Source organism: Afifella pfennigii DSM 17143, assembly GCF_000688515.1.
Classification (GTDB): domain Bacteria; phylum Pseudomonadota; class Alphaproteobacteria; order Rhizobiales; family Afifellaceae; genus Afifella; species Afifella pfennigii.
The window spans coordinates 223,765-279,885 of the sequence record NZ_JHZK01000001.1 but is presented as its reverse complement, the minus strand read 5'-3'; the positions used below and the strand labels follow the sequence as shown (position 1 = coordinate 279,885).

Sequence of the window (56,121 nt, the reverse complement as noted above, 5' to 3'; positions counted from 1 at the left end):
AAATCCCCCCACACCGCGTTGCCGCACGCGGCTCCTGGCCGCTACGTAACACGGACCGAACAGGTGGAAGGATAGCACGGCACAGGTCGAGCGCAAGTAAAAGGCGCTTATTCCTCATACATTTCCAAGAGGTGTCGGCGCGGGGGAGGGCCGGCAACCGGAAGCTGCAAGACGGCGCGCAGGCCCGGCTCGCCATCTTCCAGGCGTAGCGTGCCGCCGTGAAAACGGGCGATGGCGAGGACGAGGTTGAGGCCAAGGCCGGTGCCGGGCCGGGAGCGGCTGGTATCGAGCCGCACGAAGCGCTGCAGCACGCGCTCGCGATCGGCGGGGGCGATGCCGGTGCCGCAATCCATCACCCGGACCTCGGCTTCATTCCCCTTCACGCGCACATCGACGACCACCTCCGGGGTTTCGCCGGGTTTGCGTTCGCTGGCCGGCGCGGCGCCGTATTTGAGGGCGTTGTCGACGAGATTGGCGAGGGCCTGGAAGATGAGATTGCGGGCGCCGCGCACCGTGACAGGCTCCATATGGCCGGCCTTGAGAACCACCTCCTCGTCCTCGGCCAGGGGCTCGTAAAGCTCCAGCACGTCCTGCACCAAGTCGCCGAGCTCCAGATCGTCCATGGCCAGCTCGGTCGAGCCGGCCTCCAGCCGGGCGATGGAAAGCAGCATATTGAAGGTGGAGATGAGATCGTCCGTTTCCTCCAGCGCCGCCTCGATGGTCTCGCGATAGGTGTCCTGGTCGCCGCTCTGGATGGCCGATTCCAGCCGCTGGCGCATGCGCGTCAGGGGCGTCTTGAGGTCGTGGGCGATATTGTCGGAGACCTCCTTCAGGCCGTTCATCAGCTTTTCGATGCGCTCCAACATCAGATTGAGATTTTCGGCGAGACGGTCCAGCTCGTCGCCGGAGCCGGCGATCGGCAGGCGGCGGTTCATATGCCCGCGCATGATGGAGCGGCTGATCAAGGTGGCCTGGTCGACGCGGCGCAGGATGTTGCGGCCCGTCCCCCAGCCGACGATGACGCCGACCAGCACCATGACGGCGAGCGTCCAGGCGACCGTGGCGCCGACGAGGCGCTGGTAGATGCGCCGGTCCTCAATATCGCGGCCGACGAGAAGACGGGTGTCGTCGGGCAGGCGGAAGACGCTGGCGAGCGCCAGCCGCTCGTCGCCATCGGGATCGGAATAGAGGAATTCGGTCCGCCCGATGGCGTTCCACACTTCCGGGCGCAGGGCCGAGACATTGCCGGCGAGAAGGCGGCCGGATTCGTCGGCGAGCATATAAAGGCGCGTGCCGGGGGCGCTGCTGCGCTTGGCGACGGTTTCGGCGAGGCGGCGAATGCCGCCGCTGCTGTATTGCTCGGCGAGGCCGCGGATCTCCGCCTCGATGGTCTCCTGTAGCTGGTACTGGAGGATGATCTGGGTGCGGTAATAGATGTAGCCGATGGAAAGGACCGCCGTCAGGCTGAAGCAGACCACGAAGGTCAGCGACAGGCGGAAGGTCGTGGAGCGCAGGAAGCGGGCGAAGCGCGCGGCGCGCGAGGGCGGGCGCAGGCGCTCCAGGGCGCTGTCGGGGGCCTTGCCGGAGCCTGCGATGGAGGCCCGCGAAGCCGGGTGGGTCTTTTGCATTCGGGCCTGTCCCTTGCCGAAGCGCCGGCGTCCGGCGCGCCCGCCGCGCGGTGCGCACCATAATCGCGCTGCAGGCGCGCGCAAACCGGCTGGCGAATCGGGCCGGACCGAAAGAGCGCCCAGAAGGCCGGCTATCGGGGCGAGATTCGCTCCCCGTTTGTCGGTACCTCCTTAGCAGATCAATGCAATCGTCATGTTCCGGACGGGGCCGAACGGCGCGGAAAGGCAGTTTTCCGGGCGGTTCTAGTGTCTGAAAAACTTGACTTTTCCGGCGATATTAACCCTCGAAAGATTCCATTCGAATCGAATCTTGCCTTTCCGAACATGAACGATTATTAATGAACCGTTACCAGGAAAGGGGCCCCCCGGAATCGGACGGGTTCAATGCCGACACAAGGCTTTAAGGCCCGTCCGAGGGCTGCCCCATAGTGTGGAGCTAGGAATCATGAAAAAGCTGCTTCTCTCAGCAGGCGTGCTCGCCTTGATGACGGGCGCCGCCGCCGCGCAGGACAACGACGCCTTTACCCTGCAGATCGGCAACGACAACCTCTCGGCCACCGGCCAGTTCGGCCAGTACAACGATGCCGGAACCATCCAGCTCGGCGACGACAACTTCTCCGCCACGCTGCAGATCGGCGACAAGAACGACGCCGGCACCATCCAGGTGCAGGGCTCCTCCTCTGCGGCCTTTGCTGCCGCGGCTGAGGCAGGCACCAACGCCTCTGTCACCGCTCAGGTCGGCGAGGATAACGGCGCGCTCACGCTGCAAAGCACGGGCGATGCCGGGGCCGCCGCTTTCGCGGCTGCTGGTTCGGGCGACAACAGCTCGCTCACCGTCCAGGACGGCGACGACAACCGCGCCCTGACCGTGCAGCGCACGGGTGACGCGGGTGCTGCCGGGGTTGCAGCCGCAGGCTCCGGCGACAACAGCTCGGCCACCTTCCAGGAAGGCAATCGCAACGCCGCCGTCACCGTGCAGCAGACGGGCGCTGCGGTCGCTGCCGGGTTTGCAGCCGCAGGCTCCGGCGACAACAGCTCGCTCACCGTGCAGGACGGCAACGACAACTTCGCCGGCACCTTCCAGGGCACGGGCCCGGCCATCGCTGCGTTCCGAAGTGTCGACAGCACGGCCGGCAACAGCGCCTATACGATGCAGTTCGGCGACGGCAATGCGTCCTTGACCGGCCAGTACTCGATCGGCGCGGGTGACGACAACAGTGCCGGCACGCTGCAGATCGGCGACGACAACCTCGCCCTCACCGGCCAGGTCGGCAACGGCAACGATTCCGACACCTGGCAACTCGGCGTGGACAACTTCTCCGGCACGCTGCAGCTCGGCGTCGACAACAACGCCTTCACCCTGCAGGCCGGCAGCGGCAACGGCTCTCTGACCGCGCAGTTCGGCTCTGGCCACAACTCGGCCACGATCCAGGCCGGCAGCGGCAACAGCTCCGTGACGGTGCAGTCCGACTAACGTGACATTCGGGTTCCGGGGCGCTTTGCCCCGGGACCCTTCTGGCTCGGTTCCGGCGGTGGGGGCACCGGAGGAAGCGTCGCCTTTCTCCATTCCGCCGTCGGATCCGGAGCTTTTGATCTCGTGAGAAGATGGGGGATGCAGTGCGTCGCCCGCCCGTATCGTTCGCCTTGCCGGCCGGCCTCATCAGCGCGTTCCTGCTGACAACCGACATGGCTAGCGGACAAAGCGAAGCGCTTTCCTGTTCCGTCACGGCGGAACGCCAGGACAGCCTCGTGCGGATCTCCGGCAAGGTCGAAGGACCGGGAAACACCGCCGGGAGATACAGGCTCCTCACCACGGTCAAAGGCTCCAGCGGCCAGTCGTTATCGTCGCAATCAGGAGCATTTGCCATCGACGAAGAAGGTGTTGCGACCGTCGGTAACTTCGTTTTCTCCGTCTCGCCCGATAGCCGCTTCGAAGCGGAGCTGAGGGTCGAAGCCGGAGCGGAAAGCACCACCTGCCGCATTGTATCGGATCCGGATGCTGGGGATCCGGAAGCTGGCCCCGACGAAGGCATTCGCCTTTAGGCTCGGGCCGTCCTTCCCAACCTGGCCCCACCCCGGCAAGGTTCGCAAGTCGGATCAGGTAAGCGGTTTCTTCCTCGTCGAACATGAGCGGCAAGGCTTCTGCGGGAGACAGGAGCAGACCGATGTTCAAGAACAGAAAGCGTGTTCTGGCGGCGCTGCCGCTGCTGGCGCTTATGGCCTATCCGCTGAGCGGCGGATCCGCCGGCGCCGAAACGCTCACCTCCGTATCGCAAATCGCCGGAATTCCCCTTGCCGCGGTGACCTCGCAAGGCGGCCCCGATGCGGGCGTTCTCGCCCGGCGCGGCAGCCGCAGCCTGGTCGTGCAGCGCGGCAACAACAACCAGGCGGGCTCGGCCATCGTCAGCAGCCCCGGCAGCGTCAGCGCGCAGTTCCAATACGGCAACGGCAACACCTCGGCCGTCGGCGTCTTCGGCGGGGCGCGCAATGCCGTCCTTGACGTGCAGAACGGTAACGGCCTGGTGTCGAACGTGCTTCTGCTCGGCTCGGTGGGATCGGCCGTGATCAGCGCGCCAAGCGCGCGGGATTCCCGCCCGGTCGCCGTCATCGGCGGGAGAGGGGTGATCGTCATCCGCAAATAGGCGCAGGCGGCGCTTGCGGAACGGTCCTCCGTCTTCCCTCCCTGGAGGTGATGACGGTCGTTAAGTAGAAGTAAGTATCACATAGGTGCGGCTTGTTTTCTCTCGCGGGCGTGTCTTGGGGTGTTTTCACGCGCATGCTTTGGCGAGAAATACTGGTTAATTGTTTAACCTGTAGAGTGTCCGACTGCGCATATTTACCTTAATCAAATCAATTGTCTGTTAGTTCGTGGATTTTATGTATTTTTTGTTGCAATTAAACTCAAAGATTACCAAACTGTAACGGAACGTTAATTGCGACATCGAGGCACCCATGTCGGTTACCGAGCAATCCGAAGCGAGGCCGCAGCCTCTGCCAGTCGTTCGACCGGCACGGCATCCCGGCACGGTTCCGGCGAGCAAGAGCAGCCGGCGAACCACCTTCCTGCGTCTCGTCAAATCCGGTCCTTCAACCTCGCAGCGCACGCATGCGGCGCCGAGGCCGGCCTATCTGGCGACGAAGCGTGGCATGGACATCGTTCTGGCCTCGCTCGCCCTTGTGGTGCTGTCGCCGTTCCTTCTCACCATCGCGCTCTTCATCCGCGGCTCCAGCCCGGGGCCGGCGATCTTCACCCAGATCCGCACCGGGCGCGGGCGCCAGCCGTTCCGCATCTATAAGTTCCGCACCATGTTCAGCGACCGCTGCGACGCGGCCGGCATCAAGCAGACCGTGGAGGGCGACTGCCGGGTCACCGCGCTGGGCAGCCTCCTGCGCCGCACGAATATCGACGAGCTGCCGCAGCTCCTCAACGTCATCAAGGGCGACATGTCCCTGGTGGGGCCGCGGCCGCACGTGCCCGGCATGCTGGCCGGCGGCATCGCCTACGAAGAGCTGGTGGCGCATTACCACGACCGCCACATCGTGCGCCCGGGCCTGACCGGGCTCGCCCAGGCGGAAGGCTTTCGCGGGCCGACGGTGGATATCTGGCGCGCCCGCAGGCGCATCGAATACGATCTTGAATACGTGGCGCACATGTCCTTGTGGCTCGACATCAAGATCATCTGCAAAACGCTTTGGGGGGAGCTGCGTCGAGGGAGCGGCTTCTGATGGAAACCAATGTGGAAATCCCGCGGCTAAAGGCGGAGCACGCCTATCGCCGCCTGGCGGCCGAGCCGCTGCCGCAAAGGCGCGGCCCGGCGCCGCTTCCAAGCCTTGAGAACCTGCGCATCGGCGTCATCGGCCTCGGCTATGTCGGCCTGCCGGTGGCGGTCGCCTTCGGGCGCGCCTTCCCGGTCATCGGCTACGACATCAATCGCCGGCGCATCGAGGAGCTGAGCAAGGGGCACGACGCCACCCGCGAAGTCACCGCCGCGGATCTGGCGGAGGCGGAGCGGCTGACCTTCTGCGACAACGAGGCGGCCCTGCGCGCCTGCAATTTCTATATCGTCTCCGTCCCAACCCCCATCGACCAGGCCAAGCGGCCCGATACGACGGCCCTGGAGCGCGCCAGCGCCGCCGTCGGACGGGTGCTCTCGGAGGGCGACGTCGTCGTCTACGAATCCACCGTCTATCCGGGGGCGACGGAGGAGGTCTGCGTTCCCATCCTGGAGCGGGAATCGGGCAAGACCTTCAATGAGGGCTTCTTCGTCGGCTATTCGCCGGAGCGCATCAATCCGGGCGACCGGGAGCACCGGCTGGAGACCATCGTCAAGGTCACCTCCGGCTCCACGCCGGACGCGGCCGATCTCGTCGACCGGGCCTATGCCAGCATCATCTCCGCCGGCACGCACAAGGTCAGCTCCATCCGCGCGGCGGAGGCGGCCAAGGTGATCGAGAACATCCAGCGGGACGTCAACATCGCGCTCGTCAACGAGCTCGCCATGCTGTTCAAGATCTTGCAGCTCGACACGATGGAAGTGCTGCAAGCGGCCGGGACGAAGTGGAACTTCCACCCCTATGCGCCCGGCCTCGTCGGCGGGCACTGCATCGGCGTCGACCCCTATTACCTCACCTACAAGGCGCAGTCGGTCGGCTTCCACACCGATGTCATCCTGGCCGGGCGCCGGGTGAACGACAATATGGCGGTGTTCGTGGCGAGCGACCTGTTGCGCGCCATGCTGGCGAAGAAGATCGATGTCGGGCGCGCGCGCGTGCTCGTCGCCGGCTTCACCTTCAAGGAGAACTGCCCCGACCTGCGCAACACGCAGGTGGCCGTTCTGGCGCGCGAAATCGCGACATTCTGCGGCGAGGTGGCGATCCACGATCCCTTCGCCGACAGCGAGGAAGCGGAACGGGAATACGGGCTCAGCGTGCATCGCGAGCTGCCGGAGGGGCCCTTCGATTGCATCGTCTTCGCCGTCAAGCACGACGAGCTGAAGAGCCTCTTGGAGCATCCGAGCGCCGATCTTCTCGCCGAGGGCGGCTTCATCTACGATTTGAAGGGCGCGCTGGGGCCGGCAGAGGGGGTGCTGCGGCTGTAGCGATGGCATATGCGTGAAGCTCTGACGAGAGCGGTCCGGTTCTCCAGCAGCCCGCTCCCGGGACCAGCCGGCAAGGCGCTACGCTACACGCTGACACATGCGCCATGGACGCTGCTGGCCTCGCTCTCGGCGGGGCTGTCGAACTACATCATCCTTCTCATCCTCTCCGCGCATTACGGGCTGGCGGCCGCCGGCCAGTTCCGCCTGCTGCTGTCGCTCGCCAGCATCCTCAGCCTTTTCTGCCTCAAGGAGAGCGGCAAGGTGCTGTTGCGCTCCCTCATCACGGGCGTGGAGGGCGTGGCGCGGGCGCTTCTCGTCCACCGGCTGAGATGGGCGCTCGCAGGAAGCGCGGCGGGCCTCGTCCTGGCGGCTTTCCTGGCGGCGAGGGGCGCGGCGAGGGGCGAGGATCTCGCCCTGCCTCTTCTCGCGCTCGCCCTTCTTCTGCCGGCCATCTTTCCGCCGGACATCTACGCCCAGATCAACCAGGCGCGGCGCGACTTTCGGCGCAACGCCATCCTCTCGGTCGGCAAATATTCGGCGCTGACGGCGGCGGTGGCGGTCGTCGCCGCGATGGGCATGGCGCTGCCCGATGTGCTGGCTCTCTACGTCGTCGCGCTGGCGGCGCTCCAGAACCTGTTTTTGTTCCTGCATCGCGGCGAGATGGAGAAGCGTCCCTCCCGGGAGGTGGCGCGCGAGGCGTGCCGGGAATCGCTGCAGCTCAGCAGCAGCGCCGTGCTGCCGGCGCTGGCGGGGCAGGCGGACAAGCTTCTGATTTCCTATTTCCTCGGTCTGGAGGCGCTGGGTCTTTACACGATCGGCATCTCCACGGGGCGCCTGGTGCTCAATCTGGTGCGGCCCAACCTGTCCATCTACATACCCGTCTTCGTGAAGAAGCCGGTTCCCGACCTTTATCTCGGCCTGCTCTTCCTGCTGATGACGGCCGTCGGCATCGTATGCGCGGCCCTCGCCTATGGCTATTTCCACCTCGTCCTCGGGCCGGACTATATCGACGCCTATCCCTATGCGGCGGTGCTCCTGGTCGGTCTCGGCGCCTTCGCGGCGGGCACGCTCGCCTATTACTCGGCCGTCTATCATGCGGAGACCAAGGTGGCGGTCGCCGTGCGGGCAAACCTCATTCAGGCCGTCGCAATCATCGCCTATCTCGGCGGCGCCCTCCTGTGGGGGGGCGAGCACGTGCTCCTACTCTTTGCGCTTTCCTATCCGTTGCGCGAGCTGGTGAAGCTGGTCGCGATCCGCGGATTGGGGAGGGGCCAGCGGCTTCAGACGGCGCCGGCGTAAGGCCTATCCCTTGATGCCGCGCATGGCGCCGGCATCGCGGCGGTGGCGATGGGCGCACAGCGGATGTCGTCACAGGCAGGGAAGGGCGCGCAACTTGCGGCGGGCAAAGGCCGCCCGGCCGGCTGCCTTATTGGCGCATGCGCGGAAGCTGACGCTTGCGGGCGCCGCCCGTCCAGCTCGATATCTTGCCGATCGGCCTGGCTTCGGAGGACGTGGCCTGTCGCGCCGCGTTGCGCTCGCCGGAGGCGGCGCTCGGCACGGGCCCGGAGCGCGATCCGGGCGTGGGGAACGTCTCCTCGGGCATTTCGGTCCGGTTCAGGCCGAGAAGCGCATGCGCCGCCACGGCGATGCCGGCGGCGATGCCGAAAGCCATCACCGAAGCGCCCGTCATCATCAGAACGAACAGGGTCGGCGCATTGAGCATGACAATGGCCAGCGTCGCCGCCGTGAGCGGCACGACAAAGGCGAGCGCGCAGATTCCCGCGGCCGTCAAATACCAGCCGGCCAGGAATCCGAGCGTGCAACTGCCGAATGTGATGACGAGAATCATGCCCACCCATGCAGGTTGACCCCACCATCGTTAAGGTCGCGTTATCATTGTGAGGCATTTGTGGCACAGGGTGGAAAAAGAGGAGAAGTGGCGAAAACGGGTTTCCACCGCCGCCTTTCTTCCTGGCGCGTGACATTTTTGCAGCGCGCGCAGGCGATTGCCGCAAGGTCGCCGGCTGCCCGGCGCCTTGCAAGCGGGGCGCGAGGCGGCCCCGATTGGGGCGGCGCGAGAGCGCCGGGCGCGCCGGGAAAGCGGGAAACTGAGGCTCAGCCGGAGCCGCCGGGGCCCGCGAAACGCACCTGCAGCACGTCGCCCGGGCAAAGCGGCGTCACCTGCGTGGCTTGCTGCCAGCTCTCCTTCTCGCCGCTTGCGCGCAGCACCGCATAGCTCATCGTCGGCGCCGCGATCGCGGCCGTTTCGCCGCCGCTGAGGTCGTTGAGGTCCTGCAGGATGCGCTCCGAATAATACAGCGCCAGCTCGGTCGCGGCGATCTTGTCCGCCGTGGCGTTGATCTCGTCCTGCAGGGAGACGGCGCTGGTGGATTTGTACAGCGCCTTGGCGCGCTCGATTTCGGCGCGATTTTGCTTGGAGCGGGCGATGCGGGCCGAAACTTCCATGCCCTCGGCCTCCAGATTGGCCACCACCCGCTGCATGGTGAAGAGCTGCGAGCGGGGGCTGAGGCCGCGATCGCTGAGCTGTTCGATCGGGGCCATTTCCTCGCGCGCATAGCGCGTCTGTTCCGCGATGCTCTCCAGCTTCTTCTCCAGCGCGGTGATCTCCTCGCTAAGCAGCTCCAGCACCGCTTCCCGGCCCTCGATCTCGCTGTTGCGGGCGTTGCCGCGCTCTTCCATGATGCGGCGCTCGGCGGCGATGAGCTCGTCGATCTCGGCGTTGGTGGCGAGCTGGCGCAGCCGCTGCGGGACCTCAATCATCGCCGATTGCGCCTGCTCGGCCTCCAAGCGGGCAAAGCGCGTCAAGGCGCGCTTGAGCTCGGCACGGGCCTGGCCCAGCCGGGCCGCCTCCCGCGTGACCTCGATCGTGTTGCCGGCGCGCACGCCAGGGCGGAAGAAGCCGCCGCTCAAAGCCACGGCCTGAAGGACGGTGATGCCGGGCGTGTAGGGATAGGAGCCCGGGCGATCGACCTCGCCGATGACGAAGAGAGGCCGGCGCTCGGATATCTCGGCGCTGACATGGACGGGGCGCGACCATACCGCTTCGAGGCGCTGCGCCAGGAGCTGCTCGAAGGATTGAACGGATTTGCCCTGAACGTCCAGCTCACCAATGGTGGGAAAGGAAATCCGCCCATCGGCGCGGACCTGATAGACCCTGGAAAGATCCTCGCGCTGATAGATCGTCACCATCATATGATCGCCGGGCCCAAGGTTGCCGCAGCCGGGCTGATCTTGGCCGGTCACCGCCTGCTTGGCCGGCAGTTGCGATGCCCGCTCAAGCGATTGCTGGGCGGCGGCGCCGGTCACCGACAGGCTGGCGGCGAAACAGACGCCGGCGATCACCACGAAAGCATCCCTAGACATCACGGCTGCTGGCCTCGCTCTGTCAGCTTCTTTCCGGTGCGACACATTTTATCTGGCGCTCGCCGCCGCCTCGGAAAGCTGCGCACGTGTTTCACTGCATTCCGGCGTTGCCGGACCGCCCACCCTGCGATGCTCCAGGCATAGAAACACTTCCAGATTGGATTTTCCAGCGAGCTCGGAAGCCGCGAAGGGTTGCTTGGGGATGCGAACCTCTCGTCGCTGGCCTTCGGTGGCGACGGGCGCCTCCGGCGGCATGTCGACGATACGGCCATCGCCGGAAATGACGCCGTCGACGATGCGCGCATCGACAGCGTCGCGTTCGCCCGGCCGCGAGCCGGCGAAGGAAAGCACGTAATCGGGCACCTGCGAGGATGGCATCACCTCCCAACCGCCCGCGCGCGCGGGCGGCGAGGGGGCGAGCCACTGGCCGGGCAGGCCGAGCCGCGGGAGGCTGCCTTCGCGCCCGCAGCATGGATTGTCCTGCGCGAAGATAACCGCGTCGGGCGATTCCATGGGGAAAGGCTCCGGCAATCCCAGTGCCATCACCCGCGAGTGGGTGTCCGGCCCGGCCCAGACGACGTTGCCGATGAAGGCGGCGCGAACCGAAGGGCCTCCATAGATATGCATCGCCGCCAGGCCGGGATTGTAGATGAGATTGTTCGCAACGACGGCGCTGGCGCGGCTGCTCACGACCGGATTGCGATAGAGATTGCTGGCGAAGAGGTTGCCGACGACCTCCACATCCTCCACGGCCTGGCCGATCAGAAGCCCCATGGAGTGCGTGCCCTTCGGGTGGCCCGCATTGCGCAGACCCTCGGCGATCAGCGAATTGCGAATGGTAACCTTGCGCAGCGTCTCGCCCCACAGGCCCAGATTCTCGTCGACGCCCCAGGTGAGGCTGACATTCTCCAGGCGAATATCGCGTGCGGGCGTATCGCAGTCGGCGCAGGGGCCGACGCTGATCGCGTCTCGGCCTTCGTTCATGGCCGGATCGTCGGCGGGACCGGGCCGGATCGCCAGATGCTGGACGACGATGTCGTGCGCGGAGATGCGCAGCTTGCCATTGGTAATGGTGATGCCCGGCGGTGGCGCCGTCTGTCCGGCCAGGGTGAGGTAGGGCACGTCGAGGCGCAGGTCCGACTGCAGCGTGATCGTGCCCGACACCTCGAACACCACGATGCGAGGAGCCTCGCCCTCAAGGGCGGCGCGGAGCGAGCCCTCGCCCGAATCCTCCAGATTGGTGACGCGCACAATCGTCGTGCCGGGGACGAGCCCGCCCTCGGTCGCGGTTCCGGCGAGCGGCAACTCGTCCTGCGCCGCCGCAAGCCCGCCGCCAAGAGCGAATGCCGCCAGGCAGACAGGCCATCTCAGGGAGAAACGGTGCCGGAGGCGTCTTTGCGCCCGAATGCGAGCTTCCGGAAAGGAAATCGCGCGGGGCATCGTCATGGCCATCGGTTCGCTTCTCATTCGGCTGGGGTGATATCAACAGCGCTCGCGGCGGGAGCGGGCCGGAAGCCGCCCGGGCGCAATCCTCGATAGATCGCCTCGGTCTGCTCAAAAACCTGCTGCCATGTCGGGAACGAATGGGAGGCCAGGCGGAATCTCTCCGGCGCCTCCAGCGCCTCGGCCATGCGCCGCGCAAGTGCCGCCACGTCGCCGACGGGGAAATAATTGTCGGGGCTGAGCCGCATCTGACGGTTGGCGGGGATGTCGCTGACGAGGAGCGGGCGGCCGTAGCCGATGGCTTCCAGGATGGCGTTGGAGAGCCCTTCGTGCCGCGAGGTGCTGACATAGAGGGCGCAATTGGCATAGAGCGCCGCCAGGAGCGAGCGGTCCAGCCGGCCGAGGAAGCGGATGCGCGGCGAGGCGCGCTGCAACAGGCGCTCCGCATAGCCCTTCTCGTCCGCGCCTCCGACGATGACCAGCTTGGTAGCCTTGTCGTTCTGCCTCTCAAGGGCGTCGATGAGGGTGTCGAAGTCCTTATCGACCGTCAGCCGGCCCACCGAAAGGACATAGCGCGTGCCGGCGAGGCCCTGACGCTTCAAATAGGCCTCCGATTGCTCGGAGACTTGCGGCACGTCGACCCCGTTGAGGATGACATCGACGGCGCGCAAACCGTATTGCTGCTGAAGGATCCCACGGTAATGCTCGGAGACGCAGATGACGTGATCGGCAAGGCGCATCTGTTTCTCGCACACCCGGAAGGCCCAGCGGCCAACGAGCCCCCACTTCTTGTGCTGGCCATCCGCCGATCCGTAGCGCAGCACCGTCGTCAGCCCGGCAAGCCGGTAAAGAAACAGGAACAGGGCGGAGTTGGAGCCCTGCAAATGCACAATCCGCGGGCGGGTGAAAACGGCGTAGAGGCATGCCAGGAAATGATAGATGAGCTTGTCGGTTCCCGCGACGTTGAGCGTCGGCAAGGCCTTCAGCCTGACGCCGCGATAGGACTTGCCGCGCAAGCAGCCCTTCACCCCGAGCAGCGTCACCGCATAGCCGGTCTCGGCGAAGCGCGGGAACACCATGGCGGCATGTTTCTCCGCGCCGCCTTCCGCGTCGGGTATGCCTCGGGCTCCGACAACCAAGATATCCGTCACCATAACCTCCCCCTGGCCGTCCCGCCGGGGCGGGAGGGCCAAGACGCTTGTCAGGCAGCTTCGATCACATGAGCGAAGCGGGGGATTATCCAGACTAGTAGTTTTGATAGTCCTGGACGGTTAAGGACGCGTTGCCGCTGCCAAACTGGGCCGTGCCGGAATTGTTGTGCGTTCCCTTTTGCGCCGTCAGAGCGACGTTATGGCTGCCCAATGCTTGCAGGGTCAGCGCGACATTGTCGTGCTTTGCCTGCGCGGTGATGGCGAGATTTTCGTCACCCAGCAATTGCATGGTCAAGGACGCGTTGCGGTCGCCGTTCTGCGCCGTGACGCCAATATTGCCGTCGCCCGCCTGGATGGTCGCCGAAAGATTCTCTTGATCCAACTGCGTCGTGGCGGCGTAGTTGCCATCGCCGAACTGCGCGGTGACCGCGATATCGTGATAGCCCCACTGGCCGGTTGCCGAGACGTTGCCCTGGCCGACCTGGAACGTGCCGGCCGCATGGTCGGTGCCCTTCTGAACGGTGATGGAGGCGTTGCCGGTGGCGGCGGAGACCTCGAAACCGGCAGGACCGAGGCCGACCTTCGCCGAATTGCCGTCGACGCTGGCGCGCGCCTTCCAGTTGGAATCCTCCTGACGCGCGCCGGCATAGGCGCCGCCCGGGCTGATCTGGACGATCGCCACGCCGCTGGACGTGTCTGAGGTGCTGAAGGTCTGAGCCCATGCCGGCGCAGCCGACAGGGCGAGCAGACTCGCTGACAATGCGAGGAATCTCATAGTTTTCTAGCTCCCAACTGCGTGAAACCTCAGAATTTCCGCGGTTTCAGCCTTTGTGGATGGACCCTGGTAACGCTTTATTAATACCTCCTCTGCGCGATCGGGAGCAAGGACAAAACCGCTCGATTGCGTGCAATCGTTAACGTCGCCGGCCAGAACGCAGGCGATGCGGCCGCGGCAGGCGCGTTTATCTGCAACGATGATCATGCCCTCCGATATCGGGCGAGCCGTCCTTGCAACTCCGCTCTCCGAAATCACAAGGCTCGTGCGAGAACTTGCCTTTGCATGCCGGAAGGCGCGGCTTGGCTGTCCTGCGTTGGGACAAGGAGCGCTGGAGACAGAAAATCCGCGTATCTGGCCGCGACGATCATCTGACGAGGCGCCGGAAACGGACGATCTTGCGATAACGATCCAGTAATCCCCCGATGTCAGACTTCGATTGACATTAGGGCGATGTCGATCGCCGGGGGATTGAGGAGAAGGCGTCGTGCAAAAGTATCGTTTTCCACAGGCTATACAGGCAGCCGCCGTCGCGTTGCCGCTGTTTTCCGCATTCGCGCCGGCGATGGCAGACAGCACGATCGCGCAAGTTCCGAGCGCTCTCGGCGGTTCGCTGGAGCAAGTACCGCCGGTGGCGAAATCCATCGGCTCTTTTGCCGCCGCGTTCGAAGATACGCTGGAGAGCGGATTGGCCCTGGTGCCGACGACCGCCGATACCTCCAATGGCAGTGCCATCGTGCAGCGTGGCTACCGAAATTTCGCCGCCACGCAGCAAACGGGCGCGGGCAATCTTAGCCTGACAATGCAGGCCGGCTCGCACCATCTGGCGCTGGTAAGTCAGACGGGCAGGGGGAACGGCTCAGCGATCTTCCAGAGGGGCTCGCGCAACGCGGCCGCCGTCATTCAGAGCGGTGGCGGCAATCGTGCCCTGGTCATTCAGGAATAGCGCCGGCGCCCGTTCTTGATGCATCTGAAGGTGCACGCATTCGCTCGGGGGAGCGCAGCTTGTTCACGCGTATTGGCACGATCCCGAATCTGGTTGCGCCGGTGTGGCCAAGAGAGCGCACCAGCAAGCTTACGGTGTTCTTGCAGCGACTTCGTGCCAAGCGTTTGCGAGGTCTGTTGCACGTCTGCAATAGCGCGAGGTCAGGCATTCCTCTAGGTGTAAGCTCAATCCGGCGAGCCGGCTTTGTCTCAGACAAGTCTGTCGGCATCGCGCCGCACGTTCGAAAAGATGGTAACGCGGAGGATATAACATGAGGCGCAGACGGAGCCTGGCCGCTTTGGCTATGTTCAGCTGCCTGAGCGGTGCTTTCGGCATAGCGACGATCCCTGCACCGGCCGGTGCCAGCGAGATCACCTTTCGCTTTACCAACCCGGCTTTCGGCGGAAATCCACTGATCGACGAGTTTCTGCTCGGAACCGCCGATCGGCAGAACCAGTACGGCGAAAGCGGTGGTGGCGGGGGCGGCGACTTCCCCGACATCAATTTCCCCGACATCAATGTCGGCAATTCAGGGGGCGGTGGCGACACGATCATCATCGTCCCGGGCGGGGGCGGTGTCGTAACGCCCTAATCGTCCGTTCGTCAGAAGTAGCGAGTTCCAAAACTCCTGCTCCTCCAAGACCGCGGCCGTCTCAAGATGTCTTTGAGCGCCTGAAACCAGGGAGGGTGCTGTGCCTATTCGGAAATCTTACCTCATATTGGCGGCTGCTGGACTCGCAGTTGCCGGTTGTACACCTGGTGCGAGTGGCGACATTATGACGACGCCCGCCCAGCTTATCGCAGCAACGCAAATGACGTCGGTTCTGGAAGATCTTCCGCCTCCGGCATCGCGTGTCGACGTTGCCGTCTATGCTTACAAAGATCTTACCGGCCAGCATAAGCCGAACGAGAATTTTGCACAGTTTTCCCGGGCCGTGACCCAGGGCCCGGATGCGATCCTGGTCGACGTGCTCAAAGACGCCGGCAACGGCTCCTGGTTCTCCGTCGTGGAGCGGGCCGGACTGACCAACCTCATTCAGGAACGCCGCATCATCGAGGCAGAGCGCCGGCGCTTCTTCGGCAACAATGCGCCCGGACTGCCGGCGTTGCGCTTCGCCGGCATGCTGCTTGAGGGCGGTATCGTCAGCTACGACACCAACCTGATGACCGGCGGCGCAGGGGCGCGCTTCCTCGGCATGGGCGGCAGCACCGAATATCGGCGCGATATCGTCACCGTGTCGCTGCGCGCCGTCAGCGTCAGCACCGGCGAGGTTCTCGCCTCCGTGACGACCACCAAGACCATCTATTCCGTCGGGCTGAGCGGCCAGGCATTCCGCTACGTGGCGATCGATGAGATTCTGGAGATCGAGGCGGGCGTGTCGCGCAACGAGATCGTCGGCCTTTCCGTGCGCCAGGCTATCGAACTCGCCGTCTACTCGCTCGTCATGGAAGGGGCGGAGCGTGGGCTGTGGCAGTTCCAGACGCCGCAAATCCATGCGCAGCAGCTGGCTGAGTACCGCGCAAGGTTCGAGAACCCGAACCCTTATGACCGGCGCCTGGTCGACGGCAAGGTGGCCGAGGCGCCCTCCGCGGGAACGAGCGAACTGGCGGCGAGCGAGGCATCGAGCTCCAAGGTCGTCGTGGCCAGCGCGGCAGGCGCCTCGCAGGCGGCCAAGGTCACGCCGGCCGTCGCCAGCGCGAGCCAGACGCCGAAGCCGGCCCAGACGGCTTCCAGCTCTGCATCCAGCTCTTCGGTGGTTTCGGCCAGCTCGCAGCCTGCCAAGCCCGCGGCAGCCGCGCCCGCCAAGCAGCAGGCCGCCAAGCAGCAGGTCGCCAAGCAGCAGGTCGTGGCCACGCCGCCCAAGCCAGCCACCACCAGCAAGCCGCAGACCGCTTCTGCGGCGGCGCCCAAAACGGCCAGCACCGGCAAGCCGCAGGCTACGGCTTCGGCCGCGGCCAAGCCGGGATCGATCTACGGAACGGACCTGGTGGGTACTCCAGAGCCGCTAAGCGTGCGCGATGCGGCAGGCTCCGACGGTGTCGCGAGCACCAGCCGGTTCACCTACAATCAGGCGGTTCTGGATCACGCCAGCGGCTCTTAGACGAGCTCCAAATTAAACCCAGCATGCGGCCGGGCGGCAGGATCATTCCGCCCGGCCTTCGCTTTGCGTGAACGGCCATCGCCGCTGCGCCTTGCGCATGGCCGGAAGCGGATTTATTCATATTTAGAATATGTTAACTTTGCCGCGGCAAATCGAATGGCGATGAAACGCCGCATCGGCTTTTTTCGCGATATGGTCGACTTTACCAAAAATTAACTACCTTACGTGGCTTCGATGGGCTATCGGTAGGCCACTGTATCCAACCGATTCGAATGCGGCAAAAATGGCGTCTTAAGAGTCGGCGAGTTGTGTTTGCCCCTCCCTTTGCTCCTAGCTCCCACACCCTGGTAACACGTGGGCGGGAGGGGCAAGCACCCCACCTCCAGATACATTCGCTATCCCAGATATATCGTCTATCTCTGTCCTTGCCTTAACGGGTCGAAGGCGCATAGGCGCGCGCGAGTCTCTTGCGTGCATGCGTGGGCCGGTTGTGAAGGTGGGACGAGGCCTTGGAGCATCGACGGAGCTTTGACGGCGGTGTCTGCGCAAGGCTCGGGCCATGACCGCAGATCGCTTGAGGCGGCATGTCGCGCGGCAGACCTGAGATAGGGTTGCCTGGGTCCGTCTCCGCGAGGACGGTTCGAGGCGCAGCAGGCCGCGCCTTGCGGCCCGGCGATACCGTCCCGCTGGCAGAGGTGACCGTCTCTGGCGAGCCCTCGCCGGAGAGGATTGCGGTACGCCGTTGGAGAAATGCCGGCGCGCGTATGGGAGCGGGATGAATGCCGGCGACGCGGACCGGCGCGGGACCGGCGGCGCCTTGGCGCTCAGCCGGTGGCCGCCAGTTGCGGCTCGGCCCAGGCGACGAGGATGTCGGGATCGGCGGCAAGCTCCGTGGCGAGACCGCCTGAGAATTCCAGGAACGAGGCGTGCGAGAGCGCATTGACGCCCGCCAGAACCGGTATGCCGAGCGACAGGGCTTCGGCCATGACGTCGCGAAAGCCGCGACCCTGCTCCTCCAGCTTGCCGAACTTGTTCAGGATCAGCAGATCCGCGCCTGAGGAAAGCCGGGCCGCGGTGTCGCTGACGCAGGCCTCCAGCGCGCCGGGATCAAGACGGCAGCCGCGCGCGCCGGCGCCGAGCTTTTGCGAGATGGGGCGTGTGGGACCGTCAGGCAAAACACGCAGGGCCATGTCGCAGGGATGACGCGCCCTGTATCGCTCCGGGGCCTCTTCCACGGTCCCGATGCAGCGCATGCCGCGCGCCTGAAGGCGCTCGGCGAGGACGAAGAAGGCCGCGGCCGTATCGCCCGGCTCGTGCGCGAAGACGTAAGCCAACCGCATGGCGATGCTCACTCGTCGTAGGCGCGTCCCCGCCCGCTCGGTCGCGGGCGGGGACGGGCTTTGTTTCAGCCGTTGGCGGGGGTGTTGAACACCTTCACCTCGGGAAGCTCGCCGGTGAACTTTTCCAGATCGGCCAGCACGGTATGGCCGCAATTGGCCTGTGCCAGCTTGGAGGTGCCGAGATCGGGCGAGAGGGCGTTGACGTCACCGTAGGCGCAAAGGGCGTTCTCGGCGCCGGGCTCGACGGGGTCGTACCAGCCGCCCTCGTTGACGCGGATGACGCCGGGGCGGATGGCGTCGGTGACGACGGCTCCGGCCAGTATCTGGCCGCGATCGTTGAAGATGCGAACCACATCGCCGTCGGCGATGCCGCGGGCCTCAGCGTCTTGCGGATGGATGAGACAGGGCTCGCGGCCGGCGACCGCATAGGTCTCGCGCAGCTTCGTGCCGCAGAGCTGCGAGTGCAGACGCCCGTTCGGGTGGCTGGTCGCCACATGCAGCGGATAGGATGCGCCGGGCCCGTCGAGGCGCTCGATCGGCTCCATCCAGGTGGGATGCGGCGGGCAGTCGTCATAGCCCATCTTCTCGATGTTGCGCGAGTAGATCTCGATGAGGCCGGTCGGCGTGCCGAGCGGTTCCAGGAGCGGGTCTTCGCGGAAATCGGCGTAGCGGACGAAGGAACGACCGGCATCGGAGACCGGAAATTCCACAAAGCCCTCTTCCCAGAAATCATCGAAGGCCGGGATGGAGATGCCGCGCGCCTCGGCCTGCTCCTCGGCCGATTTGTAGAATTCGCGCAGCCATTCCATCTCGTTCTTGCCTTCCGTGAAGGCCTCCTTGGCGCCCAGGCGATCGGCGAGCTCGACGAAGATATCGAAATCGCTGCGCGCCTCGTACATGGGCTCGACGATCCTCCGCATGGCAATGATGGCCTTGAGCGAATAGTCGCCATACTGCTCCATGTCGTTGCGCTCGTAGGAGGTCGTCGCCGGCAGCACGATATCGGCATGGCGGGCCGTCGCGGTCCACTGGAAGTCCTGCACGACAACGGTTTCCAGCTTGCGCCACGCCTTGACCATGCGGTTGCGGTCCTGGTGATGGGCGAAGGGATTGCCGCCGACCCAATAGGTCATGCGCGTATCGGGGTAGGTCTCGCTCTTGCCGTTGAAGTCGAAGGAAGCGCCGGGGTTCTCCAGCATGTCGACGATGCGGGCGACGGGGATGGAGGCGGCGCCGCTGGCGGTCAGCCAGGCCGCGCCCTCCACCGCCTTGCCGCCGTCGGAAATGCCCGGAAGGACGGGGCCGTCCGCCGCTGGCGAGCCGCCGTTGGAATAGTGGTAGGACAGACCGAAGCCGCCGCCCGGAAGGCCGATCTGGCCGAGCATCGCCGCCAGCGTCACCAGCATCCAGTGACGCTGCTCGCCGCCATGCTGGCGCTGCAGCGACCAGCCGCTGGCGAGCATGGTGCGGCTCTGGGCGAAACGGCGGGCGAGGTCGCGGATGGTCTGCGCATCCAGCCCGCTGATCTCGGCCGCCCAGTCCGCGGTCTTGGGCGTGCCGTCGCTCTCGCCGGTCAGATAGGGCAGGAAGCGATCGAAGCCGGAGGTGTATTCGTCGAGGAAGTCCTGGTCGTGCAGGCCCTCCTCGTAGAGCGTGTGGGCCATGCCGAGCATGATGGCCACGTCGGTCTGCGGCCGCGGCGCGATCCATTCGGCCTTGTCGCCGAAGAACTCGCAGCTCTCCGTGCGAACCGGATCGATGAAGATAACGGGCTTGCCGGTTTCCTTGAAGGCCTGCAGGCCCTCATAGGCGCCATGATCGGGAATGAGCCAGCCGATCTGGTTGGTGACCACCGGATCGGCGCCCCAGAACACCAGCAGGTCGGTGTGTTCGGCGACGACGGGCCATGCCGTCTGCTGCTCGTAGACCTCCAGCCGGCCGACGACGTGCGGCATGATGATCTGGCTCGCCCCGGTGGAATAGTCGCCGGAGCTGTTGACGTAGCCGATGCCCGCGACGTTGAACATGCGCCGCATCAGGCTCTGGCAATTGTGCAGCTTGCCCGGGCTCTTCCAGCCATAGGAGCCCGCGAAGATGCCGGTGGGACCGTGTTCCTCGCCCACACGCTTGATTTCCTTGACGATCAGCTCAAGCGCTTCGTCCCAGCTGACGCGCACGAAATCATCGCGCCCGCGCGTCTCCGGGGCGGCGCCGGGACCGTTCTCCAGATAGGCGCGGCGCACCATCGGGTATTTGATCCGGGTCGGGGAATAGACGGAGTCAAGCACGCCCTCCAGCTGGTGGCTGGGGAAGGGATCACGCTCCCAGCCGCGGATGGCGGTCCAGCGACCGTCTTCCACCGTGGCCCGGAAAGCGCCCCAATGGGAGCCGCTCAGCACCTCGCCGGAGGCCTGCGCGCGCGCCGTGCCCGAGGTGAGAATGGTGGGGAAAAGCGCGCCGAGCGCGGCCGCGGCCGTGCCGGTCTCCAAGAAACGACGCCGGGTCATTCCATTGGTGCGTCTTGTGGGTGTCGATGTGCTCATCTTCGTCCTCTTTCAACTTGGACTGAATCGGTTCAGTGCCGGCGATCTTCGGTCTCGGCTGCACGCAGCCGCGTCAGATCGGCGGTGCAGAATGCGGCCGCGCCGCCGGCGGCGGTGGCGTAGAAGGCCGCGCGCGGGGATTGGGCACAGCGCGCGGCGAAGGCGTCGATCCACGGCGCGATGTGGCGCGCCAGGAAGTCGGCCTGCGCGTCTTCGCCATGGGTCTCCACCAGATGCGCCATGACGGAGAGCGCCACGGCGATGTGGTCCGGCGGCTCGTGCAGGTCCGCCGCCAGGGTGAGACCGAGCCGTTGCAGCTCCTTCTCAATCGCGCCGGCTTGCGCCTGCATCATCCGGCCGGATGCATTCAGGTAAAAGGAGGCGCAGGGCGGGGCGCTTCGACGCCCGCCCACGCCGTGGAACAGATGGGCGAACTCGCCGGCGAGATCACGCGCCGTGGCCACAGGTTCGCGATCCGCCGAGGCCAGGCGGGCGAGAGCCTCGGCCAAGGGGGCAAGGCCGGGAAGCGCCCCCAAGGCGGCGAGGAGCTCCGCGCCCTCGCGGCTGCCATAGGCGCAGAGCGCTTCGGGCGAGGGCTCGCAGGCAAAAAGGCCGGCGAGCCAGCGATAGGCGGCGGCCCGCGCGGCCGGCCCAGCCGCGGCCGGGCCAGCCGTGGCCGGGGAAGCCGTGGCCGGGGAAGGGGCGGCCAAGGGAGTGAGGTCAGCCGTCATGGCTGACCTCCTCCACCACGTCGCTCGCATGCATCTGCAGGTATTTCTGCAGCATGCGCGTCTGATCCTTGTCGAGGGTGATGAAGCGCTCCATGGAATCGAGCACGCCGATCCACTGATTGGCGAGATGGCCCTCCGGCTCGTGCAGGGAGTGGCAGGTGGAGCAGCTTGCGACGTGCATTTCGCCGGCATAGTCCCAAAGACGCTGACGGTCGGCGATCAGCCCGCCGGGCTGGACGTAGAGATCCAGGCTGACGCGATGCCAGGTCAGGTCCGTGTCCTCGTCGACGATCGTGTCGTGCCGCTCTATCGCCTCGACGGCATCCGGGCGGAAGGCGCCCTGGAATATCCGGCGGCCCTTGAGGGCGTAGATGACGCGATCCGCGCCGTCCTGCTGCCAGCCGTTCAGCCGCACCTTGAGCGCCTCATCGCCGCGTTCCAGCACCTCCAGGCCGGTTGCCGGCAGCAACGAGCCGGCGCCGCGTCCGCCTTCGGCGGCATCCTCGGCCGTCATAAAGGCCGGCAGCGTGGCGATGGTGTAGACGGTGCCCGCCTCCGAAGGGGCGGCCGCGGCCAGCGCAACGATGTCTTCCCAGGCCTTCTTGTAGCCCGTCGACAGGTCCGGCATCTTGTGCGCGATGCCCTTGTGGCAGGAGATGCAGGTCTCGCCTTGGGTATGCGCCTGCTGCATCTGCTTTGCGGCCTCCGCCGACTGCTTGGAGAAATCCATCGCCTCGAAGGAGTGGCAGTTGCGGCATTCGCGCGAATCGCTCGCCTCCATCGCGGCCCAGACGCGCTGGGCGAGTTCGGCACGATGGGCTTCGAACTTCTCGGGTGTGTCGATGGTCCCGGCGAAGTGGTGGTAGAGCTCGCGCGTGGCGTAGATCTTGCGAACGGTCTTGTGCACCCACGGGTCCGGCACGTGGCAATCGGAACAGCCGGCGCGCACACCGGAAGCGTTCTTGTAGTGTACGGTTTGCTTGTATTCCTGATAGACGTTGTCCTGCATCTCGTGGCAGGTGATGCAGAACTCCGTCGTGTTGGTGGCTTCCATCGCGGTGTTGAAACCGCCCCAGAAAATGATGCCGCCGAACCCGCCCAGCACCAGGAGCACGCCGAGCCCGATCGTCGTGCTCGGCCGCCAGAACCACGCCCAAAGTTGACGCATTGAGGGCTCTTCCTTCTGATCAAACGAGTGTCAGGGAGGGTTTACGGCGGCGATGTAAACTGGCTTCTCGCCGCCATTGAACGGGATGCAAAACTATGTAAACCGACTGCAAACGTCGCGGGGGCGCAGAGGGTTAGGCGATTGGCGGAGCAGCATCACATCCTTGTCGTGGAGGATGATCCCGTCGCTCGCACCGCGGTCCTGTCGTATTTCCAATCGGCCGGCTACCGCGTCAGCGAGGCGGAGGACGGCGAGACCATGTGGAAGGCGTTGGACCGCTCGCCGATCGACCTCATCATGCTCGACATCTCGCTTCCGGGCGAGGACGGGTTCGCGCTGTTGCGCGAGCTACGCCGCAACTCCGAGGTCGCGGTGATCATCGTGACAGCCCGCAAGGAGAGCATCGATTGCGTCCTGGGGCTCGAACTGGGCGCCAACGACTATGTGACCAAGCCGTTCAATCCGCGCGAATTGCTGGCCCGAGCCAAGAACGTCATCCGGCTCACCCGCGCCGCGCGTGAGGCCGGCGTCGGCGAAAGAAGCCTCCGATTCGGCGACTGGACGCTCGACCGCAGGTCGCGCCGGCTCACGGCCAGTTCCGGGGAGGATAAGGCGCTGACGCGCGCCGAATTCGATCTGCTCGACCTCTTGGCCAACAATGCCGGACGCGCGATGACCCGCGATATCCTGCTGGACCATGTCAGCCATCGCGATGCGGCGCCGTTCGACCGAACCATCGACGTCCTGGTGGGACGCCTAAGGCGGAAGATCGAGGACGATCCCAAGGATCCCAGGCGGCTCATCACCATACACGGCGTGGGCTACATGTTCGTCGCCGACTGACACGCTTAGAGCGCGACGGCCTGGACTGGCTCACGCCCGCTCGGTCACGTCGGAGCCGGGCTGTTCGGCCACCAGGCGGCGCAAGGCTTGGCAGGCGTCGTCAATCTCCCGGCGCAGTTCCGCCACCATGGCGTGAAGCTCCGCCGGCAGTGGCGATCGGCCCGCCGCCTGCTCCGCCTTGCCCGCGGCCTCGGCAAGGCGCGTCAGCCCGATGATGGAGGCGCCGCCGCGTATGCCGTGGGCGACACGGGCAAGGGTCTGTGCGTCGTTTGTCCTCGTCACCTCCTTCAGCGCCGCGCAATACCGGCTGCGCTCGCCCAGAAAGGCGTTCATGAGCCGGTTCGCGCCGCTCTTGCCCAAGGCGGCACGGTGGCCATCCATGACCTTGATATCGAGCACGGACACAACAGCGCCCGGCGCGGCTGGCGAAGCGATCGGCGCCGGGCCGCCTTCCATGGCGGCGCGCATGGCCGCGCGAAGTGCCTCGGAAGTGAAGGGCTTGGCCAAGAATGCGTTCGCGCCCGCCTCGGCGGCGGCGCGCGCCGCTTCTTCGCGGCCGTCGGCGGTGGTCAGCACGATCGGGGTTTGACGCAACCTTAGAGCCGTGCCGGCGCGAATGCGCCGGACGGCCTCAAGCCCGCTCATGCCCGCCATGCGGACATCCATCACCACCAGGTCGTAGGCGGTCCGCTCCAGCCGCTCAAGGCCCGCTTCGGCGGTCTCGACACGATCGACGGCGTGGCCGTCGGCGGACAGAAGTCCCTCGTAGACCAGAGCGTTGACGGCGTTGTCCTCCACTAGAAGGATGTGCGCCGGCGGCAATGCTGCGCGCCTCGATCTCAAGCTGGCGGCGCGGCCCGGCATGGCCTCGCCGCCGGCGGCTTCGACCGGACAGTCGAGCGTGAAAACGGAGCCGCCTTCCGGCCCCGCTTCAAGGTCCAGTCGTGCGCCGAGGCTTTCGGCCAGCCTTCGGCAAATGGCCAGGCCGAGCCCGGTGCCACCCGGATGGCTGCGATGCGCGTCGGCGTGCTGAACGAAGGGCTCGAAGATGCGATCGCGCATGCCGGCGGGAATGCCCGGCCCGGTATCGGCGACGGAGAAGCACAGCCCGCGCCGGCTGGGCCGCACGGAGAGCCGCACCGTTCCCTTGTCGGTGAACTTGACGGCATTGCCGGTCAGATTGAGAAGAATGCGGCGGAGCTTGGCCTGATCGACCCTGGTGACGGCTGGGCAGTCCGACGCGATCTGCGTGTGGAGGCGGATGCCCTTTCGCCGGCACTGGCCTTCGAAAACCGCGGCGATCTGGTCGACAAGCTGCCGCGGGACGACATCGCAAACGTCCGACACCAGCGCACCGGATTCCAGGCGCGTATAGTCGAGCACGTCCTCCACGAGGTCCATCAACACCTCGCCGGAGGTTTGCAGTCCCTCTACGAGCTGTAGCTGGCGGGCGTCGAGCTCGGTGGCCTGCAGAAGCTCCGTCAGACCGAGCAAGCCGTTGATCGGCGTGCGCACCTCATGGCTCATCGTGGCCAGGAAAGCCGACTTGGCATGGTTGGCCGCGTCGGCGGCACGCTCGGCCGCGCGGATCTCGGTGATGTCGGAGAGGATGACGACCCAACCGGCAAACTTCTCGCTGACATCGAGCATGCGCTGCGTTCGCACGTGGAAATCGCGTCGGCCGCGCCGTGTCTCAATGCGGATCTCGGTCTCCGCATCGCCGCCGGTCTTTGCGAGCAGGTCGGCGATCTGTCGCTCGAAGGGCTGGCCCTGACCGTCGGCGTAATAGCCGCGGCCAGGTATGGCGCCGGCGTCAAAAAGCTGGCCGGCGGCGTGATTGCTGTTGATCGGATGCCCGGCCTCGTCCAGCAGGATCACCGGTTCGTTGAGACTCTCGAAGATCGTCAGATAGCGGTTCTTCTCGCGCGTCAGGATGCGGTTCACCTCGGCGGAGCGGCGCAGAGCCTGGGTGGGTGTCACCTCCTCCCAGACGGAAAGGAAGGCTATTTCGGCGGCATCGAAGCAGGCATCGATGAAGCGCGCGTAGCGCCGACGCGCCGCCGGCACCGCCCCTTGCTCCTCCAGGAGGTCGTGAAAAGCGGCGCGATAGTGCTTCAGCAGACCGACGAACTGGGAAATCGGGATGCCCCGATCGTGATGGGCGGCCGCTTCGGCTACGGCGAATCGACGGAAGGGGTTCGCCGCGGGATCGGCGGTGCGCGAGACGACGGGAGGCCATTCGCCCCGCTCGATGAGCACGACCATCGGCTCCGACAGGCCCTGGACGGAGACTTGCCACGGTCGCAGCAAGGTGGAGCTGAGCGCGGCATAGCCGTGGCGTTTGGCGTAGTGCAGCGTGCGCTCCACCAGCCATGCCTGGCGGCTTTCGATCAGATGGCTCAGTTCCAGCATGTGTCGCATCAAGGGATTGCAAGGCGCGGTCGGGAGGGCAGGGGCCGGTCAGTCGATGCGGCCCTTGGCCAACCTATGGTGCGTAGAAGCAAGCCACGACGGTGGCGTCAACGCCTATCGGGGAGAGTTTTCGCGCAACCTTCTCCGGGCCTTGGTTCGGCAGAGGCGACTGAAAGCGGTCCGGTGGCTAGCGCGGGAAGAGAAAGACGGCGCCGGCCCGCGCGCCGAAACCATCCGGCCCGCTGCTCGGGCTTTCGACCCAGTAGCGGGCGCCGAGCTGGAACTGCACCTTCTGAGCCCCGATCGACGTCAGCTTGGAGACCACAAGGTTGACCGGGATCGCCCAGTCTTCCGTTTCCCAATTGTACGTGGATTCGGAGTTGAGCGAGAAGGTCCAGGCGCTCGGCGTCGTGTAGGAGATGAAGGGCTGCAGAAAAGTGGCGCTCACATCGGCCCGCCCGTTGGGACCGGCGAGCGACCATAGGTGGTTGGCGAGCGCGCCGTAGGTCCACGGCCCCGCCTGGGCGAGGACGACGCCCGTCGGTCCGACACTGAGCTTGCCCGTGCCGAGGAGCTCGTCGGTGCCGGTCGGAAGGCCGATCACCGGGCCGACGCCCCAGGTGATGTTGCCAAGGCCCGTTTCCAATGGCGCGCTCGGCGAGAAGAACAGGCTTTGCGTGACGTCGCCGACCCCGAACTGCGTTCCGGAGGCGCCGGCGATGTCATCCTGCAAGATGACGGGCGTGATCGTTCGCGAGATGACGTTCCAGCTCTCGTTGAGCGAGAACGGGATCACCGGCTGGATGTTGACGAAGGCTCTGTCCCCGTCGGCGGGCCCGTATCCGGTGTCATAGTTGAACTGGAAGGGGACGGAGATCAGCGAGGAGACCGGGTTCGCCAGCTGCTTGGCGAGGTCCACGTTTTCGTCCTGCGCTCTGGCTTCGGCGCCGACAAGCGCGAGCGAGCAAGCGATGAGGGAGATCGCGGTAAGTCTGGAGCGCATAACGTCTTCTTCCTCCCGAAACTTGTTCCGGACAGATTGACGATGAAATCGATTCCGAATTTTCGCAAGTGAAGTCATGCTCATATCAATATTCATGTATTTTAAACTTCCAGTAGTTGCCGTCAGGCCACACTATCTTCCAGTCCTTCGCCATGTCGACGACCGTCCAGCCATTCGCCGCCGCGTCGCCGGGCGCCTTGGCGTCAAATCCTTTTGGCCTCGTATCGGCCGTGGCCTTGGGTCGGCCTCGCTCTTGGGGGGCGCGAAAGAAGCATCCCCGGACGTTCGTCTGCGTCGCGGCGACGTGATGTCCACCGGGCGCGGGCGCACTCATGATCGGCATCTGAATGACTGCGCTCCGGGGCCTGCTCGGCCGAGGCAGCGAAAGCAACCCGCACGGGCGCGACATCCAAGGCGAAGGCGCGCCGGCATTTGGCCAGGCAAAAACTGAGCCGCAACAGCGTTCCCCCCTTAACCGGTCAGCCCCGTCGTTACCCAGGAGCGTAGGACGCCCGCCACTCATTTTGCGCCGCTGGGCCGAGGAGCGAATATCAAATGACGACGCCGACCGCTACCGCCGCGAGCCCTTGGCAGCACGCCTGCCCCGAGCGAGCGGGAGTGCGGCGAGCGTGCGCTCTCTAGGGGCGCTGCCGAGGTCGGATTGCCGCTGCGCCCGATCGGGGACCGGCACTTCTACATCCCGCAAGCCGCTCTAAAGTCCTTTCTCGGGGCAAAGCGTGCGCCCTAGCAGAAAGACGTCATCAAACCATGCAAGGCGGGCAACGTTTGACCGGTCGGGCAAAAAACGCGGAAGGTGCCGGCTTGATGCGTTGCCAGGACACGGGAATTGGCAGCGAGGACGCTCGGCCGTTCGTCGACAAAGGGGCAGAAGATGACCCAGGCAGCCATCGGCTTTGGCACCCAGATCCGAAGGTCTCCGTATTTCGACGCGACCATACGCTGGGGCGCCAAGGCGTTCTCCGTCTACAACCATATGTATATTCCGCGTGACTTCGGCGATCCGGAGCAGAACTTCTGGAACCTCGTGAACGACGCGATCCTGTGCGACGTCGCGGTTGAGAGGCAGGTCGAAATCACCGGACCGGACGCCGCGGAATTCGTGCAGATGCTGACGCCCCGCAATCTGTCGAAGATGGCCGTCGGGCAGTGCAAATACATCCTGATCACCAATGCCGACGGCGGTATCTTGAACGATCCGGTGCTGCTGCGGCTCGGGGAAGACCACTTCTGGATATCGCTTTCCGACAGCGACATCCTGCTCTGGGCGCAGGGCGTGGCCGTACATTCCGGCATGGATGTCACGATCCGCGAGCCGGACGTTTCGCCGCTGCAGTTGCAGGGCCCGAAATCGGGAAAGGTGATGGAGGCCCTGTTCGGCGAAGGCATCGCGGAGCTGCGCTACTACTGGCTGCGCGAGGCGGAGCTTGCCGGCATTCCGCTCCTCATCTCGCGCACGGGCTGGTCCAGCGAGCTCGGCTACGAGCTGTATCTGCGGGACGGATCGAGAGGCGACGAGCTTTGGGAGCGGATCATGGCGGCCGGGACGCCGTTGGGTCTGAAGCCCGGCCACACCTCGACCATTCGGCGCGTGGAGGGCGCCATGCTCTCCTACCACGCCGACGCAGACATCCACACGAACCCGTTCGAGCTGGGCTTCGACAGACTGGTCGATCTGGAGATGCCGGCCGACTTCATCGGAAAAGCAGCGCTGCGCCGTATTCGCGAGAACGGGGTCAGTCGCCGACAAGTCGGCCTGCACATTGAGGCGCCGCCGCTGAAGGAGCCCAATGCGACGTTCTGGGCCGTCAGCAAGAACGGAGCCGTCGTCGGCAAGGTCACATCGGCCGTCCATTCACCGCGGCTGAAACAAAACATCGCGCTGGCCATGGTCTCGCCGAGCCTTGCCGAGCTGGGTACGCAAGTCGATGTGGAGCTGCCGTCCGGGTCTGCGCCGGCGGTCGTTGTGGAGCGGCCGTTCTTCGATCCCAAGAAGAAGATTGCCGCCGCCTGAGCGAAAACCAGCCATCCAGTTGGGGGATCGAGCCGCGGCTTGAGGGAAGCGAGCCTTGGCTTGACGACGATTTGGGAGGCGAAGAAACCGGACCGCCCGATCGACCGACGCAGCAAAAACGAAGCGTCCAAAGCGATTAATCAACTTCTACAAGCTGGAAACAAACGCAATTTTTTACTATGGGCAATCCGTTTTGGCAGCCAAAACACGATCTCCCTCCTCAATGGAGGGGACATATAACAAGAGCACGATCTAAGTAACGAGTCCGGGGGCGGGAAGCATACGCTTTCCAAGTAATCGCAGCGTTGCGACGTTAGGGAACCGCGACGTAGCGACTTGAGCATCCGCCGCCATGCTAGGCGGGTGACAGAGCACTCCTGGCCGTGACGAAGACGAACACGAACTGGGAGGAAGCTTACCATGATACGTCTCTTTCCTGACGCGAACTGGACACGGCCAATGCGCGCCCTGCTGGCGCTGGCGGTGATTGGCGCCCTCGGCATCGGTATGGCGGGGATTTTGCCCGCCTTTGCCCAGGAGGACGGCGAGGCAGACCAATCCAACACCACGACGGGGATGTCGCCCGCCACTGAAGCCGACGACGATGAAGAAAACGACGAAGGCGACGAAGACGAAGACGAAGACGAAGACGAAGACGAAGAAGACCAATCCAGCAATCCCCTGACCGGCCTTGAAGCCTACTACCAGAAGCTGGATAGCGAGCCGGCCTATGCCAGCAGCCTTGAGGCAGCCGTGGCCAAGCTGGTGCAGAACCGCGACATCGCCATCCCCTACGACTACATCGCTACGCTGATGCGCATCCCCAACGCCTTCGGTGAGGGCGCGGCCTGCGTCGTCTGCCACTCTTCAAGCGATCCGGAGCACAGCTACCGGGGCCTGGACCTGACCACGTGCGAGGGCATCAAGACCGGCTCCACCGAGCCGCCGGCACGGCCTCTTTTCGAGCCCGGCAACGCCGCGGAAAGCCTGTTGCAGCGGCGCCTGCGCGACAACCGCATGCCGTATGGCGTGGCGTTCGACGCGCCGACCGACACCTCCCACATCCGCGCCATCGAGACCTGGATCGACGACGGCGCCAACAATGACGAGTTCTTCCAGCAGGAGGTGCTTCCCCTGTTCGAGGATCCGCGGGCCTTCGGCGGCTTGCTGGCCTGTACGGAATGCCACCTTTCCAACCAGGAACCCCCCAGCTTCCACGAGCTGGATCTGACAAGCTACGAGGGCATCATGCTGGGCGCCGATTCCGTCGCCAAAGCCGAGGAGGGATTGCCGCCCGTGCCGATCGTGGTTCCGGGCGACGCAGCGGCGTCTCGCCTTTACCAGCGCCTGACGGAGAACCGCATGCCGGCCGGGATCGAGCCGAGCGAGAACCGCGACCATCCGAACATCCAGATCATGATGCAATGGATCGACCAGGGGGCGAGTTGCGACTGAGCCGCCGGGTGATCTGCGCGGGGAGGGGTGGCGCATGTCGCCCCTCCCGCCGGGCCGTCCTCTGGGGTCTTGCCGCCCTCGGCGCGAGCGGCTTTTCCGGCCGCGGTGCGGCGCGGGCGGCGAGCGGGGCCTCAGCGCTCACGGTGGCGTGGCGCGGGACGACCGACAACAGGACGCTGGCGCCGGCGGCGTTCCAAGATGGCCGGGTTCTTCTCGCCGGCGAGGCGGCGGCGGAAGCCTGGAAGCTCGACGGCACCCGAGCCTGGCGCAGGGCCCTTCCGACCGCCGCGCACTTCGCGCCGCGCCTGGGCCGGGACCGCGTTGCGATTGTCGGTCGAAAGGGACTTTCCGTCCTGGACGCGGCGGACGGCAGCCTCGCATGGCAGGCGGCGCCGCGCGAGGCCTTCGGGGCGCCCCTTGTCGACGAGGGCCGGCTGTATCTCGGCGACGGGCCGGACCTGGCATCGTTTTCCATGGCCGACGGCACATCTCTGTGGCGCCATTCCATCGAGGGCGGAGCCAAGATCCACTACGCTCCCACGGCACGGGCGGGCACCTTGTATGTGGGCGCCGGCGACGGTCGCCTGACAGCGCTTGAGGCTGCGACGGGCCGGGTGCGGTGGTCCGTCGACCGCGCCGCGAACTGGCAGTATCTGCGGCAGATGGCGGTGACGGCCGATGGCGGCGTTCTGGTTGCCGGTGGCTACGAGGACGAGGTTTTCGGCCTGGATCCCGCCGACGGGGCTATCCTTTGGCGCTTCGACGCCGGCAACTTCGTCAACAGCCAGCTCGTCTACGACGGCGACGTCTATTTCTGGTCGCCCACCGGCTGGGTGATCGGCCTCGACGCTCGCACGGGTGAGCGCCGCTGGCGCACCCGCACGCATCGTTTCGGGGCCGACGGCGGCACCGATTGGAGCGCCATCATGGCCGAGATCCGGGCTTCCGGTCCGTGGTTGTGGGTCCTGGACATGAACTCCCGGTTGCATGTGCTGGAACGGGCGGGGGGACGCGAGGTGGCAACGCTCGACCTGCCCTTCCGCACCCGCCCGTTCGTCACACCGACCGCCGACCCCGCACAATTGGTGTTTGGAACCTATAACGGCGAAGTCGCGGTGGTCCGGGTTTCGGGCCTGCCCGGTAGCGGCTCCGCACAATGACGACGCACGCCCAGTCGCGCTCGCTCGGTACCGCCACCCCCATCCGTTTCTGACAGCAATTCTCACGGCGACCTTCACGGCTGCCCCCGCCTGCAAGCGTGGCCACCGGACCGCGCGGACCTGACAGCCCGCTGACAGGATCGGTCAGGCGTCTGTCAGCACAGCTATGGCACGGCACCTCCTGTACCGCCGCAGTTTCAGCCGCGTGCCCTCAAGGAGGACCCCCTCATGTGCAAGCCCTTCGTCGCCGCCGCTGCGCTCGCGCTTCTCGTCAGCAGCCCCGTCCTGGCGTCCTCTGATGCGCCAAAGGGGACCGACGCCCCCCGCTCAGAATGGATGAGCAAGGCTAAGATCGCCAAGCTCATCATGAACCGGGACCTCACGGTGACCTGTGTTGCCGCCGAGGAGAGCGTCTACGAGGTTGAAGCCACCGCGGCCAACGGAAACGAGCTTGAGCTCTACGTCCACCCGCTGAGCGGCGAGATTCTCAGGCAGTCGCCAGCCAAGTGAGGTCGGCACCCACAGCTGCGCCGTCGCTGAAGGAGCCCAGCACGGCGTTCTGGGCCGTCAGCAGGAACGGAGCCGTCGTCGGCGAGGTCAGGCGCCGGTTCGATCCCGGTCGCGTATGGTGATGGCGGGCAACGCGCGATGAAAACGCGAACTATTCCCTCGCTATAGCGCTATGATCGGGCGAGTTTTGTCAATCATTGCCCGGGCGTTGGGGATTGACACCATGGCCATTACATATTACGTAACGCGTAATTGATCTCATTGTAGACGGGTCATGCGCCGACGCTATGATACAGTCCTTCAGTTGTCGCGAGACCGAAGCGCTGTTCAGGCGTAAGCGTTCGCGACGATTCGGTGCCATTGAGCGACAAGCAAGGCGTAAGTTGCTGATGCTTGATGCCGCCGGCGTCTTGGACGATTTGCGGCGCCCCCCTGGCAATCGTTTGGAGGCGCTGCGCGGGGACAGGGCTGGAGCTCATTCCATTCGGATTAACGACCAATGGCGGCTTTGCTTTGTCTGGACGCAAGAGGGGCCGCAAGAAGTGGAGATTGTGGATTATCACTAGCCCTTCCGAGGGCATCGCGCACGATGGGCAAGCCTGCTTAGGCTGGAAGAGGCCCGCGGAGCTGGGCAAGGAGGCCCGAACGCGACATGACGACGAATTATGATCCTATCCATCCCGGGGAGATTCTCGACAAGGAATTCCTTGAGCCACTCGGCGTGAGCGCATCGGAACTAGCTCGCACGATTCACGTGCCGACCAACCGCGTCACCCGACTCATCCGTGGTCAGGCTGCCGTAACTCCGAACACTGCGCTGCGTCTGGCGCGCGCTCTACGCACCACGCCCGAGTTTTGGCTCAATTTGCAATTGCGCTTCGACCTCGACATGGCCAGCGACGCAGGAGAGTCTTTAGACGATATCGCCCCTATCGTCGCAGCTTAAGGTCAGCCTACGAAGCGAAGTTCGGCGGGCTTGCAAAGAGCTGAGGCGGCGGAGGTGGTACAGTTTAAGGTAACAGGGTCCGGAAGCCGCAACGTGCGGTAGAACATAAAGTAGGAACGGCCGCGAACGGCGTTCGCACTTATGTTCCAGAGTGGCGGAGGGGGTGGGATTCGAACCCACGGTACGCTCACGCGCACAACGGTTTTCGAGACCGCCCCGTTCGACCACTCCGGCACCCCTCCGTGGGTAAATGGCGCGAGGCGCGCCGTATCTACGCATCGCCGGCGCCGCTGACAAGGCCCTGTGCACCCGTCGCGCCCGTGCGCGCGGCATCGCCGCAAAAAAGGGGTCGGCGCTCGTTCGCGGCTTTCCCGCAGCTTTGCCGGCCGCCCGGCCGTTGTGCAAACGGCCACCTCGCGGCTATCGATAGGGCGCGGCTATCGATAGGGCGCGGCTATCGATAGGGCAACGGGCATCGCAGCGACGGGGCGGAAACGAACATGGACTTCACCATCTCCTCCAGGATCGAGGATTTTCGCACGCGCATCGCCGCCTTCGTCGAGGAGCACATCCTGCCGCTGGAGGCCGACAGGGCCTCCTTCGACGCGCAGGAGAACATCCGCCGCGACCTTTTGCAGGAGCTGCGCGCCAAAGCGCGCGCGGAGGGCCTCTGGTGCCTGCAATTGAAGCCGGAAAACGGCGGCCAGGGGCTCGGGCGGGTCGGCATGGCGGTCTGCTACGAGGAGATGAACCGCTCCATCTTCGGGCCGGTCACCTTCAATTGCGCCGCGCCCGACGACGGCAACATGATGCTCCTGGAGGCGGCCGGCACGAAGGCGCAGAAGGAGTGGTGGCTGAAGCCCGTCATGGAGGGCAGGGCGCGCTCCTCCTTCGCCATGACGGAGCCGCATCCGGGCGGCGGCTCCGACCCATCCATGATGCAGACGACGGCGCAAAGGCGCGGCGACAGCTATGTCATTACGGGCCGCAAATGGTTCGCCACCGGGGCGGCGGAGGCGGAAAGGTTCATCGTCGTGGCACGAACCTCCGAGGATCCGCGCCGCGGGCTGACGGCCTTCCTCTTCGATGCCGACCAGCCGGGATGGCGGATCGACCGGCGCATCGAAATCCTCGGGCCGGAGGAGCATGGCGGGCATTGCGAACTGGTCTTCGAGGGGCTGGAAGTGCCGGCGGAAAACGTTCTGCTGGAGGAGGGCAGGGGGCTGAAGGTGACGCAGATGCGGCTCGGGCCGGCGCGCCTGACCCATTGCATGCGCTGGCTCGGCCTTGCCAAGCGCTGCGTGGAGATCGCCCGCGACTATGCGGAGCGCCGGCACGGCTTCGGCATGCGTCTTGCCGACCGGGAAAGCGTGCAGATGATGCTCGGCGATCTCGCCTACCGCATCGAGATCGGCCGGCTTCTGGTGATGAAGGCGGCCTGGGAGCTCGACCGCGGCGGCTTTGCCCGCAAGGAGGTCTCGATGGCCAAGATCCATGTCGCCAATCTCCTGCATGCGGCGGCCGACACCGCCATCCAGATCAACGGCGCGCGCGGCTATTCCAAGGATACGGTGCTGGAATGGATCTACCGCTATGCGCGGCAGGCGCGGCTGGTCGACGGCGCCGACGAGGTGCACAAGATGGTGCTGCACCGGCTCCTGCAAGCGGAGGATCGCAGCTTCTGGTCCTGGGATGTCGCATGAGGGCGCCATGAGGGCGGGCCGAAGCGCGGCAATCGATTTCGATGTCGCCGCGCTGCGCGCCTATCTGCAGGAGCTGTTCGCCGACAAGACAGGCGAGACGCAGGTGGAACGCGTCGCCGGCGGTCAGTCGAACCCCACCTATTTCGTCGATTTCGGCCGCCGCCGCCTGGTTTTGCGCAAGAAGCCGGTCGGCGACATCCTGCCGGGCGCGCATGCGATCGAGCGCGAATTCCGGGTGATGAAGGCGCTCGGGCCGACGGATGTCCCGGTGCCGGAGGTCTTGGCGCTGTGCGAGGACAGCTCGGTCCTCGGCACGCCCTTCTATCTGATGCGGCGGCTCGAAGGCCGGGTGTTCCACGATTGCGCGCTTCCCGGGCTCAGCCCTGAGGCGCGGCGCGCCATCTATCTTGCCATGGCGGAAGCCCTGGCGCGGCTGCACGCCGTCGATCCGGCGGAGCTCGGGCTCGGCGACTTCGGTCCGCCCGGCAATTACTTCGAGCGCCAGTTCCGGCGCTGGTCGCGGCAATACGCGCAATCGCCGGGCGAGCGCATCGCCGCCCTCGACGAGGTTTGCCAATGGCTTGCGCAGAACATGCCGCCCGAGGAGGAACGGCGCGCCATCGCCCATGGCGACTTCCGGCTCGGCAATCTCATGTTCCATCCGCAAAGGGCGGAGGTCATCGGCATCCTCGACTGGGAGCTGGCGACGCTCGGCCATCCCCTGGCGGATCTCGGCTTTGCCTGCATCGCCTGGCGCAGCGCGCCGGAGGAATATGGCGGCCTGTTGGGGCTCGACCTGGCGGCGCTCGGCATTCCTTGCGAGAAGGCGTTCGTGGCGCATTATTTCGCGCATGCGGCGCCGACCTCGCCGCTCGGGCGCTTCCACGTCGTCTTCGCGCTCTTTCGCTTCGCGGTCATCTTCGTGGGCATCGCCGAGCGGGCAAGGACGGGGACGGCCGCCGCCCACAACGCGCGCGAGGTGGCGCCGCTTGCGGCGAAGTTCGCCGAGCGGGCGAGACAGGCGATGCTGGCGTCCTGAAAGGGAAAGGCCTAACCAGGGCAGGGCCTAACCAGGGCAGGGCCTTGACTTCGCCGAGATCATGGGCCATCTCGCGGGCAACCGGCGTGGGCCAAGCCCGCGCCTTTCTCCGTTCAGCTCCTTTAAGGGGCCTTCGGAGCAACCGGTCAGACTGAACAAAAAGCCGATCCGGCGGGGCCTAAAGCGCCGTCAGGGCGGGATCGAACACGAGGCAGCAATGTTCGCAGTCATCAGAACCGGCGGCAAGCAATACCGCGTCGCCGCCGAAAGCGTTCTTGAAGTGGAAAGACTCGCCGGCGAGGCGGGCGATACCGTCACCTTCGACGACGTGCTCATGCTCGGCGGCGAGGGCGAGCCGAAGATCGGCTCCCCGCTGGTCAGCGGCGCGTCGGTCGCGGCGGAGATCGTGGAGCAGAAGCGCGGCCGCAAGATCATCATCTTCAAGAAGCGCCGGCGGCAGAATTCGCGGCGCAAGAACGGCCACCGCCAGGAATATACGCTGGTGCGGGTCACCGAGATCCTGACCGACGGCAAGAAGCCGTCCGCCGCCAAGAAGGCCGCGCCGAAGAAGGCGGAGAAGGAAGAGGCGCCGAAGGCTGCCGCGCCGGCCGCCGAAGAGGCTGCGCCGAAGAAGAAGGCGGCCAAGGCGTCGGAAACCTCCGCCAAGGCGGAACCGAAGGCGGAAGAGGCCGGTGCGCTGTTCAAGGCCCCGGAGGGTCCGGCGGACGATTTGAAGAAGCTGCCCGGCGTCGGGCCGGCGATGGAGAAGAAGCTGAACGCGGTCGGCGTTACCCGCTACGACCAGATCGCCGGCTTTTCCAAGGACGACCTTCAGCGCCTCGACGAGGAGCTGAAGCTGAAGGGCAAGGCGGAGAGCGAGGACTGGGTCGGTCAGGCCAAGGCGCTCGCCGACGAGACGAAGGAGTAACGAGAAATGGCGCACAAAAAGGCAGGCGGCTCCTCCCGCAACGGTCGCGATACCGCCGGCAGGCGCCTTGGCGTGAAGAAGTTCGGCGGCGAGAGCGTTCTGGCCGGCAACATCATCGTGCGCCAGCGCGGCACCCGCTGGCATCCGGGCCAGAATGTCGGGCTCGGCAAGGACCATACGATCTTCGCGCTGACGGAAGGCAAGGTTGAGTTCCATAAGGGCCTCAAAGGGCGCACCTATGTGTCGGTGCTGCCGCCGCAGGAGGCTGCCGAATAGCCGCCCTGGCGCGGCCTCCCGCCGATCCAAGCGAAACGACAGAAAAGGGGAAGCGGGCAACTGCTTCCCCTTTTCGATTCCGGTGCTCCATCCATGTCCGCCGCAGAACCTCAGATCCGAACTGAACGTCTTGTCCTGGTGCCGACGGCGCCGGAGCATGCGGCGGCGCTTCATGAGCTGAAGAACGATTTTGAGGTGGTGCGCATGCTGGCCAACGTTCCCTGGCCGCTTTCCGTCGATCCTGGCCTGCCGCACCAATTGCCCGGGCTTACCCATTTCGCCATCCTTGCGAAGGAAGGACCGGTCGGCGAGATCACCTTCAAGCATCCCGGCTCGGGCGCGCCGCCGCGCGCCATGCCGAGGCTCGGCTATTGGATCGGCAGGCGCTTTTGGGGGCGCGGCTATGCCACGGAGGCGCTCGACGCCATCGTCGCGGCCGCGTTCCTTGAGCCCGGCTTTGCCGGCAAGGACTTCCCGGAACGGCTCGGCGCCGGCGTCTTTACCGACAATCCGGCCTCGCGGCGGGTGTTGGAGAAGCTCGGCTTTTCCCGCGCCGGAGGTTACCTGCTGCACGCCGTGCCCCGGCATGCGGAGGTGGAGGTCGACGACATGCAGATGACGCGCGCCGCGTTTCTGGCACGGCATGGCGCGCCGGAGGCGCTGGTATGAAGTTCCTCGACGAGGCCAAGGTCTATATCCGCTCCGGCGATGGCGGGCCTGGGGCCGTCTCCTTCCGGCGAGAGAAATATATCGAGTTCGGCGGTCCCGACGGCGGCGATGGCGGGCGCGGCGGCGACGTCTGGGTGGAGGCCGTGGACGGGCTCAACACCCTCATCGACTATCGCTATCAGCAGCATTTCAAGGCCGAGAAGGGCGGCCACGGCATGGGGCGCAACCGCACCGGCGCCGGCGGCAAGGATAGCGTCCTGAAGGTGCCCGTCGGCACCCAGGTCTATGCGGAGGACAAGGAAACACTGCTTGCCGATCTCGACCGGCTGGGCGCGCGGGTGAAGCTCGCCGGCGGCGGCAATGGCGGTTTCGGCAACACGCATTTCAAGAGCTCGGTCAACCAGGCCCCGAGACGCGCCAATCCCGGGCTGCCGGGCCAGGAGATGTGGGTGTGGCTGCGGCTGAAGCTGATCGCCGATATCGGCCTTGTTGGCCTGCCCAATGCCGGCAAGTCGACCTTCCTTGCCCGCGTGACGGCGGCCAAGCCGAAGATCGCCGATTATCCCTTCACCACGCTTCACCCCAATCTCGGCATGGTGCGCCACAAGGGGCGGGATTTCGTGCTGGCCGACATACCCGGCCTCATCGAGGGCGCGCATGAGGGCGCGGGCATCGGCGACCGCTTCCTCGGCCATATCGAGCGCTGCGGCGCGCTCGTGCATCTCGTCGACGTCACCGGCGATGCGGCGAGCGCCTATGAGACGGTGCGCGCCGAGCTCGCCGCCTATGGTCACGGCCTTGCCGAAAAGCCGGAAATCCTCGTCCTCTCGCGCACCGATCTGGTGAGCGAGGCGGAGCTGGCGGAAACGAAGAAGGCGCTCGGCGAGGCCGCCGGCAAGGTGCCTCTGGCGGCCTCCGCAGCGACGGGAGCGGGGATGGAGGCGGTGCTCGATGCCTGCCTGAAGCTTCTGCCCGGGCGGGTCGGCACGCAGACGGAAGAGGAAAGCCAAGCGGGCGGCTGGAGCCCGTTATCGTGAGGCGGCGATGACGAAGCTTGCGCGCTACCGACGGATTGTCGTCAAGGTCGGCTCCTCGCTGCTTGTCGAGCGCGGCGGCGACGTCAGGAGGGAATGGCTCGATTCGCTCGCCGCGGACATCGCCGATCTGGCGGCGGCGGGGGCGGATTGCCTCGTCGTCTCCTCCGGCGCCATCGCGCTCGGGCGTGCCCGGCTCGGCCTGGCGGGAAGAAAACTGAAGCTGGAAGAGGCGCAGGCGGCCGCCGCCATCGGCCAGATCGGCCTGTCGCGCGCCTGGGCGGAGGTCTTGCAGGCGCGCTCCATCCACGCCGCGCAGGTGCTCTTGACGCTCGGCGATACGGAGGAGCGGCGGCGCTATCTCAACGCCCGCGCCACCTTGACGACGCTGCTTTCGCTCAAGGCCGTGCCGGTGATCAACGAGAACGACACGGTGGCCACCAACGAGATCCGCTACGGCGACAACGACCGGCTGGCGGCGCGCGTCGCGGCGATGGTCGGCGCCGATTGCCTGGTTCTCCTTTCCGATGTCGACGGGCTCTATTCGGCCCCGCCGGCGCAGGCGAAGGACGCCAGGCTCATCCGCGAGGTGCCGCAGATCACCGCCGAGATCGAGGCGATGGCGGGCGATGCCGGCTCGGAGTTGTCGCGCGGGGGCATGCGCACCAAGATCGAGGCCGGCAAGATCGCGGTCGCCGCCGGCGCGGCGATGGTGATCGCCTCCGGCCACCATCTCAATCCCTTGAAGCGCGTCGCCGAAGGCGCTCCCTCGACGCTCTTCCGCCCGCAGACGACGCCCGCCTCGGCACGCAAGGCCTGGATCGCCGGGCATCTGGAGCCGAAGGGCTCGCTCTTCCTCGATGCGGGCGCGGTGAAGGCGCTGGGTGCCGGCCGCTCGCTCCTGCCGGCAGGTGTCACGGGTCATTCCGGCCGCTTCCAGCGCGGCGATACGGTGATGCTTCTCGATCCCGCCGGCGGGGAGATCGGCCGCGGCATCGTCGCTTACGACGCGGAGGAGGCGGCGCAGATCATCGGCCGGCAATCGAAGGAGATCGCCGCCATTCTCGGCTATACCCGCCGTCCGGCGCTGGTGCACCGCGACGACATGGTGCTACGCGAGCCGGCGAAGGGGGAGGCGTAAGACATGAGCGGCCTTGTGGAGCCTGCGCGCCCCGCGCTATCACCTAGTGGAAGCCTATGGAGAGGAAGATGAGCGTCGTTGCGCTGAAGACGGATGGTGACACCGCCGCGCTGATGGCCGAGATCGGCCGCCGCGCCCGGGCGGCCGCGCGACCGTTGGCGCTCGCTTCCGCCGCGACGAAGCTCAAGGCGCTCCTTGCCATGGCCGAGGCGATCCGCCGGAACGTGGAGCCGATCCTGGAGGCGAACGCGCTCGACATGCAGCGCGGCGAGGCGCAGGGCCTGTCATCGGCGATGCTCGACCGGTTGCGGCTCGATGCGGGCCGGGTGGAGGCGATCGCGGCAAGCGTGGAGGCTATTGCAGAGCTTGCCGATCCCGTCGGCGACGTCACTGCCTCCTGGACGCGGCCGAACGGCCTTGCGATCGAGCGCGTCAGGACGCCGCTCGGCGTCATCGGCGTCATCTATGAGAGCCGGCCGAACGTCACCGCCGATGCCGGCGCGCTGTGCCTGAAGGCCGGCAACGCCGTGATTTTGCGCGGCGGCTCCGATTCCACCGAAAGTTCCGCCGCCATCCACGCCTGCCTGGTGGAGGGGCTGAGGGCGGCCGGCCTGCCGGAAGACGCCATCCAGCGCGTGCCTACCCGCGACCGTGCGGCCGTCGGCGAGATGCTCACCGGCCTTTCCGGCAATGTCGACGTCATCGTGCCGCGCGGCGGCCGCTCGCTGGTGGAAAGGGTGCAGAACGAGGCGCGCGTGCCCGTCTTCGCCCATCTGGAGGGCGTCTGCCATGTCTATATCCATGCAGGCGCCGATCTGGAGATGGCCAAGGACGTCGTCCTCAACTCCAAGCTCAGACGCACCGGCATTTGCGGCGCCGCCGAGACGCTCCTCATCGACCGGGCGGTCGTCGATACGCATCTGCAGCCGATCCTGACGGCGCTCGCCGAGGGCGGCTGCGAAATCCGCGGCGATGCGGAGGTTGTCGCCCGCTTTGCCGGCGCCGTGCCGGCCAGCGAGGAGGACTGGCCGAAGGAATATCTCGCCGCCATCATCGCGGTGAAGGTCGTGGACGGGTTGGAAGAGGCGTTGGAGCATATCGCCAGCTACAGCTCCGGCCATACCGAGGCGATCGTCACGAGCGACGAAGAAGCGGCGCGTCGCTTCCTGTCGGTCGTCGATTCGGCCATCGTGCTGCACAACGCCTCCACGCAATTCGCCGATGGCGGGGAGTTCGGCATGGGCGCGGAAATCGGCATTGCCACGGGGCGCATGCATGCCCGCGGGCCGGTGGGCGTGGAGCAGTTGACGAGCTTCAAATACTGCGTCCACGGCGCCGGACAGACCCGGACGTGACGGCAGCAGGCGCGCAGGGTTGAACCAGGCCACAAGGTCGAGCCGTGTCTTTGCCGGCCTGCCCCCGCACGGGGCGGGCCAGCGCATCGGCCTTTACGGCGGCTCCTTCAATCCGCCGCATGAAGGTCACCGGCAGACGAGCCTGAAGGCGCTCTATCGCCTGAAGCTCGATGCCGTCTGGTGGCTGGTCACGCCAGGCAATCCGCTGAAGGAGGCGCAAGGGCTGAAGCCGCTTTCAGAGCGCATGCGGGCGGCGGCCGAGCTGGCGGCGCATCCGCGTTTCTTCATCACCGGCATCGAGGCGCGTTGGCGTTTGCGCTACACGGCGGACTTTCTCACGCGCCTCACGGCGCGGCTTCCGGCGACGCGCTTCGTCTGGATCATGGGCAGCGACAATCTTCAGGGCTTCCACCGCTGGGAAGACTGGAACGAGATCGCCGCCACCGTGCCGATCGCGGTGGTGCCGAGACCTCAGTCGCTCACCGCGCTGCTTTCCTCCCGCGCCGCCGTCGCCCTTCGTCGCTACCGTTTGCCGACCATCTTCGCGCCCTTGCTGGCCGATTGCGTGCCGCCGGCCTATATCGTGCTTGACGGACCGCGTACCGGCGCCTCGTCGACGGCGTTGCGCATCGGCGCGGAATGAAGATGGCAGCGTGGCGCTGGCGCCACATTTGCCGGCAAGACGAAATGTCCGGCAGAATGGACTTGAAACTGTCACAGTCGCGTTTCTATGTTTGTCACGTGACATTGGGTCACTTGGGAGTTTTGCAGAAGGATTCGGAAGCTCCCTTATTCGGCTAGGAAGGAAAGAGGGTTCTACTCCTGACTACAAGCCAAGCGGAGGCGAGCATTCACATGCTTCAGCCTCAGACAGCTCAGGCAGGCGCCGGCCCGGTTCCGGCGGATGAGCTGCACACGATCCTCGCCAGCCTCGAAGACGCGAAGGCGGAGGATGTCGTCACCATCGACATTGCCGGCAAATCGGCCCTTGGGGACCACATGGTGGTCGCCTCCGGGCGCTCGCATCGGCATGTGGGTGCGATCGCCGACCGGGTGATCCAGGATCTGAAGGCGCGCGGCGAGAACGTCCCTCGGGTGGAGGGGCTGCCGCATTGCGATTGGGTCCTGATCGATACCGGCGACGTGATCGTCCACGTCTTCCGACCGGAAGTGCGCGACTTCTACAATATCGAGAAGATGTGGTCGGCGGAGCCTTATTCGGAGCGCCGCGCCAACAGCTAGCTGTCGATGCGCTTGCTGATCCTTGCGGTGGGCCGGATGAAGTCCGGCCCAGAGGGCGAACTTGCGGCGCGCTATCTGGAACGCGTGCGCAAAGCCGACAGAAGCGTCGGCATCGCCGGCGTGGAGCTGAAGGAGATCGCCGAATCGCGGGCCGACCGCCCAGCCGAACGCAAGCGAGAGGAAGCGGCGGCGCTGCGCAAGCTGATCGGCGCGCATGGCTTCGTCGCTCTCGATGAGACGGGCGAGGACATCACCTCGGAGGCGTTCTCGGCCCTGATCGGCCGGCAGGCGGATGAAGGCGCCCAGCTCCTTGCCTTCGTCATTGGCGGGCCCGACGGGCTCGATGCGGCGCTGAGGCAAGAGGCGGCCGCCTGCATCGCCTTCGGGAGGATGACCTGGCCGCATAAGATCGCCCGCGTGATGCTCGCCGAGCAGCTCTATCGGGCTGTGACCATCCTTTCCGGGCATCCCTACCACCGGGAGTGAAGGTCGCCGCTGTCGCCTGGCCCGGCAGAAAAACTTGGCCTTGGTAGGGTCGCAACTGGCATTGTGGAAGCCGTGACGAATCACGTTGCAACACATCGGCCCCGCCGTCTCGTCAGCTATCTCGCCGGCCTGGCGCTCGTCGCCGCGATGGCGATCGGGGGTGCCGGCGCCAGCGAGAGCGATGTGGCGGAAGAGGCGAGGGGTGCCAGCGAGAGCCTCGCCGAGCCGGCACCGTCCTCCGCGGAGGCGCGCGCCAGGGCGCGGCAGGCGGAGCTGGAGGCGGTGCGCCGTTCCATCCTGGTCTCAGAGAAGCGCCAGGAGCAGCTGCGCCGCGAAATCGAGGCGGTGGAAGCCGACCGGGCGCGGCTGAGCGGCGAGCTCATCGCCACGGCCCAGCGGCTGAGGCGGGCGGAAAACGGCATCGCGGAGGCGGAGACCCGGCTTGACCGGCTGATCGCCAACGAGGAGGGCCTGCGCCGCTCGCTGGAGGCGCGCCGGGAAGTGCTGGCGGAGGTGCTGGGCGCCCTGCAGCGGATGGGCCGCACGCCGCCGCCGCCGATCCTGTCGCGCCCGGAGGACGCGCTGGCGGCCATTCGCGGCTCCATCCTGGCCGGCGCCGTCCTGCCGGATATCCGCGTTGAGGCCGAAGCGCTCGCGGCCGACCTTGCCGAGCTCACCCAACTGAAGGCCCGGATCGAGGAAGAGCACGAGGAATTGAAGAGGCAATATGCGGCGCTCGGCGAGGAGCAGACGCGCATCAACCTCCTGGTGGAATCGAAGCGCTCGGAGCATCAGCGCACCGAGGCCGCGCTCGCGGCAGAGCAGGGCAAGGCGGCCGAGCTAGCGGAAAGCGCGGAGAGCCTGGAAGGCCTTATCGCCTCGCTGGAAGAGGAGGTTGAGGCGGCGGCGCGGGCGGCGGAGGAAGCGCGCCGGGCCGAGGAAGCGCGGCGGGAAAAGACGCCGGAGGAAAGACAGCGCGCTCTTCAGGACACCTCGCGCCTGGCGCCGGCGATCGAGTTCGCCAAGGCGCGCGGCCTTCTGCCGCTGCCGGCGGCCGGCAGCGTGCTGACCCGCTACGGCGAGGTCGACGAGCTCGGCTCACATGCCGAGGGCGTCTCCATCGCCACCCGCAACGGGGCGCGCGTGGTCTCGCCCGCCGATGGCTGGGTCGTCTATGCGGGTCCTTTCCGCACCTACGGGCAAGTCTTGATCCTTAATGTCGGCAGCGGGTATCATATTGTTCTGGCTGGCCTTGAGAAGATTGACGTCGCCCTTGGCCAGTTTGTACTGACGGGCGAGCCGGTTGCGACAATGGGTGCTCAACGCCTTGCAAGCATAGGCAATGTTGACCACACTTCGGCCCAGCCCATCTTATATGTCGAGTTCCGTAAGGACGGTCACTCGATCGATCCCGATCCCTGGTGGGATCGGAGCGGAGAGCAAGAGGTTCGAGGATGATGCGCAAAATGGGTCTCGTCGCCGCGGGCGCCCTCGTCGGCGCGCTCGCCATGAGCGCCGTGGTTCAGGTCGGGCAGAACGGCTCGGCGACCGCCGCGTCGTCCGAGACCTATCGCCAACTCAATCTGTTCGGAGACGTCTTTGAGCGAGTGCGGGCCGATTACGTCGAAGAGCCCGCGGAAGCCGATCTCATCGAATCGGCCATCGACGGCATGCTCACCTCGCTCGACCCGCATTCCAGCTATCTGAACCCGGACGATTTCCGCGACATGCAGGTGCAGACGCGCGGCGAGTTCGGCGGCCTCGGCATCGAGGTCACCATGGAGGACGATCTCGTCAAGGTGGTGACGCCGATCGAGGACACGCCGGCCGATCGGGCGGGTATCCTGCCCGGCGACGTCATCACCCATCTCGACGACGAGCCGATCGCCGGCCTGTCGCTGCGCGAGGCGGTCGACAAGATGCGCGGCCCGGTCAACTCGCCGATCACGCTGACGGTGCGCCGCGAGAGCGCCGACGCGCCGGTGAAGATCAAGATCGTGCGCGATATCATCCAGGTGCGCTCGGTGCGCGAGAAGGCACACGAGGATGTCGGCTATATCCGCATCAGCCAGTTCAACGAGCAGACCAGCGAAGGGCTGGACGATGCGTTCGCCAAGATCTCCAAGGAGATCCCGGAAGACGAGCTGAAGGGATACATCCTCGACCTTCGCAACAATCCCGGCGGGCTTCTGGACCAGGCGATCGCCGTCTCCGATGCCTTCCTGGACCGCGGCGAGATCGTCTCCACGCGCGGGCGCAAGTCGGACGACGTGCAGCGGGCCACAGCCCGCTCCGGCGACAAGGCGAGCGGCAAGCCGGTGATCGTGCTTCTCAACGGCGGCTCCGCCTCGGCCTCTGAAATCGTCGCCGGTGCCTTGCAGGACCATCGCCGCGCCACGGTGATCGGGACGCGCTCCTTCGGCAAGGGATCGGTGCAGACCATCATCCCGCTGGGGCGCAACGGCGCCATTCGCCTGACCACGGCGCGCTACTACACGCCTTCCGGCCGCTCCATCCAGGCCAAGGGCATCGAGCCGGATGTGGAGGTGACGCAGGAACTGCCGGAGGAGCTGAAAGGCCGCGAAGAGACGACCGGCGAGGCCAAGCTGCGCGGGCATCTTTCCAGCGAAGACGGCGATGAGACCGAGGTCTCGGCATCCTCCGCCTATGTGCCGCCGGAGGAAGAGGACGACAAGCAGCTGCAATACGCGCTCGACCTTCTGCGCGGCATCCAGGTCAACAACATGTTCCCGCCGGACCCCTCGCAGGGTATACCTAACTAAGCGATTCGGCGGGGCACAGGCCCCGCCTGCCAAGCCGATCCGGCGGGGTTGATGGCGGCAGACGACCTCAATTCCCCATTGAAGCGCAAGACGCGGCCGCCCCGTAAAGGGCGGCTTGGCGTCTTCGTTTACGCGCCCATTGCGCTTGCTTTCGGGGCCCTCGTCACCGGGCTGGTGTGGACGGCGCTCGTCGACGATCCCGATGGCGGGCGCGCCGTCGCCGTGGCGCATCTGGGCGAAGACGCCCCGGCGACGACCGGCAGTATCGGCGATCCGATTGCGGCGGCGCGTGCCCGCGCCCTTCAGGCGCCCGGCTGGAGGATGGGCGGTGAAGGCGCCGCAAGCGGGATCGCAGGCGAGGGCGAGAACGCCAGCGCGGCACCCGATCCAGCCGAGCCGCAGACCGATTTCCAGCGCATGCAGGCGATGCTGCAGCAGGCGCCGCGGCAGGCCGGAGGCGCCACTTCCGGGCCTTTGCCTGAGCTCTTGGAGGCATCCGCCCATGGGCCGCTGCCGCGTATCGGCGAGGACGGCACCTTGCCCCGGCAGGCCTATGCGCGGGCGGCCAGCCTTGCGCCGGACCGCCCGAACATCGCCATCATCGTCGGCGGGCTCGGCCTCAGCCAGACCGGCACGCAACGCGCCGTGCGCGACCTCGATCCGGCGGTGACGCTCGCCTTCGCACCGACCGGGGCGAGCCTGAAGCGCTGGGCGGAAATGGCGCGCGATGAAGGGCACGAACTGCTGATTCAGGCGCCGATGGAGCCTTTCGGCTATCCGAGCGTCAATCCGGGAGAGCGAACGCTTCTCGTCTCCGCCGAAGGCGGTCGCAACGCCGACAACCTGGCCTGGATATTGAGCCGTATCGGTGCATATACCGGCGTCATGAACTATCTGGGCGGCCGCTTCTCGGCCGAGGACGAGGCCATGCGCTCGCTGCTCGCCCATCTGGGGGAGCGTGGGCTCTTCTATGTCGATGACGGCAGCGCGGAGGAAAGCGTCGCGGCACGGATCGGCGCCTCGCTCGGCACGCCCGTCGTCACGGCCGACCGGAGGCTCGATCAGGCGCGCAGCGCCGGCGAAGTGGAAAAAGCCCTTAACGAGCTGGAGATATTTGCCCGGCGTAATGGGAGAGTGGTTGCCGTGGCGCCCGCTTTCCCCTCGACCGTGGCGGCGATCGCCGCCTGGATGCCGGGGGCACGGGCGCGCGGCGTTGAATTCGTTCCCGTCAGCGCGCTGGCCGAGGAGAGGAAGTAAGCCAGTCATGATCCATCGCAACGGCTTCGGCATGCCGCCGGAGGGCTATCGTCCATGCGTCGGCCTTGCCGTCTTCAATCCGAGCGGCCTCGTCTTCATCGGGCGCCGCACGGGCGGCGAGGAAAGCGTTGCCCAGGGCTTTGCCTGGCAGATGCCGCAGGGCGGGATGGACAAGGGCGAGACCGCGCGCGAGGCGGCGTTGCGCGAGCTTTGGGAGGAGACCGGCATCCGCTCCGTCTCCGTCCTGGCGGAATCGCCGCTGTGGTGGTGCTACGACCTGCCGGAGGAGCTGTGCCGCTCGGCCTGGAAAGGCCGCTACCGCGGGCAGACGCAGAAATGGTTCGCCTTCCGCTTCGAGGGCGATGAGAGCGAGATCGATATCGGCCCGCGCGAAGGCCACGCCCAGGAATTTCTGGAATGGCGCTGGGAGCGGCTGGAACGCACGCCCGACCTGGTCATCCCCTTCAAGCGCGACGTCTACAGGCAGGTGGTCTCGGCCTTCGACCGATTTGCGGCGCTTTAGCGCTTTGCATGGTTATCAGATCGTCAATCGGTGACGATCTTGACCATCCTGCCGGCGCCCGGCGCCTCGTTCGGGCCGAGGCCATTGAGGAGCCTGAAGAGTTCCGCCTTGCGCTCCACGCCCTTCATGCGCGACGCGATGCTGGCGACGGTATCGTTCTCACCGGTGATCATGAGGTCGATGCGCAGGGGCCGCAGACGCGCCACCTCGGCGGGGCTGAGGCGGCGGAAGCTCGCCATCGTCTGAGCGAGGGCCGCGTCGATATCGCCGGCGCCGCCGCGCTCGGCGAAGATGAAGCGATAGGCTGAGCTGCCGAGACGGATGGCGCCAATGCGGAAGTTCCAGTCGCCGGCAACGGCGCTGGCGGTCGCCGCAGGCATGCCGCTCACCTCGGCCGTCTCGATCGTGCCCTCCTGCAGACCGTTGATCCAGCCGGAGGCAAGATAGGCCTCAGGGCTCTGATCCTCCTTCAGGCGCACCCCGTCGAAGCGCATCGCCGTATCGTGGCCGGCGGCGGCCAGGACCGCCTCGCGCGTATTCTCCAGCCGGTAGCGCGGCGGGACCTTGAAGGCGATGGCAAGCCGCGGATGCAGGAATTCGCGGCCGCGCACGAAGCCCTCGGAAGGATCGTCGCCGTAGATGATGCCGTCGATGGCGCGCAGATAGGGGATACGCCCTTGTTCGCCGATGCCGGGCGCTCCGAACTGGCGCGCCGCCTGCAAGGCGATCGCCCGCCGCTCCAGCGCCGCCGGATGCGAGGAAAGGAAGTTGGCCGCATCGTCCTTCTGGCCCGTGGCGGAGCGGAAGGCGGCATAGCGCTCCAGCTTGTCGAGGAAGCGCGAGGCGGCAAAGGGATCGAAGCCGGCGCGGCCGGCGATGCGGATGCCGATCCGGTCGGCCTCCACTTCCTGCTCCTGGGAGAACTGGGCGAGCGTGCGGCGCGATTTCAGCCGCGCCGATTGCCCGGCCTGGGAATCGGAGAGGACATCGGTGGCGACGCGCTCCACCAATTCGCTGGTCTCCACCCGCTGGGCGCGTTCCAGGGCGTGCTTGGCGATGACGTGGGCGATCTCGTGCGAGAGCACCGCCGCCAGCTCGGAGCGATCGTTGGCCAGCGCCAGAAGCCCGCGGGTCACATAGAGATAGCCGCCCGGCAGGGCGAAGGCGTTGGCCACCGGCGAATTGAGAACGGTCACTCGGTAGGAGCGCCCCGGCTCGTCGGAAGCGGCGACGAGGCGCTTGACGATGCCGACGGTCTCGCGCTCCACGTCCGGGTCGGAATAGGTGCCGCCATACTGGGCGATGACGCGGGCATGCTCGCGCGCGCCGATGACGTTTTCGGTCGGGGAGACGGTGGAGGGCAGGCTCGGCAGGGCAGCGACGGGGTCGACGCGCGCCGGCGCGGCCGAAGGCGCCAGCTGACAGCCCGCCAGGGTGGCAGCGAGAAGAAAAGCCGAGACGGCGGAGCGCATGGAAAGGCCCATGCGCCGAACCGGCCTGTAGATCAAGGCTTCCTTCGCCATCCTTCTAGTCATCCCCTTGCGGGCCCTTCTCGGCAATCACCTCCAGTTGCCAGGGTGCCTCCAACTCAAGCACCGGGCCCGCACGCCTCTTCAGGAAGCCGCGCAGACGCACTGTTCTGCCGGCAAGAGCGGCAAGGCCCGCCTCGTCGCCGAAAGCGGCGCGTTGAGCCCTGGCGATCTCCGCCGTGAAGTCATGCGACCAGTCTCGGCCGAAGTTCAGATAGGTACGGTAGGGCCGGTTCCCAACGGAGATGATCGTTCCCGCCACGATGACGTAACGTCCATATTGTGACGAAAGCGCGTCCGGCGCGTGAGCATTTCTGACCATTTCCGCCCTTGCCCACAGGCCCTGCCGTGCCCCGCGCGCCTCCTCCTCGGCGGCGAAGAAGCGAGCCGTGCAGGCCGGTTTCTTGTCGCCGAGACCCGCGGGAAGGGCAAGCGCCAGCCCCTGGCGCAGCAAATACTCCTGCAAGAGTGTCTCATTTCTGCCGATGAGGGCGGCGTGACGGCCGTGCCGGTCCGGCCTTTGCGACAGGCGCTCGGCCTGCAGGCCGGCCCGGGAAAGAAAGGCTTGTAAGGCGGCGAGCGCCGCGTCTTGCAGCTCTGTCTCGTTTGGGGCCAGGAGGGAGGGCGGGGCGATGCCGGCGGGCGAAAACCGCCCTTCGCCGGCGACAATCGTGCGGAAATCCTCAGCCACGGCGCCGGAGAGCACCTCGCCGGCGACTAGGCGGCAATCGGCTTGCGGGGGAGCGGCGAGGGCGAGATTGCCAAACAGCAGAAGAAGGAGAGCCGCCGCAAGGCGCACTGGGCTAGCCGCCGTTCTTCTCAGATGCTCCATGATCGCGATCTTCGGCCGCCTTGCGCATGCGCCAGGGATGAACCCAGAAATCGTAGACGACCATCGCCACGACGATGACAAGCACGGCGATGAGGTCCGGCTGGCGAACCCAATAGGCGGTGATGAACAGAAAGAGGGTAAATCCCGCCACGGCTATGAAAGCCAGGATCCTGTCCATCCAGCCCGTCATGCGGCAATCCCTTCCTCGGCGCTTTCCCGGGCAAGGCGCTCCATCAGCCAGCGCGCGGTGCGCAACAGACGCCCTTCATGACCGCGCGGGCCGACCAGCTGAATGCCGAGCGGCATGCCGTTCTCGCCCTCGGCGAGCGGCAGGCTGATCGTCGGCACCCCGCACAGCGACCAAATGGTGTTGAAGACCGGATCGCCGGTCGAGGCATGGCCCTGCGGGGCTTCGCCCGGAGCGGAGGGGGTGAGGATGGCGTCGTAGCGCTCGAAGATGGCGTCGAGGCCGGCATTGAAGACCTTGCGCCAGTCGAGCGCAGAGAGATAGTCGACGGCCTTGATCTGACGCCCCTCGGCGATCGCCTCGCGCATTTGCGGGCTGAGCTGATCCCAGCCGCGCTCCGCCCAGGGACGCAGGCTGCGCGCGAAGCCGGCGAGCATCAGCCGGCGATGGGCGGGATGGGCGTTGGCGAAGGTTTCCGGCAGTGGAACCTCGTCGCATTGCTCGCCGAGCAGGGCGGCAAGCTCCTCAAGCGCCGCCTGCATGTCGGGCGCCGCCTGATCCCAGACCGGCGTTCTGACGAAGGCGAATTGCGGTTTCACCGGCGGCTTGGCGAGGGCGGTCGCCAGCATCGGGTCGTGCGCGAGGGGACGTGTCTGCGGATCGCCCGGATCGTAGCCTTGCAAAAACTCCGCCAGGAGCGCGGCATCGGGCACGGAACGCGCGAAGACGCCGAGCGTATCCAGGCATTCGGCCTGCGTGAGCCCGCCGGTGCGCGGGATGACGCCGAGACCCGGCTTGAAGCCGACGACGCCGCAATAGGAGGCCGGGCGGATCATGGAGCCGTTGGTCTGCGTGCCGATGGCGAGCGGGGCCATGCCGGCGGCGACCGCCGCCGCGGAGCCGGAGGAAGAGCCGCCCGGCGTGCGTGACGGATCGTGCGGGTTCTTCGTCTTGGAAGGCGCGAAATAGGCAAGCTCCGTCGTCACCGCCTTGCCGAGGATGACGGCGCCTTCGGCTCTGAGGCGCGAGACGACGAAGGCGTCATGGCGCGGCCGCCTGCCGGCATCGAGCTTCGTGCCGTTCTCGGTCGGCATGTCGGCGGTGTCGATGATATCCTTGACGGCGACGGGCAGGCCGTGGAGCCGCCCGAGCGGGCGGCCGCTCTTGCGCCAGGTATCGAGCCGCTCCGCCTGCTCGCGCACATAGTCCGGATCGATGAAGGCGAAGGCCTGCACCTCGCTTTCCCGCTCGGCGATGCGGGAAAGATAGGCGTCCGCCACGGAAAGGGCGCTGACCTCGCCCCTGGCGAGTGCGTCACGCGTTTCAATGGCGCTGAGCGCCTTTCTGGCCTTCATGCTCGCTCCTTAGCGGCCGTAGACGAGGTTGGGCAGCCAGTAGACGATCTCTGGGAACACATAAACCAGCACCATCGCCAGAATCACCATGGAAAGGAAGGGCATGCAGCCCTTGAAGATCTCCACCAGCTGCACGAAGGGCGGCGCTATCCCCTTCAGGTAATAGGCGGACATGGCCATGGGTGGCGTCAAGAACGACGTCTGCAGATTGAGCGCCACCAGGATGCCGAAGAACAAGGGATCGATGCCGAAATGCGGCAGGAGGGGCAGGAAGATCGGCACGAAGATGATGATGATCTCCGACCATTCCAGCGGCCAGCCCAGCAGGAAGATGATGATCTGGGCAAGGATCAGAAAGACGATGGGGGAGATGTCGAGGCTGGTGACGAAATCGGTGATGACCTTCTCGCCGCCGAGATAGGAGAAGACGGAGGAGAAGATCCACGAGCCGACGAAGAGCCAGCACACCATCGCGGAGGTGCGCACGGTGAGATAGACCGATTCCTGCAGGCGCTGCCAGGTGAGAGCACGATAGGCGATGGCCAGAAGAAGCCCGCCCAGGGCGCCGACCGCAGCCGCTTCGGAAGGCGTGGCAAGGCCGAAGAGGATCGCCCCCAGAACCGCCAGAATGAGAACCGCGAGCGGAAAGAAGGAGGTGATGAGAAGCCACAGAAGGGCAAAGCCGGAGATCTGATCATCCTCGCGCTCCGGGCGCGGCGCGATCTTCGGGTCGAGCCAGGCGCGGCCGATGACGTAGACGACATAAAGGCCGGCAAGCAGCAGTCCCGGCAAAAGCGCGCCCGCATAAAGCCGCACGATGGAGACGCCCGAGGTCGCCGCATAGACGATGAGCATGATGGAGGGCGGGATGAGGATGCCGAGCGTGCCGCCGGCGCAGATGACGCCGGAGGCGAAGCTGGTGTTGTAGCGGGCATTCAGCATCGCCGGGAAGGCGAGAAGGCCCATCAGCGTGACCACCGCGCCGACGATGCCGGTGGCGGTGGCAAAGAGCGCGCAGGTGATGAGCGCGGCCACGGCCATGGAGCCGGGAATGCGCCGGGCGGCGATCTGCAGCGTGGAGAACAGCCGGTCGACGATGTTCGCCCGCTCCACGATATAGCCCATGAAAAGGAACAGCGGCACCGCCGTCAGGACGTCGTTCGACATGACCGAATAGGTCTGATTGACGAACAGATCGAAGACGCGGTTGTTGAGAAAGCCGCCGATCCAGGTCTCCACCTGGGTGAAGAGATCGGCACCGTCGGCGACCGCCCGATCGAAGGCGCGCCATTGCCGGTCCGCGTCGAAATAGGCGTAGTAGCCGAAGGCCACGCCGAGCGCCATCAGCGTGAAGGCGATGGGAAAGCCCAGCATGATGATGAGGATGAAGATGCCGAGCATGGCGACGGCGATCTGGGGCTCGGTCATGTGCGCTCGTCCGTGCCGCCGCCGCGCGGCCTGCCCTTGTCGTCATCGGCCGGCGGGTTGAAATCCTGCCGCTTCTGCTTGGCCGGAAGAACGATGTCGACCGCCTCGGTGCCATGGTGGAGGATTTCGCGCTCATGCTCCTTGATGAGCTGCGTCTCCAATTCCTCCACATCCTCCTCGCGCTGCGGCCAGGCGCCGGTGCGAATGCACAAAATGCAGCGGAAAACCTGGGCGATGCCCTGGAGAAAGAGGAGAATCCCGGCGGCGACGATGATGAGCTTGAAATGGAAGATCGGCACGTTGGCCGGGCTCATGACGCTGACTTCCAGATAGCCCAGCGAGCGCGAGGCGTATTTCCAGCCGGCGAAGATGAGGGCGAGGATGCCGGGAAAGAAGAAGATGAAGTAGAGCACCAGCTCAACGGTGGCCTGCGTGCGCGGCCTCCACAGCCGGTAGACGACGTCGCCACGCACATGCCCGTCGCGCGACAGGGTGTAGGCGCCGCCCATCATGAACAGCGCGCCATACATCATGTAGGAGATGTCGAAGGCCCAGGCGGTCGGATCGCGCAGCACGTAGCGCACAAAGACCTCGTAGCCGACGCCGAAGCTCATGACGAGAATCGACCATGCGAAAGCCTTGCCGAACCAGGTCGAGACCTTATCGGCGAAGCGGATATAGGCTTCCATGAGAAAACCAGTTGTCCTGAAGGGGGTGAAGAGCGGCTAGGCGCCGCTCTTCGTGCCGTGGATCAGCTGTCCAGCTTGCCCGGGAAGTAGTGGTTGTAGGCGAGCTTATAGTCGGCCTGGTTCATCAGGCTGTAGAAGGCGACCCGCTCGGACCATTCCTTCTGGCTGTCGACCACCTTCTTGAAGAAGGCGTCCTGGGTGAGGTCCTGAAGCACCGTGTCCCAGGATTCAAGCTGCGCCTCCATGATGGCTTGCGGCGTGCGATGGACGTTGACGCCGTCCTCGCTCATCAGCGCCTGCAAGTCCTTGGAGTACTGGTCCATGGCAAGGCCGTAATTGGCGGTGTTGGCCGCCTCGGCAGCGTATTCCAGGATCGCCTGCAGATCGGAATCGAGGGATTCGTAGAGATCCTTGTTGACGATGATCTCGAAGAACTCCGCCGCCTGATGGTAGGAGCCGAGCATGTAGTGCTTGGACACGTCCTGGGCGCCGAAGCGACGGTCGGAGGTCGGGTTGTTGAACTCGAAAGCCTCGATGACGCCACGTTCCAGCGCCGGAACGATTTCGCCGCCGGGAAGCTGGGTGACGGAAAGGCCCATGCCCTGCATGATGTCGGTGGCCAGGCCGACCGTGCGGTACTTCAGCCCCTGCATCTGGTCGGCGGAGGTGATCTCGTCCTTGAACCAGCCGAGCGGCTGGGTCGGCATCGGCAGGGCGAAGAAGCCGACGACGTTGAGGCCGAGGATATCCTGAACCAGCTCGGCATAGAGCTCCTTGCCGCCGCCGAAGTGAATCCAGGCGAGAATCTGCGAGGCGTCGGCGCCGAAGACCGGGCCGGTGCCGAAGAGCGAGGCGGCCTTGTTCTTGCCGTACCAATAGGCGGTCACGGTGTGGGCGGCATCGAGAACGCCGTCGGCGACCGCATCCTGCACCTGGAAGGCCTGAACGACGGCGCCGGCGGGAAGCAGATCCACCGTCAGCCGCCCGCCGGACATGGCCTCGACGCGATCAGCATATTGCTTGGCCATCTCCTGGAAGATGTCGGAGGAAGGCCAGGAGGATTGCATCTTCAGCGTCATGGTCTCCTGGGCGGAGACGATGGCGGGCGTGGCGAGCGCGCCTGCCGCAGCGCCGGCGGCAAGCCCGCCGGTCTTCAGGAACGAGCGGCGTGAGACAGGTTTCTTCGTTTCGGACATTCGTTTCCTCCCGTTTTGTGATGGCCCGATTGAATAGGCTCATTGTTATGTCTCTATCTGAGCGCTTAACGCAGCAAAGTTCAAGCAGGGCGCGTGCGGAAGAAGAGACGATCCGGTCACAGGAGGGTGAGAGCGGCGGGCAGACCCCGCCGCCGGGCGACAACACCGCTTTCCCGCCGGCTCTCACGCAGCTTTCGATCACCTTGGGCGCGGCCGGCCCGCGCTTGCGGGCTTGTCGCGCCGGGAGCGAGCGGCTAGGTAATTCGGCTAAGACGGGTCGGCGCGAAGCTCGGCCGGAAAACCGCCAGCCGGCGCGTCGGCACGGCCCCGTAGCTCAGCAGGATAGAGCATCAGATTCCTAATCTGAGGGTCGCAGGTTCGAATCCTGCCGGGGTCGCCATTTTCTGCAGGGTCCATACCGGGGACATGGTTTACAGCTGATACCGGAGAGATAGTTTACACTTTCTCCGGGGCGAATGGGTTGGGCGCTGGTTCGACGCGGCCGTTTTCCCTGTCAAAGAATCCCAGCTCATCGTCGATGAAGCTGGCGAGCCAGATCTCCTCGTCGAGCTCTCGGAGGCCGAAGATTTGGCCGGCGAAGAAAAACCCCGGACCTGCGGTCTGCGGCGTACCGACCACTAAGCGGAGCGCGGGACATTCATAACTTCGGCGATGCCGCGCCTGCCGCCCGACGGCCTCCGCGAAGATGCGGCCGGCGGCGTCGGGCCGGGCGGTCGCCTCATGGCTGCGACTGCTGGCTCTTGAACAGGGAGGGTGATGTTCCAGTCTGCGCAGCGAAGGCGCGGGCGAAATTGGCGGGTGTCGAATAGCCAACTTCGGCAGCGACGTTCGTCACGGACATGCCCGGCAGAGCCAGCAACTCGCAAGCGCGTTCAGTCATCACGGCTCGTGCGAGATTTCGGTAGGACATGTTCTCAGATGCGAGCGCTCGCTGAAGCGTTCTCGGGCCAAGATCGAGCGCTTCGGCAACCGTCTCCAGATCGGGCCGGCCTTCGCCCAGCCGTAAACGTATCAACTCGCGCACGAGCTCGATCGTGGTCCGCGGCGGGCTACGGCGCCGATCCCGCACGACGTCGCGAAGCGTCACCGATGCGCACGTCGCGCGGCGCGGACGAGGCGTGAGGAGAAGATCTCGGGATACCGGGAAGGCGACGCAGCCCTTTCCAAGGCGCACATCGCATCCAAAGGCGTGTTCGATGAGCCATCGTTGCGGCCTTGCGGCGATGTCGAGCGCCAGCCAGTCCGGGCTCCAGTCTCGGCCAAGAAAAGAGCGCGGGATACTGCGCATGACCGCCGCCGCGACGAAGGCGACGTCGTCGTAGCCGGGTCCTCCCGCATCGGCGAAGCGATAGGCGAAGAGCAGGTCGTCGGCGCGTGGAATGAGGGCCAGCCAGTCCCCGCTGGCGTGGAGGTAGACCGTTTCGAGCGCGCGATTCATCGCCTCGCCTAGCGTCGCTCCGCCAAGCACGTAGTCGCCCCAGCTGCCGTAATCGGTCACCGAAAGATGCGGCGCCGCGAGCAGGCCTATGTCCTGGCTGCCGAGCGCATCGCTTGCGCCGGCGACGAAGGACTTTAGAGCGGCTTGCGGGATGTAGAAGTCCCGCTCCTCGATCAGGCGCAGCGGCAGTCCGGCGCCCGCGAAGACCTGGTGGAGGGCGCGCTCGCCGCACTCCCGCTCGATAAGAGCGGGCATGCTGCCGAGGGTTCTGGCGGTAATAGTCGGCGTCGTCATCCGCTA

General features: G+C 65.9%; 52 protein-coding genes and 2 tRNA genes. 32 read left to right on the top strand and 22 right to left on the bottom strand.

The features are described 5' to 3' along the window. Window positions 1–107 precede the first annotated feature (107 nt). Window positions 108–1,628 carry a sensor histidine kinase gene (locus tag Q331_RS19435; RefSeq protein WP_051630299.1) on the bottom strand — a complete coding sequence of 507 codons (1,521 nt, stop codon included), beginning with the start codon at window positions 1,626–1,628 and terminating at the stop codon, window positions 108–110. A gap of 445 nt (window positions 1,629–2,073) precedes the next feature. On the opposite strand from Q331_RS19435, the gene Q331_RS24105 reads away from it, so the two are divergent. The 6 genes from Q331_RS24105 (at window position 2,074) to Q331_RS0101375 (ending at window position 8,026) form a co-directional block, all read left to right on the top strand. Next, the gene (locus Q331_RS24105) at window positions 2,074–3,102 is read left to right on the top strand and encodes a hypothetical protein (RefSeq protein ID WP_026379197.1); all 1,029 of its coding nucleotides are present in this window, start codon (window positions 2,074–2,076) and stop codon (window positions 3,100–3,102) included. A gap of 131 nt (window positions 3,103–3,233) precedes the next feature. Continuing rightward, on the top strand, window positions 3,234–3,671 hold the full coding sequence (csgH, locus tag Q331_RS19430) for a curli-like amyloid fiber formation chaperone CsgH (RefSeq protein WP_034490580.1): 438 nt from the start codon (window positions 3,234–3,236) through the stop codon (window positions 3,669–3,671). A 122-nt stretch (window positions 3,672–3,793) separates the two neighbouring features. Beyond that, window positions 3,794–4,270, top strand: a complete 477-nt coding sequence (locus Q331_RS0101390; RefSeq protein ID WP_026379196.1) for a hypothetical protein — start codon at window positions 3,794–3,796, stop codon at window positions 4,268–4,270. A 505-nt stretch (window positions 4,271–4,775) separates the two neighbouring features. Further along, complete coding sequence (locus Q331_RS0101385; protein ID WP_026379195.1) at window positions 4,776–5,354, top strand: sugar transferase; 579 nt, start codon at window positions 4,776–4,778, stop codon at window positions 5,352–5,354. Further along, complete coding sequence (locus Q331_RS0101380; protein ID WP_084174564.1) at window positions 5,354–6,727, top strand: nucleotide sugar dehydrogenase; 1,374 nt, start codon at window positions 5,354–5,356, stop codon at window positions 6,725–6,727. The genes Q331_RS0101385 and Q331_RS0101380 overlap by 1 nt, the downstream gene beginning before the upstream one ends. Before the next feature lie 9 nt (window positions 6,728–6,736). Then, a complete protein-coding gene (locus Q331_RS0101375; protein ID WP_026379193.1) occupies window positions 6,737–8,026 on the top strand; it encodes a lipopolysaccharide biosynthesis protein in 1,290 nt (429 codons plus the stop codon). A gap of 127 nt (window positions 8,027–8,153) precedes the next feature. Here the strand turns inward: Q331_RS0101375 and Q331_RS0101370 are convergent, their stop codons facing one another. The 5 genes from Q331_RS0101370 to Q331_RS19420 all read right to left on the bottom strand — a co-directional run bounded on the left by Q331_RS0101370 (window position 8,154) and on the right by Q331_RS19420 (window position 13,480). Further along, window positions 8,154–8,576 carry a hypothetical protein gene (locus Q331_RS0101370; RefSeq protein WP_026379192.1) on the bottom strand — a complete coding sequence of 141 codons (423 nt, stop codon included), beginning with the start codon at window positions 8,574–8,576 and terminating at the stop codon, window positions 8,154–8,156. 266 nt (window positions 8,577–8,842) lie between these two features. Then, entirely contained in the window at window positions 8,843–10,111 is a 1,269-nt protein-coding gene (locus Q331_RS0101365) for a polysaccharide biosynthesis/export family protein (RefSeq protein WP_034490578.1), read from the bottom strand. A gap of 48 nt (window positions 10,112–10,159) precedes the next feature. Beyond that, entirely contained in the window at window positions 10,160–11,557 is a 1,398-nt protein-coding gene (locus Q331_RS19425; RefSeq protein ID WP_156953228.1) for a hypothetical protein, read from the bottom strand. Window positions 11,558–11,574: 17 nt separating this feature from the next. Further along, entirely contained in the window at window positions 11,575–12,705 is a 1,131-nt protein-coding gene (locus tag Q331_RS0101355; RefSeq protein ID WP_169738458.1) for a glycosyltransferase family 4 protein, read from the bottom strand. Window positions 12,706–12,799: 94 nt separating this feature from the next. Next, window positions 12,800–13,480, bottom strand: a complete 681-nt coding sequence (locus Q331_RS19420) for a hypothetical protein (protein ID WP_156953227.1) — start codon at window positions 13,478–13,480, stop codon at window positions 12,800–12,802. Between the two features lie 487 nt (window positions 13,481–13,967). Between Q331_RS19420 and Q331_RS22825 the strand changes: the two genes are divergently transcribed. From Q331_RS22825 to Q331_RS23330, 3 genes are all read left to right on the top strand, one after another. Further along, complete coding sequence (locus Q331_RS22825) at window positions 13,968–14,426, top strand: hypothetical protein (protein ID WP_156953226.1); 459 nt, start codon at window positions 13,968–13,970, stop codon at window positions 14,424–14,426. Window positions 14,427–14,769: 343 nt separating this feature from the next. Then, a complete protein-coding gene (locus tag Q331_RS22820; protein WP_051630294.1) occupies window positions 14,770–15,057 on the top strand; it encodes a curli assembly protein CsgF in 288 nt (95 codons plus the stop codon). 184 nt (window positions 15,058–15,241) lie between these two features. Then, window positions 15,242–16,567 (top strand): CsgG/HfaB family protein, encoded by a 1,326-nt coding sequence (locus tag Q331_RS23330; protein ID WP_084174560.1) that lies wholly within the window; start codon window positions 15,242–15,244, stop codon window positions 16,565–16,567. A gap of 824 nt (window positions 16,568–17,391) precedes the next feature. On the opposite strand, the gene Q331_RS0101330 is transcribed toward Q331_RS23330, so the two are convergent. The 4 genes from Q331_RS0101330 to torC form a co-directional block, all read right to left on the bottom strand. Beyond that, window positions 17,392–17,907, bottom strand: a complete 516-nt coding sequence (locus tag Q331_RS0101330; protein ID WP_034490574.1) for a DUF2478 domain-containing protein — start codon at window positions 17,905–17,907, stop codon at window positions 17,392–17,394. 65 nt (window positions 17,908–17,972) lie between these two features. Next, window positions 17,973–20,450: a trimethylamine-N-oxide reductase TorA gene (gene torA, locus Q331_RS0101325; RefSeq protein ID WP_026379188.1), complete on the bottom strand. Its 2,478-nt coding sequence runs from the start codon at window positions 20,448–20,450 to the stop codon at window positions 17,973–17,975. A 32-nt stretch (window positions 20,451–20,482) separates the two neighbouring features. Further along, a complete protein-coding gene (locus Q331_RS0101320) occupies window positions 20,483–21,181 on the bottom strand; it encodes a TorD/DmsD family molecular chaperone (protein WP_026379187.1) in 699 nt (232 codons plus the stop codon). Next, window positions 21,171–22,349 (bottom strand): pentaheme c-type cytochrome TorC, encoded by a 1,179-nt coding sequence (gene torC, locus Q331_RS0101315; RefSeq protein WP_026379186.1) that lies wholly within the window; start codon window positions 22,347–22,349, stop codon window positions 21,171–21,173. Before torC ends, Q331_RS0101320 begins: the two co-directional genes overlap by 11 nt. Window positions 22,350–22,376: 27 nt before the next feature. Here torC and Q331_RS0101310 point away from each other — a divergent pair, with 27 nt between their 5' ends. Next, entirely contained in the window at window positions 22,377–23,192 is an 816-nt protein-coding gene (locus Q331_RS0101310; RefSeq protein ID WP_281173874.1) for a response regulator, read from the top strand. A 30-nt stretch (window positions 23,193–23,222) separates the two neighbouring features. On the opposite strand, the gene Q331_RS0101305 is transcribed toward Q331_RS0101310, so the two are convergent. The 3 genes from Q331_RS0101305 to Q331_RS23635 form a co-directional block, all read right to left on the bottom strand. Then, complete coding sequence (locus tag Q331_RS0101305; protein ID WP_026379184.1) at window positions 23,223–25,604, bottom strand: hybrid sensor histidine kinase/response regulator; 2,382 nt, start codon at window positions 25,602–25,604, stop codon at window positions 23,223–23,225. A gap of 187 nt (window positions 25,605–25,791) precedes the next feature. Beyond that, window positions 25,792–26,607 carry a hypothetical protein gene (locus Q331_RS0101300; protein WP_026379183.1) on the bottom strand — a complete coding sequence of 272 codons (816 nt, stop codon included), beginning with the start codon at window positions 26,605–26,607 and terminating at the stop codon, window positions 25,792–25,794. An 85-nt stretch (window positions 26,608–26,692) separates the two neighbouring features. Continuing rightward, window positions 26,693–26,950, bottom strand: coding sequence for a hypothetical protein (locus Q331_RS23635; protein WP_156953224.1), 258 nt, complete (start codon window positions 26,948–26,950; stop codon window positions 26,693–26,695). A gap of 549 nt (window positions 26,951–27,499) precedes the next feature. Between Q331_RS23635 and Q331_RS0101295 the strand changes: the two genes are divergently transcribed. From Q331_RS0101295 to Q331_RS0101270, 6 genes are all read left to right on the top strand, one after another. Then, on the top strand, window positions 27,500–28,639 hold the full coding sequence (locus Q331_RS0101295; RefSeq protein WP_026379182.1) for a glycine cleavage T C-terminal barrel domain-containing protein: 1,140 nt from the start codon (window positions 27,500–27,502) through the stop codon (window positions 28,637–28,639). A gap of 459 nt (window positions 28,640–29,098) precedes the next feature. Beyond that, window positions 29,099–30,094 (top strand): hypothetical protein, encoded by a 996-nt coding sequence (locus Q331_RS19400; protein WP_051630292.1) that lies wholly within the window; start codon window positions 29,099–29,101, stop codon window positions 30,092–30,094. Window positions 30,095–30,237: 143 nt separating this feature from the next. Next, complete coding sequence (locus tag Q331_RS0101280; RefSeq protein WP_026379181.1) at window positions 30,238–31,254, top strand: PQQ-binding-like beta-propeller repeat protein; 1,017 nt, start codon at window positions 30,238–30,240, stop codon at window positions 31,252–31,254. A 228-nt stretch (window positions 31,255–31,482) separates the two neighbouring features. Then, on the top strand, window positions 31,483–31,764 hold the full coding sequence (locus Q331_RS0101275; RefSeq protein ID WP_026379180.1) for a PepSY domain-containing protein: 282 nt from the start codon (window positions 31,483–31,485) through the stop codon (window positions 31,762–31,764). A gap of 287 nt (window positions 31,765–32,051) precedes the next feature. Then, window positions 32,052–32,330, top strand: coding sequence for a type II toxin-antitoxin system RelE/ParE family toxin (locus Q331_RS23325; RefSeq protein ID WP_084174552.1), 279 nt, complete (start codon window positions 32,052–32,054; stop codon window positions 32,328–32,330). Between the two features lie 86 nt (window positions 32,331–32,416). Then, entirely contained in the window at window positions 32,417–32,710 is a 294-nt protein-coding gene (locus Q331_RS0101270; RefSeq protein WP_026379179.1) for a HigA family addiction module antitoxin, read from the top strand. Window positions 32,711–32,862: 152 nt separating this feature from the next. On the opposite strand, the gene Q331_RS0101265 is transcribed toward Q331_RS0101270, so the two are convergent. Further along, window positions 32,863–32,952, bottom strand: a tRNA-Ser gene (locus Q331_RS0101265). Window positions 32,953–33,210: 258 nt separating this feature from the next. Here Q331_RS0101265 and Q331_RS0101260 point away from each other — a divergent pair. From Q331_RS0101260 to Q331_RS0101190, 15 genes are all read left to right on the top strand, one after another. Continuing rightward, window positions 33,211–34,413 carry an acyl-CoA dehydrogenase family protein gene (locus Q331_RS0101260; RefSeq protein ID WP_026379178.1) on the top strand — a complete coding sequence of 401 codons (1,203 nt, stop codon included), beginning with the start codon at window positions 33,211–33,213 and terminating at the stop codon, window positions 34,411–34,413. Window positions 34,414–34,420: 7 nt separating this feature from the next. Continuing rightward, window positions 34,421–35,452, top strand: coding sequence for a phosphotransferase family protein (locus Q331_RS0101255; RefSeq protein WP_034490671.1), 1,032 nt, complete (start codon window positions 34,421–34,423; stop codon window positions 35,450–35,452). A gap of 217 nt (window positions 35,453–35,669) precedes the next feature. After that, window positions 35,670–36,380, top strand: coding sequence for a 50S ribosomal protein L21 (locus Q331_RS0101250; protein ID WP_026379176.1), 711 nt, complete (start codon window positions 35,670–35,672; stop codon window positions 36,378–36,380). Between the two features lie 6 nt (window positions 36,381–36,386). Then, a complete protein-coding gene (gene rpmA / locus Q331_RS0101245) occupies window positions 36,387–36,656 on the top strand; it encodes a 50S ribosomal protein L27 (protein WP_026379175.1) in 270 nt (89 codons plus the stop codon). Window positions 36,657–36,749: 93 nt separating this feature from the next. Next, complete coding sequence (locus Q331_RS19395) at window positions 36,750–37,325, top strand: GNAT family N-acetyltransferase (protein WP_084174550.1); 576 nt, start codon at window positions 36,750–36,752, stop codon at window positions 37,323–37,325. Next, window positions 37,322–38,362 (top strand): GTPase ObgE, encoded by a 1,041-nt coding sequence (obgE, locus tag Q331_RS0101235; RefSeq protein WP_026379174.1) that lies wholly within the window; start codon window positions 37,322–37,324, stop codon window positions 38,360–38,362. The genes Q331_RS19395 and obgE overlap by 4 nt, the downstream gene beginning before the upstream one ends. Before the next feature lie 7 nt (window positions 38,363–38,369). Continuing rightward, complete coding sequence (gene proB / locus Q331_RS0101230; protein ID WP_026379173.1) at window positions 38,370–39,500, top strand: glutamate 5-kinase; 1,131 nt, start codon at window positions 38,370–38,372, stop codon at window positions 39,498–39,500. A 68-nt stretch (window positions 39,501–39,568) separates the two neighbouring features. Beyond that, entirely contained in the window at window positions 39,569–40,855 is a 1,287-nt protein-coding gene (locus Q331_RS0101225; RefSeq protein WP_026379172.1) for a glutamate-5-semialdehyde dehydrogenase, read from the top strand. A 19-nt stretch (window positions 40,856–40,874) separates the two neighbouring features. Then, window positions 40,875–41,498 carry a nicotinate-nucleotide adenylyltransferase gene (locus tag Q331_RS0101220; RefSeq protein WP_051630286.1) on the top strand — a complete coding sequence of 208 codons (624 nt, stop codon included), beginning with the start codon at window positions 40,875–40,877 and terminating at the stop codon, window positions 41,496–41,498. A gap of 212 nt (window positions 41,499–41,710) precedes the next feature. Next, the gene (gene rsfS / locus Q331_RS19390; RefSeq protein ID WP_084174548.1) at window positions 41,711–42,097 is read left to right on the top strand and encodes a ribosome silencing factor; all 387 of its coding nucleotides are present in this window, start codon (window positions 41,711–41,713) and stop codon (window positions 42,095–42,097) included. A 6-nt stretch (window positions 42,098–42,103) separates the two neighbouring features. After that, window positions 42,104–42,583, top strand: a complete 480-nt coding sequence (rlmH, locus tag Q331_RS0101210; protein ID WP_026379169.1) for a 23S rRNA (pseudouridine(1915)-N(3))-methyltransferase RlmH — start codon at window positions 42,104–42,106, stop codon at window positions 42,581–42,583. A gap of 72 nt (window positions 42,584–42,655) precedes the next feature. After that, on the top strand, window positions 42,656–44,041 hold the full coding sequence (locus tag Q331_RS0101205; RefSeq protein ID WP_026379168.1) for a murein hydrolase activator EnvC family protein: 1,386 nt from the start codon (window positions 42,656–42,658) through the stop codon (window positions 44,039–44,041). Then, window positions 44,038–45,366, top strand: a complete 1,329-nt coding sequence (locus tag Q331_RS0101200) for a S41 family peptidase (RefSeq protein WP_026379167.1) — start codon at window positions 44,038–44,040, stop codon at window positions 45,364–45,366. Before Q331_RS0101205 ends, Q331_RS0101200 begins: the two co-directional genes overlap by 4 nt. Window positions 45,367–45,417: 51 nt before the next feature. Continuing rightward, window positions 45,418–46,623 (top strand): divergent polysaccharide deacetylase family protein, encoded by a 1,206-nt coding sequence (locus Q331_RS0101195; RefSeq protein ID WP_034490572.1) that lies wholly within the window; start codon window positions 45,418–45,420, stop codon window positions 46,621–46,623. Window positions 46,624–46,630: 7 nt separating this feature from the next. Further along, window positions 46,631–47,146, top strand: coding sequence for an RNA pyrophosphohydrolase (locus Q331_RS0101190; RefSeq protein WP_245615485.1), 516 nt, complete (start codon window positions 46,631–46,633; stop codon window positions 47,144–47,146). A 23-nt stretch (window positions 47,147–47,169) separates the two neighbouring features. On the opposite strand, the gene Q331_RS0101185 is transcribed toward Q331_RS0101190, so the two are convergent. From Q331_RS0101185 to Q331_RS0101155, 7 genes are all read right to left on the bottom strand, one after another. Beyond that, entirely contained in the window at window positions 47,170–48,669 is a 1,500-nt protein-coding gene (locus tag Q331_RS0101185; RefSeq protein ID WP_245615484.1) for a M48 family metalloprotease, read from the bottom strand. Between the two features lie 4 nt (window positions 48,670–48,673). Next, window positions 48,674–49,507: a thermonuclease family protein gene (locus Q331_RS22815; protein ID WP_084174546.1), complete on the bottom strand. Its 834-nt coding sequence runs from the start codon at window positions 49,505–49,507 to the stop codon at window positions 48,674–48,676. Beyond that, window positions 49,479–49,697, bottom strand: a complete 219-nt coding sequence (locus Q331_RS23630) for a hypothetical protein (protein WP_034490570.1) — start codon at window positions 49,695–49,697, stop codon at window positions 49,479–49,481. Before Q331_RS23630 ends, Q331_RS22815 begins: the two co-directional genes overlap by 29 nt. After that, window positions 49,694–51,049 carry an amidase gene (locus tag Q331_RS0101170; RefSeq protein ID WP_026379163.1) on the bottom strand — a complete coding sequence of 452 codons (1,356 nt, stop codon included), beginning with the start codon at window positions 51,047–51,049 and terminating at the stop codon, window positions 49,694–49,696. The genes Q331_RS23630 and Q331_RS0101170 overlap by 4 nt, the downstream gene beginning before the upstream one ends. 9 nt (window positions 51,050–51,058) lie before the next feature. Further along, on the bottom strand, window positions 51,059–52,477 hold the full coding sequence (locus tag Q331_RS0101165) for a TRAP transporter large permease (protein ID WP_026379162.1): 1,419 nt from the start codon (window positions 52,475–52,477) through the stop codon (window positions 51,059–51,061). Then, complete coding sequence (locus tag Q331_RS0101160; protein WP_026379161.1) at window positions 52,474–53,166, bottom strand: TRAP transporter small permease subunit; 693 nt, start codon at window positions 53,164–53,166, stop codon at window positions 52,474–52,476. Before Q331_RS0101160 ends, Q331_RS0101165 begins: the two co-directional genes overlap by 4 nt. Window positions 53,167–53,228: 62 nt before the next feature. Further along, entirely contained in the window at window positions 53,229–54,362 is a 1,134-nt protein-coding gene (locus tag Q331_RS0101155) for a TRAP transporter substrate-binding protein (protein WP_026379160.1), read from the bottom strand. Window positions 54,363–54,685: 323 nt separating this feature from the next. Between Q331_RS0101155 and Q331_RS0101150 the strand changes: the two genes are divergently transcribed. Next, window positions 54,686–54,762: transfer RNA gene (locus tag Q331_RS0101150), tRNA-Arg, on the top strand. 339 nt (window positions 54,763–55,101) lie between these two features. On the opposite strand, the gene Q331_RS0101140 is transcribed toward Q331_RS0101150, so the two are convergent. Then, a complete protein-coding gene (locus Q331_RS0101140; RefSeq protein ID WP_026379159.1) occupies window positions 55,102–56,115 on the bottom strand; it encodes a helix-turn-helix domain-containing protein in 1,014 nt (337 codons plus the stop codon). Window positions 56,116–56,121: the final 6 nt, after the last annotated feature.

Excerpts from the sequence above, each read along its gene's own strand:
- torC (WP_026379186.1), bottom strand. The coding sequence starts at position 22,349 with ATGCGTCAACTTTGGGCGTGGTTCTGGCGGCCGAGCACGACGATCGGG.
- torA (WP_026379188.1), bottom strand. The coding sequence starts at position 20,450 with ATGAGCACATCGACACCCACAAGACGCACCAATGGAATGACCCGGCGT.
- Q331_RS19420 (WP_156953227.1), bottom strand. The coding sequence starts at position 13,480 with ATGAGATTCCTCGCATTGTCAGCGAGTCTGCTCGCCCTGTCGGCTGCG.
- Q331_RS0101185 (WP_245615484.1), bottom strand. The coding sequence starts at position 48,669 with ATGGCGAAGGAAGCCTTGATCTACAGGCCGGTTCGGCGCATGGGCCTT.
- rpmA (WP_026379175.1), top strand. The coding sequence starts at position 36,387 with ATGGCGCACAAAAAGGCAGGCGGCTCCTCCCGCAACGGTCGCGATACC.
- Q331_RS19435 (WP_051630299.1), bottom strand. The coding sequence starts at position 1,628 with ATGCAAAAGACCCACCCGGCTTCGCGGGCCTCCATCGCAGGCTCCGGC.
- obgE (WP_026379174.1), top strand. The coding sequence starts at position 37,322 with ATGAAGTTCCTCGACGAGGCCAAGGTCTATATCCGCTCCGGCGATGGC.
- Q331_RS0101370 (WP_026379192.1), bottom strand. The coding sequence starts at position 8,576 with ATGATTCTCGTCATCACATTCGGCAGTTGCACGCTCGGATTCCTGGCC.
- Q331_RS0101275 (WP_026379180.1), top strand. The coding sequence starts at position 31,483 with ATGTGCAAGCCCTTCGTCGCCGCCGCTGCGCTCGCGCTTCTCGTCAGC.
- Q331_RS0101165 (WP_026379162.1), bottom strand. The coding sequence starts at position 52,477 with ATGACCGAGCCCCAGATCGCCGTCGCCATGCTCGGCATCTTCATCCTC.
- Q331_RS0101200 (WP_026379167.1), top strand. The coding sequence starts at position 44,038 with ATGATGCGCAAAATGGGTCTCGTCGCCGCGGGCGCCCTCGTCGGCGCG.
- Q331_RS0101140 (WP_026379159.1), bottom strand. The coding sequence starts at position 56,115 with ATGACGACGCCGACTATTACCGCCAGAACCCTCGGCAGCATGCCCGCT.
- Q331_RS0101250 (WP_026379176.1), top strand. The coding sequence starts at position 35,670 with ATGTTCGCAGTCATCAGAACCGGCGGCAAGCAATACCGCGTCGCCGCC.
- Q331_RS22820 (WP_051630294.1), top strand. The coding sequence starts at position 14,770 with ATGTTCAGCTGCCTGAGCGGTGCTTTCGGCATAGCGACGATCCCTGCA.
- Q331_RS0101260 (WP_026379178.1), top strand. The coding sequence starts at position 33,211 with ATGGACTTCACCATCTCCTCCAGGATCGAGGATTTTCGCACGCGCATC.
- Q331_RS0101195 (WP_034490572.1), top strand. The coding sequence starts at position 45,418 with ATGGCGGCAGACGACCTCAATTCCCCATTGAAGCGCAAGACGCGGCCG.
- Q331_RS0101270 (WP_026379179.1), top strand. The coding sequence starts at position 32,417 with ATGACGACGAATTATGATCCTATCCATCCCGGGGAGATTCTCGACAAG.
- Q331_RS23635 (WP_156953224.1), bottom strand. The coding sequence starts at position 26,950 with ATGCCGATCATGAGTGCGCCCGCGCCCGGTGGACATCACGTCGCCGCG.
- Q331_RS23330 (WP_084174560.1), top strand. The coding sequence starts at position 15,242 with ATGACGACGCCCGCCCAGCTTATCGCAGCAACGCAAATGACGTCGGTT.
- Q331_RS0101390 (WP_026379196.1), top strand. The coding sequence starts at position 3,794 with ATGTTCAAGAACAGAAAGCGTGTTCTGGCGGCGCTGCCGCTGCTGGCG.
- Q331_RS0101300 (WP_026379183.1), bottom strand. The coding sequence starts at position 26,607 with ATGCGCTCCAGACTTACCGCGATCTCCCTCATCGCTTGCTCGCTCGCG.
- Q331_RS19425 (WP_156953228.1), bottom strand. The coding sequence starts at position 11,557 with ATGACGATGCCCCGCGCGATTTCCTTTCCGGAAGCTCGCATTCGGGCG.
- Q331_RS0101225 (WP_026379172.1), top strand. The coding sequence starts at position 39,569 with ATGAGCGTCGTTGCGCTGAAGACGGATGGTGACACCGCCGCGCTGATG.
- Q331_RS23325 (WP_084174552.1), top strand. The coding sequence starts at position 32,052 with ATGATACAGTCCTTCAGTTGTCGCGAGACCGAAGCGCTGTTCAGGCGT.
- rlmH (WP_026379169.1), top strand. The coding sequence starts at position 42,104 with ATGCGCTTGCTGATCCTTGCGGTGGGCCGGATGAAGTCCGGCCCAGAG.
- Q331_RS19400 (WP_051630292.1), top strand. The coding sequence starts at position 29,099 with ATGCGCGCCCTGCTGGCGCTGGCGGTGATTGGCGCCCTCGGCATCGGT.
- Q331_RS0101190 (WP_245615485.1), top strand. The coding sequence starts at position 46,631 with ATGATCCATCGCAACGGCTTCGGCATGCCGCCGGAGGGCTATCGTCCA.
- Q331_RS23630 (WP_034490570.1), bottom strand. The coding sequence starts at position 49,697 with ATGACGGGCTGGATGGACAGGATCCTGGCTTTCATAGCCGTGGCGGGA.
- Q331_RS0101305 (WP_026379184.1), bottom strand. The coding sequence starts at position 25,604 with ATGCTGGAACTGAGCCATCTGATCGAAAGCCGCCAGGCATGGCTGGTG.
- Q331_RS0101295 (WP_026379182.1), top strand. The coding sequence starts at position 27,500 with ATGACCCAGGCAGCCATCGGCTTTGGCACCCAGATCCGAAGGTCTCCG.
- Q331_RS19395 (WP_084174550.1), top strand. The coding sequence starts at position 36,750 with ATGTCCGCCGCAGAACCTCAGATCCGAACTGAACGTCTTGTCCTGGTG.
- Q331_RS0101170 (WP_026379163.1), bottom strand. The coding sequence starts at position 51,049 with ATGAAGGCCAGAAAGGCGCTCAGCGCCATTGAAACGCGTGACGCACTC.
- Q331_RS22815 (WP_084174546.1), bottom strand. The coding sequence starts at position 49,507 with ATGGAGCATCTGAGAAGAACGGCGGCTAGCCCAGTGCGCCTTGCGGCG.
- Q331_RS0101320 (WP_026379187.1), bottom strand. The coding sequence starts at position 21,181 with ATGACGGCTGACCTCACTCCCTTGGCCGCCCCTTCCCCGGCCACGGCT.
- csgH (WP_034490580.1), top strand. The coding sequence starts at position 3,234 with ATGGGGGATGCAGTGCGTCGCCCGCCCGTATCGTTCGCCTTGCCGGCC.
- Q331_RS0101375 (WP_026379193.1), top strand. The coding sequence starts at position 6,737 with ATGCGTGAAGCTCTGACGAGAGCGGTCCGGTTCTCCAGCAGCCCGCTC.
- Q331_RS0101365 (WP_034490578.1), bottom strand. The coding sequence starts at position 10,111 with ATGTCTAGGGATGCTTTCGTGGTGATCGCCGGCGTCTGTTTCGCCGCC.
- Q331_RS0101255 (WP_034490671.1), top strand. The coding sequence starts at position 34,421 with ATGAGGGCGGGCCGAAGCGCGGCAATCGATTTCGATGTCGCCGCGCTG.
- Q331_RS0101155 (WP_026379160.1), bottom strand. The coding sequence starts at position 54,362 with ATGTCCGAAACGAAGAAACCTGTCTCACGCCGCTCGTTCCTGAAGACC.
- Q331_RS0101380 (WP_084174564.1), top strand. The coding sequence starts at position 5,354 with ATGGAAACCAATGTGGAAATCCCGCGGCTAAAGGCGGAGCACGCCTAT.
- Q331_RS24105 (WP_026379197.1), top strand. The coding sequence starts at position 2,074 with ATGAAAAAGCTGCTTCTCTCAGCAGGCGTGCTCGCCTTGATGACGGGC.
- Q331_RS0101385 (WP_026379195.1), top strand. The coding sequence starts at position 4,776 with ATGGACATCGTTCTGGCCTCGCTCGCCCTTGTGGTGCTGTCGCCGTTC.
- rsfS (WP_084174548.1), top strand. The coding sequence starts at position 41,711 with ATGCTTCAGCCTCAGACAGCTCAGGCAGGCGCCGGCCCGGTTCCGGCG.
- Q331_RS0101160 (WP_026379161.1), bottom strand. The coding sequence starts at position 53,166 with ATGGAAGCCTATATCCGCTTCGCCGATAAGGTCTCGACCTGGTTCGGC.
- proB (WP_026379173.1), top strand. The coding sequence starts at position 38,370 with ATGACGAAGCTTGCGCGCTACCGACGGATTGTCGTCAAGGTCGGCTCC.
- Q331_RS0101330 (WP_034490574.1), bottom strand. The coding sequence starts at position 17,907 with ATGCGGTTGGCTTACGTCTTCGCGCACGAGCCGGGCGATACGGCCGCG.